We start from the raw sequence: 55,006 nt of genomic DNA on the forward strand, positions 1-55,006 counted from the left end.
TGAACAGCGTCGGCTGGCCGATGGTGAAGAAGCTCCACATCAGGATCATGGTGACGTAGACGCTCCAGCCGTATTCGCCCTTGCTGCCGGGGTGGGCGAGGTGGCCGGGGCTGTCCGTCGCCAGCTGCGCGGTGATGGCTTCCAGGCCGCCGCCGGCGCGGACGGAGATGACGAAGGTGACCACCGCGGTGAGCACCATCAGGCTGCCCTGCAGCACGTCGGTGAGCATGGCGCCGCGCATGCCGCCGTACATGCAGTAGAGGATCACGATGCCACCGGTCACCACCACGCCGACCCACTCCGGGTAGCCGGTGAAGGTCTTGACGATGATGCCGGCGCCCACCAGTTGCGCGCCGGTCATGGCGACCAGGAACACCACCATGGCGATGGCGTGGATGGCGCGCATCGGCGAGGACTGGTAGCGGTCGGCCAGGTAGTCGCTCATGGTCAGGTAGTGGTTGCGCCGGCCCAGCTCCATCAGCCGGCGGCCGACCAGCAGCGCGGGGATCAGCATGGAGAAGGCCACCCCGGGGATGGTGATGCTCATCCCGGCGAAACCGTTGCCGTAGGCGATGGCCGGCACGCCCATGAAGGTGCTCATGCTGTACTGGGTGGCGAAATAGGCGATGCCCGAGACGATGGCGCCGGCCTTGCCGCCCATCACCAGGAACTCCTTCATGTCGCGCGTCTGGCGCGCGGCGACGTAGCCGATGGCGGCGATGACCAGGAAGTAGACGCCCATGGTCAGCAGGAAGGGGCCGGGCGTGGGCGTCAGCAGATGATCGATGTCAGACATGCGCGTCGGCTCCTTCCGGTTCCGCCTGGAAGCCGCGGTATTCCGGGCGCTTCAGGCATTGCACGGCGAACAGCGCGGTGAGCGCGATGACCACGCCGCCGTGGACGATCCAGCCGAAGAGAAACAGCGGCACGCCCCAGGGGCCGGCCACGTAGGTTTCGCTGTAGTACCAGGGCAGCGGCAGCATGATCAGCCCGTACATGAACATGAACACGAGGAACCAGCCCCGCTCGAATCGGTTTTCCCAGACGCCCATCGTTACTGCTCCTGAATGCGAAGTGTGGTGAGGGGCCCCGGCGAACGCGGGGCCCGCATGTGCGTGTTAGGGCGGGCTACGGAGGCTGGTCCAGGTAGAGGTAGGGCAGCAGCCGTTCGGTCTGGGCGCTGATGGCTTCGAGCGAATCGCCGGTGTGCTGGGCCAGCGCCGCGCCCAGGGCCTCGATGAGCGCGACCATGCCGGCGTTGGAGGCGTACAGCAGCGGGTGCTCCGCAACCGCGTAGAGCGCGGTGTCGGCCAGTGTGGCGATGGGCGAGGCAGGGCCGTCGGTGAGGGCCAGCACCTTGCAGCCGCGCTGGCGGGCCAGGCCGAGCAGCTCGACGATGCCGCGCGAATAGCGGGGCAGGGCGATGCCGATCACCAGGTCGCCTGCGCGCAGCACGTTGATCCGCCGCAGGGCCGACTCGACGCCGCCCATGGCGGCGAGGTCCTTGACCCCGGCGCGGAACGGCTCCAGGCAGTTGGCGGCGAAGGCCGCGTGGATGGCGCTGACGCCGAGGCCGGCGACGTACACCTGGCTGGCGTTGGCGAGCAGCTCGACGGCGCGGCGCACCTGCTCGTCCTGCAGCAGCTCGTGGCTGCGGCGGATGTTGCCGGCGGCGCTGTCGAGGGATTCGCGCACGACGCCGGCGGCGCCGATGTCCCGCGCAAGGCCCAGGCGCAGCTTCTCCACCGGGGCGTAGGCGCTTTCGTAGAGCTTGCGCAGCGTGGCGCGGAAGGGCGGGTAGCCGTCGCAGCCGCAACGGTGGGCGAAGCGGTTGATGGTGGCGACCGAGACGCCGGCGGCCCTGGCCAGCTCGTCGATGTTCATGGTGGAGACCGCCAGCGCGTTGTTCAGCACGAAGTCGGCCAGCTTGCGGAAGGCCGGGGAATAACCCGGGCGGGCGCGGGCGATGGCGCCGAGCAGCAAATGGGAGGGTTCATCGGACATGGCGGCGGGCCCCGCTGCGCTTGTGCCTGGAAAGCGCTGCTGTCTGGAAATCGATTTTTACTTTTCGTGTTGCCTGAAAATTAATTTACAGGCAGGCACTTATCGGCCTCGCTGAATAGTTGGGAGGGAATATTCCGAAGAACTTGTGCGACTGGATCAGGCCCGCGCCCGGAGCCTGATCGCGGCGGTCATTCGATCTCGAACAGGCCGTTGCGGATCGGCCCCACGCTCAGGCGCTCGCGCACGTCGTCGTCGATGCGCGGGTCGTCCGGGCGGTACAGCTTCACCTGGCGGTAGGCGTTGATCCGGTTGATCTCCGCGCCCAGGTATTCCCAGACCACCCGGGTGCACGCCGGGGTGCGCCGGTCGCCGCTGGAGACGCCGGTCTTCAGGCCGTTGAGGCGGGTGATGCGGCTCTTGAAGCTGGGGATGAGGATGGTCTGGCTCATCTCGTTGACGGTGAGCGACTCGTAGTCGATCAGGAACAGCCGGTCCTGCAGCTGGAAGGCCGCGCCCAGGTAGCGGCAGCGCACCCAGTCCTCGGCCTGCACGTCGGTGCTGCTGGAGCGTTCCTGGCGCTCCTGGCGCTCGAACAGGAAGTTGCCGTCCTCCTCCCACAGGTGCACCAGCGACAGCAGGATGCTGCCGGGCACCGACATGCAGTTGGAGTATTCGAAATAGTAGCCGCAGTAGCGCGACAGGTTGCCGCCCTGCTCGCGCAGTGGTTCCAGCAGGCGCAGCAGCGGGTCGTTCGCCTGCACGCCGGCCTGGCTTGCGCGGGCGCCGATCAGGCGGGCGAACTGTTCCGGCGGCAGGCCCAGCTCGTAGTCCTCGACGCCGAAGAAGTCGCCGATGCGCTTGAGGTTGAACGGGGTGGGGCGGCTCTGCCCGCTGAGGTACTTGTTGAACTGCGCGCGGTTGATCTGCAGCTGGCGGCAGACCTCGGAGATAGAGCGGTAGTGGCTGCAGGCGAGCTTGAGGTTTTCGCCCAGGTGATCGGACATCGACGGTATTCCGGTGTGATGCGAGTGGCGCAAGCCTAGCATCAACTCGCGTCAGAACGTAACAAGATGCGAAATTGTCACGTCCCCTCGTCTTGGCCAACCTTGCCCGCCAGCGCCAGGCCCAACCCGCGCGCCTGGCGCCTCTCTTCCAACCGAAGAACAAGAATCGAGGTCACACCCCATGCTCGAAGCGCTCAACGACTTCCTTTCCGGGAAGGTTCTCATCGTGCTCATCGTCGGACTCGGCAGCTACTTCACCCTGCGCTCCCGGTTCGTCCAGTTCCGCCATTTCGGCCACATGTTCGGCGTGTTCAAGGAGTCCATCCGCGGCCAGGCCGGCCAACTGAGCTCGTTCCAGGCGCTGATGCTGAGCCTCGCCGGGCGCGTGGGCGCGGGCAACATCGCCGGCGTCGGCATCGCCGTGACCCTCGGCGGCCCGGGCGCGGTGTTCTGGATGTGGGTGACCGCGCTGGTGGGCATGTCCAGCAGCTTCTTCGAGTGCACCCTGGCCCAGGTCTACAAGCGCGCCGACGACGACGGCCTGTACCGCGGCGGCCCGGCGTACTACATCCAGCACGGCCTGAAGCTCAAGGGCATGGCCGTGGTGTTCTCGGTGCTGCTGCTGGTGACCTACGGCTTCGCCTTCAACGGCCTGCAGTCCTACACCGTGACCCATTCGCTGCAGAACGCCTTCGGCTTCGCCCCGCAGCACACCGGCATCGCCCTGGCCGTGCTGCTGGCCATCGTCTTCATCGGCGGCATCAAGCGCATCGCCGCGGTGTCCGACCTGCTGGTGCCGGTCAAGACCCTGGCCTACATCGGCGTGACCCTGTACGTGATCGGTAGCCAGATCGAGCACGTCCCGGCCATGCTGGAAACCATCTTCAAGAGTGCCTTCGGCCTCGACCCGGCCTTCGGCGGCCTGCTCGGCAGCGCCATCGTCATGGGCGTGAAGCGCGGCGTGTTCGCCAACGAAGCCGGCCTGGGCAGCGCGCCCAACGTGGCCGCCGTCGCTGCCGTGCGCCACCCGGCGTCCCAGGGCGTGGTGCAGGCCTTCAGCGTGTTCCTCGACACCTTCGTCATCTGCACCTGCACCGCGCTGCTGATCCTGCTCTCGGGCTTCTACACCCCGGGCTTCGAAGGCGACGGCATCGTCCTCACGCAGAACTCCCTGGCCGCGGTGGTCGGTGACTGGGGCCGGCTGTTCGTCAGCGTCGCGCTGTCGCTGTTCGTCTTCACCTGCATCCTCTACAACTACTACCTGGGCGAGAACAGCCTGCAGTTCCTCAGCCGCAACCGCCTGGTGCTGATCGGCTACCGCGCCCTGGTGCTGGCGCTGATCGTCTGGGGCTCGGTGCAGAACCTGTCCACTGTGTTCGCCTTCGCCGACATCACCATGACCTGCCTGGCCTTCGTCAACCTGCTGGCCCTGGCCCTGCTGTTCAAGGTTGGCCTGCGGGTGATGGGCGATTACGATGCGCAGCGTCGCGCCGGCGTTCAGCAGCCGGTGTTCGACTCCGCCCAGTTCGCCGACCTCGACCTGGACCGCGAAGCCTGGCCGGCCAGCCAGCGCGCCGAGGCCGCCCGCGAAATCCCCGCCGGCCTGCCGCAGGCGCAGGGCTGACGGCCGCGCGGGTCGTCCCGGCGGTCGGCCCGCGCCACTACAAGAACGCAGGATCAGCCCATGCGCGCAGTCAAGAACCTCTTCGTCCTCTACACCGGCGGCACCATCGGCATGCTGCAGACCCCCGAGGGCCTGGCCCCGGCCAGCGGCTTCGAGGCGCGCATGCGCGAGTGGCTGGCCGGCAGTGGCCGGCAGCCGACCTTCGCCTGGGCCTTCCGGGAAATGCAGCCGCTGCTGGACAGCGCCAACATGCAGCAGGCGAACTGGCTGGCCATGCGTGACGCCATAGTCGAAGCGGTGGAGCAGGGCGGCCATGACGGTGTGCTGGTGCTGCATGGCACCGACACGCTGGCCTATACCGCGGCGGCGCTGTCGTTTGTGCTGCTGGGGCTGGATGTGCCGGTGTTGCTGACCGGCTCCATGTTGCCCGCCGGTGCGCCCGGCAGTGATGCCTGGGCCAACCTTGGCGGCGCCCTGGACGTGCTGGAAGGTGGCCAGGCCAGTGGTGTGCAACTCTACTTCGGCGGCGCGCTGCTGCACGGCGCGCGTGCCACCAAGCTGCATAGCGAAGCCTTCGACGCCTTTACCACGCTGCCGCGTCATCGCGATGGCCAGCGTGCAGGGCAGGTGCCGCCAGTCCTGGATTATCGCCAGCCGCGTCAGCCGGTGAGGCTGGCTGTGCAGCCGTTGTTCCCCGGTCTGCAGGCCGAACAGTTGGAGGCTGTGCTGAATAGCGGCGTGCAGGGGCTGCTGCTGGAGTGCTATGGCAGTGGTACCGGTCCTTCTGACAATGAAGCTTTGCTTGCTGCGCTGGGCGCGGCCCGTAAGCGTGGTGTGTTGCTGGCTGCTATCAGCCAGTGTCCGGCGGGTAGTGTGGTGTTCGATACCTACGCCGCAGGCAGTCGTCTGCGCGACACTGGCTTGGTGTCTGGTGGTGGCATGACCCGTGAGGCGGCTTTGGGCAAGTTGTTTGCCCTGCTGGGGGCGGGGCTGGATGTGGAAGAGGCTGAGCGTTGGTTTGGCCTGGATCTGTGTGGGGAGCTGGCCGAATAGGTGCTTCCTGGGCCTGATGCCGTTTCTCTCCATGGGAGGAACGGCATTTTTCATATGGGGTGAGGCTATGGTTTCGCTTGCGGAGTGGGCCCTTGGCCCCGTACTCCGATCTCCACCCCGTCATTCCCGCGAACGCGGGAACCCAGAGACTTTTGCGTTGGGCTCGGTGTAGCGCGCCGCACCGAGTGTTCGGATGTTTCTTGTTTCGCCCCCTCGGGCGAGTCCCTTTTGTCAAACGGTGGAAGGCCACCCCCGCAAAAAGGAACCAAAAAGGCTTGCCCCGACATACGGGCCCGACAGAGTCGGGCGACCCTCGCGAATTCCCCCGCCACGGAGGCCCGCCCCGAGGGTACGTCCCTGTAGCCCACGGGGCTCTCGCGACATCCATGTCGCATGACCTCCTGAGCGCCGGTTTCGCTCGGCCTTCTGAAGGGGCGTTTCGGAGTGCGCGGAGGTTTCTCTGGAAGTCCAAGAGCAAACGCGCTTTTGCTTTTGCTTTTCGTAGGAGCGAGCTTGCTCGCGAACCCAGCAGTCACTGGGTTCCCGCGTTCGCGGGAATGACGAGGGCGGGTGAGGCGTATCAGGCTGACTCCAAACTCCCCACCCACTCCGAACAGCCCCCTCTCCCTTCAGGGCGGGGCGCGCAGCCGAGGGCTGGGGAGAGGGCGCTCTCGGTCTTGGCACCGAAGCTCCCTGACTCCACCCCCTTCCAGCCAAACCCATCGCGGACGGAGTCCGCTCCTACCCCCGCCGGCAAACCACCCCGTAGGATGGTGTTGAGCGAAGCGATACCCATCACCGCGGCCGCATGGGTTTCGCAAGCTCAACCCATCCGTTGAGGCGCATCTCGGCACAGTCGGCAAGACAGTTGCTCCTACGGTTCCAGAATCGTCAGGCATCGGTGTTTAGGCCAGCGGTGCATAACCGCAAACGGTTATGCACCCTACGAACTCGCCGGCTGACGTTGCATTATCCGCCTACGCCGAACGGCTCCCTCTCCCTCCGGGAGAGGGCTGGGGTGAGGGGGCGGACCCAGAATCAAGCACCTCCCTTAAACCAAAAAAACCGCCTTCATGGTCACCCGCAAGCAACCTGACCGAAGGCCTCGCGCAGACGTGCAATCACGCCATCGATACCAGGCCCATGGATAACCGGCGCCTGCTCCGCCTCACCAAACTCCCGCCAGATGAACAACGTCAGCTCGGCGCCATCGGTACCGCCAAGGCTGGAGTCGCCGAAGCGTTGCAGCACGCGATAGCGCTCGTCGGCCCAGAAGGCGTCCTCGACCCAGGAGTAGACCGGAATGAAGTGGAAATGGATGGGAAAGCCCGGTGAGTGGCCGAAACGACCGATGTACAGCCACTTCGGCTGCAACTGTTCTTCCAGGATGCGCTGGGTGAGGCCCTGAAGCTCCCCGAGTTCAGCCAGCGCGGCCGCGGGCAGGTCGGCCAGGGAGCCGGCCGGGGTCCGGGAGCCCAGCATCAGGTAGCCGGGCAGGGCCGAGGTCAGGTGGTGGTTGAGTATCCAGTGCTGCGTCTGGTGGACGATGAGGTGGGCTGGAATGTCCATCGAATTCGGCCGGCTGTTCGGGCAGGGCAGGGTAGCAAGCCCCGGCCCCGCCGTTCCAGACGCGAGTTGGCCGTGAAGCACGGCATTTCCCCGTAGGAGCGGATTCATCCGCGATTCCGCCGACAGGGCCGGCGCGCATGACATCGCGGACAGCGTCCGCTCCAGGTTGACGCCGAATCTCCCGTCTGTGCCGAACGGCCCCCTCTCCCTTCAGGACGGGGCGCGCAGCCGAGGGCTGGGGAGAGGGCGCTCTCAACCCCAACACTCAAAGCCGCCGGGATGTAGTGGTCTACTAACCCCGGACACCCATTTAGGCGAGAATGCTCGCCACAGAGAGGTGTCCGATGACCAAGCAACGCCGTACCTTTACCCCTGAGTTCAAGCGCGAAGCTGCCTGCCTGGTGCTCGATCAAGGCTACAGCCATGCCGAAGCGGCCCGTTCGCTCGGCTTGGTCGAGTCGGCCCTACGCCGATGGGTTAATCAGCTTCAGCAGGAGCGCGGCGGCGTTACGCCGGCCAGCAAAGCGTTGACGCCAGAGCAGCAAAAAATCCAAGAGTTGGAAGCCCGGATCACGCGCCTTGAACGCGAGAAATCGATACTAAAAAAGGCTACCGCGCTCTTGATGTCGGAAGATCTCGAGCGTACGCGCTGATCCGCCAGCTCAGCGACCATGAGCCCGTTGATTGTTTGTGCGAAGTGTTCGAAGTCACTCGCTCAAGTTACTACGCACATCGTCACAGAAGGCGAACTCCGGACGTTGAACGACTGCGGTTGCGCAGTCGAGTGAATGAGTTGTTTACGCGAGGTCGAAGTGCGCCCGGCAGCCGTACCATCATGGCAATGATGCAAGAAGAAGGTGAGCAAATCGGGCGGTTCAAGGTCCGCAGCCTGATGCGTGAGCTGGCGTTGATCAGTAAGCAGCCAGGATCACATGCGTACAAAAAGGCCACAGTGGAGCGGCCAGATATTCCGAACACCTTGAACCGAGCGTTTGATGTCGAAGCGCCAAATCAGGTCTGGTGTGGAGACATCACTTACGTCTGGGCACAGGGCAAATGGCACTATCTGGCGGTTGTCCTGGATCTGTATGCACGCAGAGTGGTTGGTTGGGCCTTATCAGAAAAGCCGGATGGAGACCTGGTGGTCAAAGCGCTGGACGTCGCCTACGAACAACGTGGAAAGCCTCAAGGACTCCTGTTCCACTCCGACCAGGGATCGCAATATGGCAGCCGTCAGTTCCGCCAGAGACTGTGGCGCTACCGCATGCGCCAGAGCATGAGCCGCCGAGGCAACTGTTGGGATAATGCACCGATGGAGCGAGTATTTCGCAGTTTGAAATCAGAGTGGATACCGACCACGGGCTACCTGACCGGGCAGCAAGCTCAACGAGACATTGGCCAATACCTGATGGGCCACTACAACTGGATCCGGCCGCATCAGTTCAACGATGGACTGGCTCCAGCGAAAGCTGAAGAAAAACTTAAAACCGTGTCCGGGATGAGTTGACCACTACAGGAAACCCCGTTCGCGAGCAAGAACTAGGCGTCCCCCTCGCTCCTACGAAAAGCGCCTTACTCCGGCATTCGCCCCAGCCGCTGCTGCAGACGCGTCAGGAAGCCGATCTCGAAGGCCATCCGCCGCCAGTTGTCCATGTGCTCTATGCGCCCATGGACGAGGCGCGTCCACAGGTAGCCGTCGGCTTCGCCGGCCAGCCAGCTTTCGGCCAGGAGAATGCCTTGGTCGGCGGCTGGCTGCGTGGGAATCGGCCAGGTCAGCGTCAGGCCGGGCTGGCCGTCGGCGGCGGGGATTTCAACGGGATGGGTGTTGCTGGGGAGGACGATCAGGTTGTTGGAATTGGTCATCTAGAGCTGCTCCGTTTCGTTGGATTCAGGAGCTGCCGCCAAAGCTGTCAACCAATGGAGGCAGACCGCGCGGGGTTGACAGACCGGGAAACGGAGCCGGCAGACCCGAAGGTCTCCCCGCGCGATCTGCCATGACACTTGCGGTACGAACCGCGGACACGAGAGGGCCTGCAAAAAGCGTTCGCCGCTTTCGCATGCACCTCGGAGGGCAATCGCGCCGTTTCTTCAGGCTGTCAAACCCGGTCGCGGATGAGCCGCGACCGGCGCAGCTTAGGAACCGGCCGGTAGCGCAACAAGGGCAGAAACACGCTGCAGGAGAGTATCGGATATTTCCCGCAACGGGCACCGATGCGGAAGAAGGGAAGCAGTGTAGGAAGAAAGAACTACAGCGCCGGGCCCGCAACGACCTTGCGCATGAACACCCGCGCAAACCCGTTCTCCGTGGCCCGGTGCGTTTCGCGGTAGCCCAACTTCGTGTAGAGGGCGATGTTCTCGATCATCAGCTGGTTGGTGTACAGCTCGATGGCCTGGAAGCCCTGGGCCCGCGCACGTTCCTCGCAGAACGCCAGCAACGCCTTGCCGATGCCCTGGCCCTTGAACGCCGGCGCCACCGCGATGTTCTCCAGCAGCAATGCCGGCCCCTGGGGGCGCAGCACCAGCACGCCGGCGACTTCGCCATTGCGGGTGCACACGAACGCATCGGCTTCGGCGAGCACCTGCCGGTAGTCGTCGAGCATGGGCGCGGGCTTGCGGCCGATGCGCGGGATATAGGGGCTGTAGGCCTCGTCCACCAGCCGGGCGATGGCGGGTGCGTCGTCGGGAGCGGCCTGGCGGATTTCTGCTGCGTCCATTGTCTGTGCCTGGTCATGGCTGGCGGATAGGGCACTCTAGCGGATTCGCCGTTCCCCCGCCTCCCGCCAGCCATGGGCCGGCGGGATAGCAGCGCTCGCTCAGCCAAGCCGCAGGCTCAGCTCGACGTCTTCGGCGAAGGGCACCGACAGGTAGCCGTTGCCGATGTCGCGTACCCGCGCCAGGTACTCCGGGCTGTGGTCGGCGTTGTCGGCGACGATCAGCGCGCCGGGCCGCAGGCGGCTTTCCACCAGGGCGAGGATTTCCAGGTAGAGCGCCTTGGCGCCGTCGAGCAGCAGCAGGTCGATGCGCTGCGGCAGGTCGCGCGCCAGGGTCTGCAGGGCGTCGCCCTCGCGGATCTCCACCAGGTCGGCCAGACCGGCGGCGTTCAGGTTGGCCTGGGCGCGCAACACCTTGGAGGCCTCGAACTCGCTGCCGATCACGCGGCCGCCGCCGTTGTCGCGCAGGGCCGCGGCGAGGTGCAGGGTGGAAATGCCGAAGGAGGTGCCGAACTCGACGATGCTGCGTGCCTGGCAGCTGCGCGCCAGCATGTAGAGCAGTACGCCGGTGGCGCGCGAGACGGGGAGCGGCAGGTCTTTCAGGCGGCCGTAAAGGTCGCGGTACTCGGTCTTGCTGGCCATCAGGCGCGCCAGTTCCTCGCCGGACAGGCCGGTGACGGCGGGGCTTCTGCCCGGCTCGCTGGCATCGGCCTCGGCGAACAGGCGTTCCAGCAGTGGGGCGACGGGGGCGGTGGTGAGGGTGCTCATACGGGGACTCCGAAGGTTGGTTGAGCGCTCCAGGGCGCCCGACTAGAATGCGACGAATTCGTCAGGTTTCACTATTCGCATTCCCGGAGCACCCCATGAGCGAACGCCGCAGCCCGCGGATTGCCTCGCGCAAGCAGCCGCGCCAGGCCCGCTCGACCGAGCTGGTCGCCGCCATTCTCGACGCCGCTGTTCAGGTTTTGGCTAAGGAGGGCGCACAGCGCTTCACCACCGCGCGGGTGGCCGAGCGGGCCGGCGTCAGCGTCGGCTCGCTGTACCAGTACTTCCCGAACAAGGCGGCGATCCTGTTCCGCCTGCAGAGCGACGAGTGGCGCCAGACCAGCGAGATGCTGCGCGGCATCCTCGAAGACTCCCGGCAACCGCCCCTGGCGCGCCTGCGCACGCTGGTGCACGCGTTCGTCCGCTCGGAATGCGAGGAAGCGGCAGTCCGCACCGCGCTCAGCGACGCCGCGCCGCTGTACCGCGATGCACCCGAGGCGCGGGAGGCCAAGGCGGCCGGCGAACGCATCTTCCAGGCCTTCATGGAGGAGGTGCTGCCCGATGCGTCGAACGAGGCACGGGCGTTGGCCGTGGACCTGGTCACCACCACGCTCAGCGCGGTGGGCAAGCAGTTCTCCGAAGCGCCGCGCACGGAGGAGGAAATCGAGCGTTATGCCGGGGCGATGGCGGACATGTTCTGTGCCTATCTGAAGGCTATTGGCTGAGGGTGCTCAGACCCGCTGGCCGTTGTGCTTGGCCCGCAGCAGGAGCGGGAGCAGCCCGACTAGCTGGACATCGAACCGGCAGGCGCCTAGGACGTGGATTCATGCCTGTTCTGACAGATAACAGCTCAAAAAACATGTATAGGGTGTCGGTAGTTTCCGAAGCAGTTCCTGCCCTCTAAAACGGCGCTCTCGCCGCTCTCATACTCCGGCCGCACTGATGCTTCCGGTCTGGAGAGCCCATGCGCCTCATCCCCAATACCGCCCCCGACGCGCAGTGTGCGGAGGACCCGTATTTTGCCCAGGGGTTGGTCAGCAATGCGTTGACCCAGGGGCGGCATATGTTGAAGGGGCTGGAAGCGCTCCAACGTACGTCCCATATCGTGCGCGACGCCGACATCGTCGAAGCGGTACGCCGTGGCGAATGGCTGCTGGTTGCGGATGAGGTGGCTTCGGCCAGCGCCAGCGGCCTGTTGCCGGGGAGTGAGTCCTCGCCGCCGCGAGCCTATATCTTCGAAGACCGCTGGCCGCTACCCAAGGTGCGCGAGGACCTGGTATTCGCCAAGTCCTGCCGCCCGGACAATTGGGGCCGGACCCGGCCCGGCGTCGAAGTGGAACCCGCTTCGCGCTTCGGCAACGTCATGCTTTCCGGGGCGATGGCGTTGCCGGTTTCAGCGACCACTGCGCTCAATGCTGGCGCGGAGGCGGCTTTGGTACGCATCGCTGGCGGCGGCATCATGCAGCACGGCTTCACCTGGGCGCTACGTGGGCCGGGTGTGGCCAGCAATCCGGCCAGCCTGTTCCTCCTTGGCCTGCTGCCTACGCGCCTGGGTGACGGCGCCCTGTACACCGACAGCCGGTTGCGTGACCTGGAGCAGGTGCCGACCCGTGTACGTTTCCAGATTCGCCGCGATGCCCATGGTGGCTTGCAGGTCTATGGTACCCATGCCCATCCCGATGGCGATGACGCTGTACGCACGGTCAAGGCTATCTGGCGTGACGACCGTCGTACGATGGAGGCGCACGTCAACGGCCTGACCATTCTCTGGATTCCCAACAAGGGCTCACAGCCCATTCCACCTCTGATTCATCAGGAACATACGGGCGAGCGGATCGACAATATCCTGGTGCACCCGATTGCGATCGATACCGACTCGCAGATCGAGATATACCCGGGCAGCGAGGACATCACTACCGACGATTTCATCCTGACGTTTCCTGCCGACAGCGGGATGAAGTCGCTGTATATCGCCTACGCCATACCGCATTCGCACTACCAGCCGCCACCAGACCACCTGCTGGCCTTTCCAGCGGCGAAGGAGGCCAAGCGGAAAACGCCTATTTCAGGTGGCGGCGGCAAGAGAAAGCGCTGGAAGGATGACGAAGGCTATATCTATGAGTGGGATTCTGCTCATGGCGCGGTTGAAAAATATGACAGGAGGGGAAGGCATCTGGGAGAGTTCAACCCTGTTACCGGCGAAAAGAACAAAGATGCTGATCCAGTGCGGAGAGTAGAGCCATGAGGTACTTCCTGGAGGCTTTCGATAATGAAACCGAGTTTCTGCTGTTCAAGATTGAAGTCTCGGAGTCTTATGCAGGCGACCTGGCGAAGATAATGGGTTGGACAGAGGTTCAACACGGAATCGAAGGGTACGATCTCACTGAGCAGCAGTTGCTCGCCATTGAAGGGATTGTAGGAAGAACCCTGCGCGATCCTGGGTATACCTTTCAGTTGACTTGCAATGGGTGAGGCTGCTCGGAGTTCATGAGGACGCGGTGTATCGGCGTATAACCGCGAACGGTTATACGCCCTACGCGCCGCGGGCAAAAAAATCCCCCGACCACTCGCGCGGCCGGGGGATGAAAACGCCGGCGCAGGGGGTAACGCGCCGGACGCGGTAGGACCTTTTGCCTTACAGCTTGATCAGCACCGATTTCACCTCGGTGTAGTGCTCGATGGCGGCGGCGCCCATTTCGCGGCCCAGGCCGGACATCTTGTAGCCGCCGAAGGGCAGGGCCGGGTCCAGGGCGCTGTGGCAGTTGACCCAGACCGAGCCGGATTTGATCTTCGGGATCATCCGGTGCACCGCGCCCAGGTCGTTGGACCAGATGCTGGCGCCCAGGCCGTAGGGGCTGTCGTTGGCCAGGCGGATGGCTTCGTCGAGGTCGTCGAAGGGCATGGCCACCAGCACCGGGCCGAAGATTTCTTCCTGCACCAGCGGGTTCTTCTGGTCCACGTCGACGATCACCGTCGGTTTCACGAAGTAGCCGGGGCCGAACTGTTCGCCGCCGCAGGCGATGGTGGCGCCTTTCTCGCGGCCCAGTTCGATGTAGTTGTGCACGCGCTGCTGTTGGCGGGCGGAGATCAGCGGGCCCATGTCCACGCTCGGGTCCAGGCCGTTGCCCAGCTTCATGCCGTTGGCGATGCCGGCGATGTCGGCCACCACGTTGTCGAAGTGCTTGCGCTGCACGTACAGCCGCGAGCCGGCGCAGCACACCTGGCCCTGGTTGAAGAAGATGGCCTGGGCGGCGCCGGCGGCGGCGCTGTTCAGGTCGGCGTCGGCGAGGACGATGGTCGGCGACTTGCCGCCCAGTTCCAGGGTCACGCGGGTCATGTTGTCCATGGCCGCCTTGCCGATTTCCTTGCCCACGGCGGTGGAGCCGGTGAAGGTCAGCTTGTCCACCAGCGGGTGGTGGGTGAGGGCGGCGCCGGCGTTGATGCCGGTGCCGGTGACCACGTTGAACACGCCCGCCGGGTAGCCGGCCTCCAGGGCCAGCTCGGCCAGCTTCAGGGCGCTGAGCGGGGTTTCGTCTGCGGGCTTGAGCACCACGCTGCAGCCGGTAGCGAGCGCCGGGCCGAGCTTCCAGCAGGCCAGCAGCAGGGGGAAGTTCCAGGCGACGATGGCGCCGACCACGCCGACGGCCTCGCGGCGGATGAAGCCGTGGAAGTTGTCGTTGGGCATCAGCGGCATGGACACCTCGACGCTGGAGCCTTCGATCTTGGTGGCCCAGCCGGCCATGTAGCGCAGGAAGTCGATGCCCAGCTGCACGTCCATCACGCGCGCCACGGCGGCGCTCTTGCCGTTGTTCAGGCATTCCAGCTCGGCCAGCAGGTCGGCGTCGCGTTCCATCAGGTCGGCGAGCTTCCACAGCAGGTTCTGCCGCTCGCGCGGACGCATGCGGCTCCAGGGCGAATCGTCGAAGGCCTGGCGGGCGGCGTGCACGGCGCGGTCGACGTCGGCGGCGCTGGCGGAGGGCACCTGGCAGAGCACTTCGCCGGTGGCCGGATTGCGCAGGTCCATGAGGGCGCCATCGGCGGCACCGGTCCAATCGGCACCGATGAGCATCTTCGGCGCGCGCTGCAGGAAGGCGCGGGATTCGGGCTTGATGGGCAGGGAAGCGAGCATTGCGGTTGCCTCTTGTTGAGTTGTCCAGGCAGCTATCGCAACCGCTATGCCAAGCCGGCCAATGTCATTCAACCTATTGAATCAAAACGATTTAATCGAAAAAGAGCCGAGCGATTGCACTCCCCGCTGTCGCAGCTTGCGACAGCCCTGAGACAGCCACCAACGAAACAGCCCGCACGGGGCGGGCTGTTTCGTGACGCGGGCACGGCTCAGGCGTGGTGGATTTCGCGGTCCTTGGTTTCCGGGAGGAAGAAGGTGCCGAGGATGGCCGTCATCACCGCGATGACGATGGGGTACCAGAGGCCGTAGTAGATGTCGCCGGTGGCCGCCACCATGGCGAAGGCGACGGTGGGCAGGAAGCCGCCGAACCAGCCGTTGCCGATGTGGTAGGGCAGCGACATGGAGGTGTAGCGGATGCGCGCCGGGAACAGCTCCACCAGCCAGGCGGCGATGGGGCCGTAGACCATGGTCACGTAGATCACCAGCACGGTCAGCAGCAACAGCACCGCCAGGTGGTTGGTCTTGGCCGGGTCGGCCTTCTCGGGGTAGCCGGCGTCCTTGAGCGCGGCGCCCATCTGCGCGGTGAAGGCTTCGGACTGCGTCTTGAAGTCCGCCGCGGCCAGGCCTGCGCCCTCGAAGCTGGCGATGACCTTGTCGCCGATGTGCACCTGGGCCACGGTGCCGGCTTCGGCCTTGACGTTCTCGTAGGGGATGGCCTTCTTCGCCAGCAGGCTCTTGGCCTGGTCGCAGGAGCTGGTGAATTTGGCCTTGCCCACCGGGTCGAACTGGAAGGCGCAGGCGGACGGGTCGGCGACCACGGTGACCGGGTTCTTCTCCTGGGCGGCGAACACCTCGGGGTTACCGAACTCGGTCAGGCCCTTGAAGATCGGGAAGTAGGTCAGGGCCGCGAGGATGCAGCCGGCCATGACGATCTTCTTGCGCCCGATGCGGTCGGACAGGCTGCCGAAGAACACGAAGAAGGGCGTGCCCAGCAGCAGCGAGCCGGCGATCAGCAGGTTGGCGGTCTGCGCGTCTATCTTCAGCGTCTGCAGCAGGAAGAACAGCGCGTAGAACTGCCCGGTATACCAGACCACGGCCTGGCCGGCGGTGCCGCCGAGCAGCGACATGATCACCACCTTGAGGTTGTCCCAGCGGGCGAAGGATTCGGTCAGCGGCGCCTTGGACGCCTTGCCTTCTTCCTTCATGCGCTTGAACACCGGCGACTCGGAGAGTTGCAGGCGGATGTACACCGAGATGGCCAGCAGCAGGATGGAGAGCAGGAAGGGGATCCGCCAGCCCCAGTCCTCGAAGGCCTCGTTACCCAGGCTGGTGCGGCAGGCCATGATCACCAGCAGCGAGAGGAACAGGCCGAGGGTGGCGGTGGTCTGGATCCACGAGGTGAAGAAGCCGCGCTTGCCCTTGGGTGCGTGCTCGGCCACGTAGGTCGCCGCGCCGCCGTACTCGCCGCCCAGCGCCAGGCCCTGCAGCAGGCGCAGGCTGATGAGGATGATCGGCGCCGCCACGCCTATGCTGGCGTAGCTGGGCAGCATGCCCACCACGGCGGTGGAGATGCCCATGATGACGATGGTGATGAGGAAGGTGTATTTGCGTCCCACCAAATCGCCCAGGCGGCCGAACACGATGGCGCCGAAGGGGCGCACCGCGAAGCCGGCGGCGAAGGCGAGCAGGGCGAAGATGAAGGCGGTGGTCTCGTTGACCCCGGCGAAGAAGTGCTTCGCGATGATCGCCGCGAGCGAGCCGTAGAGGTAGAAGTCGTACCACTCGAAGACGGTGCCGAGGGAGGAGGCGAAGATGACCTTGCGCTCCTCCCGGGTGATGCCTTTGTGGGGTGTGTTGCCCGCGGTCGGGCTGTAGGTCTGCGCCATGTTCTTCTCCGTCTTGTTCTTGTGATGGGCCGGAGTCCTTAACCACCGTTGCCGCACTCGGGCCATGGGGTTGATGCAGCGGAACACGGATAGTCGAAGCGAGACTGCAGACAGGCTTCAGGCTGGCCCGGCAAGGCGTGCGGGCCATCTAGAAGCATAAACGCCATCTTCCAGATATCCAGCCGCGACGGATCGGCTAGAACTAAGAGAGCTGTCTCAGGCTGCAATGGCTGTCGCGAATTGCAACGCCGCGCCGCTCCCGGCTTTGCGCCAAGCAACTGTCGCGCAAGGTGTTTTCGGCGCTGGCACACAATATGTAGAGGCCCGGATGCGCAATCCCGCGGACACAAGCGGGAGACATTCCAAGGAGGCCCGATTTGAAGAGGACGTTCACCCCGTCGCCCGTGTTGCCCGGGTTTGGCGCCCTGGTCGCCACCTGCCTGCTGCTCTGGTTCCTGCCGTTGCTGGGCAACGCCTGGCTGTGGATCGCCGCCGTGCTCATCGTCCTCGGCGCCGCGCGGCCCCGGTGGCGTTCCATGGCCTGGCCGCCGGCCCTGGGGGCGCTGTGCGGCGCCTGCCTGGCGCTGGCCCTGCACCTGCTGGCCGACCATTTCCAGCTGCGCTACGCCTGGCTCTACAGCAGCGCCGGGCTGCCCGGCTACCTGAAGATGGCCAACCTCTGGGGCGGCGACGAGGGCACCGTGCTGCTGCTGGCGACCTTCTGCATGGGCATCGCCGCCGGTCAGGCGCGCCAGGCCGGCTGGGCCGGGCGCGGGATGGCGCTGGTGGCCGCCTGGTACGTGGCCACCGCGGCCTGGCTCGGGCCCTTCTCCGCGACGCCGGCGGACTGGCTGGCGGCGCAGCCCAACCAGGGCATGAATGCCCACCTGCAGACCTTCTGGATGGCCTTCCACGCGCCCCTGGTGCTGGCCGCCTACGCCTGGACCCTGGCGCCGGCCGGGGCCGCGCTGGAGGCGCTGGGGGGCGGTGGCGAGGCCTACGCCGCCGTGGCCTTGCGCTATGGCCGGCGCGCCTGGCTGGTGCTCAGCGCCGGCATCGGCGCGGGCATGGCCTGGGCCATGGAGGACTTCACCTTTGGCCAGCTGTGGCACTGGGACCCGGTGCAGACCTCGGCCTTCGTGGTCTGGGCGCTGCTCGGCGCGGTGCTGCACGGCGCGCGGCGCTGGCGCCCGGACGGGGCCAACCGGCGCCTGCTGCCGCTGCTCAGCCTGCTGGCGGCGGCCATGGCCTGCGGCGCCATGGCGGTGACGCGCAGCACGGTGCTGGCCAGCTCGCACCGCTACATAGGCACCACCTCCTGGCTGGCCCACCTGGGCCTGGCCGCGGCTCTGCTGGTGCTGGCCGGCTGGGCGACGCTGCGGGCGCGGCGCACGGCGGGACGCAAGACGCGTTCGGACTGGACCATGGACCTGGCCATCTACCTGTTCGCCGGCAGCGCGCTATTGGCCCTGGGCGCGCTGCTGCAGGCGCACCTCTACGAATGGCTGGGGCTGGAGCGGCCGAGCGATCTCAAGCCGTTCTTCGAGACGCTCACCGCCTGGGCCACCACCGACGAGATGAACGGCCTGCGCCGCGCCTTCGACCAGTGGGACGTGGACGGCTACGGCCTGGTGCGCTGGCTGCTGCCGTTGCTGGGCCTGCTCGGCCTGGTCGGCGGCTACAGCTTCCTGCGCCGCAGCGGCTGGCCGAAGCTGGCGCTGCTGGCGAGCCTGGCGATGGCCGTGGCCATGCTGCTGGTGGGTTGGCACGGCGGCTGGCTGAGCGCCGGCTACAGCGGCCAGGGCATGCTTTCGCAGAACATCGTGGTGGTGCTGCCCTGGCTGGATGCGGCGTTGCTGGGCGGCGCCTTCCTGCTGGCCAGCTGCGCGTTCTGGTGCGTGCTCGCCCTGTGGCGCAGCCGGCGCCTGGGCAACCTGCGCTACAGCGGCGGGGTGGCGCTGATCCACGGCGGCGCGGTGGTCGCCCTGGTCGGCGGGCTGGCGGCCACGGCGCTGAACACCTACCTGCAGGTGACCATCCCGCCGGGCGCCTCTTTCGAGCAGTGGCAGGCGCTGGCCAACGGCATGCAGTTGCGGGTGCTGCCCGACAGCACCCGGGCGGACCGCGCCGGCTACCACTCGGTGGCGCGGGTGGAGCTGCGCGAGGGCGGCCGCCAGCTGGAGGGCCACGCGCTGTTCCAGGACAGCCGCGGCAACCCGCCGGCCTACCAGGGCCCGGTGCGCCAGCTGTGCGAAATCCTCGACTACCACTACGCGCGCTTCGCCTCGGACCGCGGCTACGTGCTGCACCCGTTCATCATCCGCGGCTGGCTGGGCGACCTACAGGTGTGGGTGCCGGCCTCGCCACGGCTGATGGGGCAGAAGGGCGAGGCCATCGAGAGCCTGGTGGTGATCCGCAGCTACCCGCTGCTGTCGTTCGTCTGGCTCGGGTTGGCCTGCATGCTGCTCGGCGCCCTGCTGCTGCCCGGCGCGGGCGTATCGCGCAAGCGCGTCCATACTGCATCCCAGGCGCGTCTTGAGGGCTTGTCTCAGAGTTAGACAGCAATCGCGAAATTAGACGTGCCAACTTGTCGCAGGGTGGCCCGGAAACCTGTCGAAAGCCTGATTCGACGGGGCCTCCAAAGTAGTGGCACACAACCTGCTAAACAGCTGGAGAGCTAGACGGAACCAGCTGTTCGCCCAGCGGTGGGCACAGAACAATTTCAACAAGAAACACCGAGGAGGCCTGATCTTGAAGATGACACGACTTCGGCACTACCTGGGCGCCGGAACCCTGGCCGCAATGGCCATGGCGCTGCAGCAGCCGGCCCACGCCGCCGATGGCCAGACCATCATCAACGCCAAGTGCATGGCGTGCCACACCCCTGAGGGCAACAATTCCCTGAGCCGCATCAGCCACCAGCGCAAGACGCCGGAGGGCTGGCTGATGAGCATCGCGCGGATGCAGGTGATGTACGGGCTGAAGATCAGCGACGAGGATCGCCGCGCGGTGGTCAAGTTCCTCGCCGACAAGCAGGGCCTGGCGCCCAGCGAGACCGACGGCGTGCGCTACGCCCTGGAGCGCCGGCTGAACACCGTCGAGCATTTCGATAGCAACTTCGAGCAGATGTGCGCCCGCTGCCACTCGGCTGCGCGCATCGCCCTGCAGCGCCGCCCGGCGGCGGAGTGGGAGAAGCTGGTGAACTTCCACCTGGGCCGCTGGCCGTCGCTGGAGTACCAGGCGCTGTCCCGCGACCGCGACTGGTTCGACCTGGCGAAGAAGGAGATGGTCCCCGAGCTGGCCAAGCGCTACCCGCTGGATACCAAGGCCTGGAGCGACTGGCAGAAGAGCCGGCCGAAGGCCGAGTCCCTGGCCGGGGAATGGAGTTTCGCCGGGCACATGCCGGGCAAGGGCGACGTGGCCGGCACCATGAGCGTTTCCGGCGGCGCGGACGATCAGTTCAAGGTCAGCGTCAAGGGCCAGTACGCCGACGGCACGCCGTTCGACGGCGAAGGCAGCGCGGTGCTGTACAACGGCTACGAGTGGCGCGGCAACGTGAAGGTCGGCGACGAGACCCTGCGCCAGGTGTTCGCGGCGCTGAAGGGCCAGATGCAGGGCCGCATGTTCGACAAGGCCCATGACGAGCGCGGCCTGGACTTCGTCGCCGCGCAGAAGGGCACCAGCCACGTGCTGGGCGTGCAGCCGGCGTTCCTCAAGGCCGGCAGCGAGACCGAGGTGAGCGTCATCGGCAGCGGCCTGAAGGGCAAGCCGTCGTTCGGCAAGGGCGTGGAGGTGGTCTCCGTGGTCTCGGAAACCCCCGAGCGCGTGACCGTGAAGGTCAAGGCCGACGCCTCGGCCGCCGCCGGCGAGCGTGAAGTCAGCGTCGGCAGCGCCAAGGGCGGCAGCCTGGCGGTCTACCAGGACATAGCCGAGGTCAAGGTGGTGCCGGAGTTCTCCGTCTCGCGCATCGGCGGCAACGGCGGTTCCACGCCCAAGGTCCAGGGCAGCTTCGACGCCGAGGCCTGGGGCAAGGGCGCCGACGGCAAGCCGTTCCGCATCGGCGTGTTCCCGGCCAAGTGGTCGGTGGAGCCCTTCGACGACCGCGCCAAGGAAGATCAGGACGTCAAGTTCGCAGGTGTGATGGACGCCGACACCGGCATCTTCACCCCGGGCGATGCCGGCCCCAACCCCGAGCGCAAGATGATGACCAACAACGCCGGCAACCTGAAGGTGATCGCCGCCGTGGACGACGCTGGCAAGACGCACCAGGGCGAAGGCCACATGATCGTCACCGTGCAGCGCTGGAACAACCCGCCCATTCCGTGATCCGGGGTGGGATGAACTGAACGCATGAACCCCCGCCCGCGGGCGGGGCGTACCAAGCAAGTTCCGGGAGGTCGCCATGGGCGCCATCTTGAATCTGGTCGAACGCAACCTGCACGAAGTGCGGGTGGACGCCGACCGCCTGTTGTTCCACATCCCCAGCTCCTCGCTGTTCGCCAGCGACGAGCTGACCGGCGGGATCATCGATGCCCTGCGCGGGCACGCCTGCTCGCCGGAAGAGCTTTCGCAGCGCCTGGCCGGACGTTTCGAGGCCAACGAGATCGACGAGACCCTGCGCGAGCTGATCGCGCTGGAGCTGGTCAGCGACGGCTCGCCGCTCACCCCTGAAATTGGCATCAAGAAAGTTGATCGCACGGCGCTAAACACCGTGGTGCTGAACGTCAACACTGGCTGTAACCTCAGTTGCACCTACTGCTACAAGGAAGACCTGGACAAGCCCTCGGCCGGCAAGAAGATGGGCGCGGAAACCGCCGAAGCCTCGGTGGAGATGCTGCTCAAGGAATCGCCCGATGAGAAGCGCTACACCGTGGTGTTCTTCGGCGGCGAGCCGCTGTCCAACCGGCCGCTGATCGAGCACATGGTGGCCTACTGCGAGCGCCGCTTCGGCGAGCTGGGCAAGCAGGTGGAGTTCGTCATGACCACCAACGCCACGCTGCTCACCGAGGAGATCATCGACTGGCTCAACGCCCACCGCTTCGGGCTTTCCGTCAGCATTGACGGGCCCAAGACGGTGCACGACCGCAACCGCATCACCGTGGGCGGGCAGGGCACCTACGACGTGGTGCGGCGCAAGGCCGACATGCTGCTGTCGCGCTACACCAGCCGCCCGGTGGGCGCGCGGGTGACCCTGACCACCGGCGTCACCGACGTCGAGACCATCTGGAACCACCTGTTCAACGAGATGGGCTTCGCCGAAGTCGGTTTCGCCCCGGTGACCTCGGGCGACATCAGCACCTTCAACCTCACCAGCGACGAGCTGCAACAGGTCTTCGCCAACATGAAGGCCCTGGGCCGCCGCTACCTGGCGGAGGCGCTGGAGGGGCGCAACATCGGCTTCTCCAACCTGCACCAGTTGATCACCGACATCCACGAGGGGCAGAAGAAGGCCCTGCCGTGCGGCGCCGGGCTGAAGATGCTGGCGGTGGACCACAAGGGCGAGCTGAACCTGTGCCACCGCTTCACCGGCTCGTCGCTGCCGACCTTCGGCAACGTGCACAACGGGGTGAAGCAGGCCGAGCTGAACGAGTTCCTCTCCCAGCGCCTGGATCGCACCGACACCGGCTGCGCCAGCTGCCGCATCCGCAACCTGTGTTCCGGCGGCTGCTACCACGAGAGCTACGCGCGCTATGGCGACCCGGCGCACCCCACCTACCACTACTGCGAACTGATGAGGGACTGGGTGGACTTCGGCATCGAGGTCTACAGCCGGATCATGGCTTCGAACCCCAGCTTCATCGACCGCCACATCACTCCGCGGAAGGCGCACTGACATGAAACATCTCAAAGCGATCAACAACAAGGCGCAGCAGCTGGAGCAGGCCGCCGCCGAGGACCGCATCGAGGACGTGGTGGCGATGAACTCGGTCGCCGGCTGCGCCTCCACCACCGACCCGGGCTGGGAGATCGACGTGTTCGGCGGGGTTTCCTCGCTGTGCCAGCCGATGGAAGCCGACCTCTACGGCTGCTCCGACCCCTGCTGGTGGCCGGCCCAGGTGCCGGACATGATGAGCACCTACCCCGACTGGAACAAGGACGCGCAGGCCTCCGCGGAGAACTGGCGCAACCTCGGCACCGTATTCCCGGACGACAAATGAGCGGACAGAAGAACAAGAGGAAGCACTGCATGTCCAGAAAAGCATTCGCCGCCGTCCTCGGTGGCCTCTCGCTGGCCTGCGCGCTGCACGCCGCAGCCGCCGCCAACGAGGACAAGGCCCTGGAAAGTGGCCACGAGTACCTGGTGTCCACCAACTACCCGAACAACCTGCACGTCATCGACATGCAGACCGACAAGCTCTACAAGACCTGCACCATTCCCGGCGCCTATGGCCCGGGCATGATCCAGCTGTCGCCCGACCGCAAGATCGCCTACGTGCTGAGCAATCACTACGCGGACATCTACGGCCTGCAGCTGGACGACTGCAAGCCGGTGTTCCACGCCACCATCGCGCAGAAGGCGGGCGAGAACGCGCGCTCGATGTTCTCCATGACCGTCAGCCACGACGGCAAGGAGATCTACGCCATCGCCAACCCGACGCTGATCCTCGCCGAACACTACGAGGTGCAGCAGCCGCGCCTGCAGGTCTACGCCGCCGACGGTGGCATGGACGCCAAGCCGATCCGCACCTTCCCGGCGCCGCGCCAGCTGACCATCATGCAGACCGGCGACGATGGCACCCTGTACGTGGCCGGCCCGGACATCTACAAGGTGGACGTGAAGACCGGCAAGTTCGACGTGCTGATCCCCAGCCGCAACTGGAAGCGCCCGAACTACGCGCCGCCGGACGTGCTCTACGTGTGGAACCAGCAGACCTACCCGCGTGATTTCTCGCTGCTGTACACCACCGCGAAGTTCAAGGACGCCAAGCAGGACCCGGCCACCGCCGACTACCTGTACGGCTTCTTCAACATCGACCTGGCCACCGGCAAGACCGAGACCGTGGACTTCGGCCCGGTCACCGAGGTGTACTTCAGCGGCATCCGCTCGCCGAAGGACCGCAACGTGATGTATGGCGTGCTCAACCGCCTGGTCAAGTACGACATCAAGGCGCAGAAGCTGGAGAAGGCCGCCAGCCTCGACCACTCCTACTACTGCCTGACCGCCAACAAGGCCGGCACCAAGCTGTACCTGACCGGCACCCTGAACGACGTGGCGATCTTCGACGCCGACAGCCTGGAGCGCATCGGCGACCTGAAGCTGCCCGGCGGCGATATGGCGATCACCACCAGCCAGGCCTTCATCCGCTGAAAACGCCGGGCGCCGCCTGTTGGCGGCGCCCGGTCGGGCTTTTTTCAGGCGCCGGGGTCGACGGCTTCCGGCTCCGCTTCCTCCGCGCTCAGGTAGCGTTGTGCGCCGCAATGGCTGCAGCGCTGATAGAGCATCAGCACCTCGCCCACTCGGGTGGGCACGCCTTCGCTCCAGCGGCAGCCCAGGAAAAAGCAACGTAATCGCATGAGACCTCCCGTCGGGAATGGCTCCCGACCGCAGAACAGGCAGCGTGGGTTCGGATCGTCCCGGCTTGTTCTTGTCTGGCGACGGTCGCGGCCAGCATCCGCCCGGCGCTCTAGAATGGGCAATCTAATCGCCGCAGGGCCCGTGGGACGGGGCTGCGCGGCCTTGTCGCTCCAACTGCCGTCGCCTTTTCGGTCGATTGACCCGCCGGGGCATATCCCTAGCATCCGGGGTGGCGGCGGTTCCGCACCCGGTGCGGACGCCAGGTTTCGAACGATGGGGGCCACGAGGGCCCGGGGTGAAGCAATGAGCAAGAACAAGAAAGGCCGCGCGCTGGTGACCGGCGCTTCCGCCGGCATAGGCGCGGCCTATGCCCAGCGCCTGGCGTCGCGGGGCCACGACCTGCTGCTGGTGGCTCGCGACCGCGAGCGCCTGATGGCCCTGGCCGCCTGCCTGCAGGCCGAGTACGGAGTGGACGTCGACATCCTGCCGGCGGACCTGACCCAGCCGAAGGAACGCGCCCGGGTGGAAACGCGCCTGGTGGCGGATGCCGAGATCGACATGCTGGTGAACAACGCCGGGATGGCGGTCAAGGGCAGCATGGTGGAGGCGGGGCTGGACCAGCTGGAACAGATGATCACCCTCAACGTGCTGGCCTCGGCGCGCCTGGCCGGCTGCGCGGCCAAGGCCTTCGCCGCGAAGGGGCGGGGCACCATCATCAACCTCACCTCGATCCTGGCCCTGGCGCCGGAGCAGTTCAACGGCGTGTACAGCGGCACCAAGGCCTTCCTGCTCAACCTGAGCATCTCCATGCAGCAGGAACTGGCGCCCCTGGGCGTGCGCGTGCAGGCGGTGCTGCCGGGCGCGACCCGCACGGAAATCTGGGACCGCTCGGGCACCGACGTGCCGGAAGACATCCTCATGGAAGTCGGCCACATGGTCGACGCCGCCCTGGCCGGCCTGGCCCAGGGCGAGGTCATCACCATCCCGGCATTGCCCGACATGCAGGACTTCGAAGCCTACACCCGCGCCCGGCAGAAGCTGGCGCCATTGCTCTCCGGGCGCCTGCCGGCGGAGCGGTATGGGGTGCAGGTGGATTGAGCCGGGGCATTCCGGAGCGCACGGCTTTTCGTAGGAGCGAGCTTGCTCGCGAACGGTGTTTTGCCTGGGGTTGTGGGTGTGGGGCTTGAGAACGCCCTCTCCCTAACCCTCTCCCTGAAGGGAGAGGGGACCGTTGGGCAGATGCTGATAGTTCGGCGTTAGCCGGCTAGCACAGTGATTACCGGCTGAAACCATTCCTTCTCTCGGCACGGACTAGCCCCCTCTCCCTTCAGGGCGGGGCGCGCAGCCGAGGGCTGGGGAGAGGGCGCGGAGTCAACCCGAGGCGCCGACGCTGCCAGCGAATCCCCCTGTAGGAGCGCGCCCTGCGCGCGAAAATCGCGGGCAGGGCCCGCTCCTACAGTTCACCTGCAACATCGCGCTTGAGATAGCGCTTGGTGCTTTCCAGAATGCGCCCGGACAACGCCGGATCAGCCACGCTGCGCGACAGCAGCAGTGCACCGACCAGCGTCGCCAGGGTCGCCACCGCCTGGTCCGGCTCATGGCCCTCGGGCAGAACCTTCTCCAGACGCTCCAGGCGCTGGATAAGGGCCAGGTCGGTAGTCGGGCTGGGCTTGCCGCGGGCGCCCAGTTCGGCGCTCAGGGTGGGGAAGGGGCAGCCGCGCTCGGGGTGGTCGCGGTGCTGCTCGGAGAGGTATTCGTCGATGAAGTTCGCCAGCGCGTCCGGCCCGCCGAAGGTCTTGCCGGCCACTTCGGCGAGCTGCTCGGAGGCCGCCTGCAGGGCAATCTCCACCAGTTCTTCCTTGGACTTGAAGTGCGCGTAGAAGCCGCCGTGGGTCAGCCCCAGGGCCTTCATCAGCGTCTGCAGACCGGTGGCTTCCACACCCTCGCTGCGGAAACGCCGCGAGGCCTCGTCGATGATGCGCTGGCGCGTCTGGGCCTTGTGGTCTTCGGAGTAGCGCATGGGCGTGTTCCCGGGCTGAATGACATGTCGGTCGTCATTCTAACCTCGGCACTGATCCTGCGTTGTAGGACTTCAGACAAGGCTGTCAGGATCGCCGACGAACATGCTGATGCGCGAGCGCAGCCAGCGTTCGGCCGGGTCGTTGTCCTGGGCGCCGCGCCAGACCATCGACAGCTCCGCCGGGCGCGGGGTGAAGGGCGGTTCCTCGGCGCGCAGGCCGCCGGCGGCGGTCAGCGCCAGGGCCGCGTAGTCCGGCACGGTGGCGATCAGGTCGGTGCCGGCGAGCAGCGCCCCCAGGCCGTTGAACTGCGGCACCGCCAGCACCACCTGGCGCTTGCGGTCGAGGGTCGCCAGCTGTTCGTCGACGAAGCCCTCCAGATCGCCGGCGTAGGACACCATGGCGTGGGGCCGGGTGCAGTAGTCGTCCAGGCTCAGCTGGCCGGGCACCGAGTCGGCGCGCAGCACCTTCCACTTGCTGCGGCGCAGGGTCTTGCGCTTGGCGTTGGCCGGCAGCTCGTCGGTGTAGCTGACGCCCGCGGAAATCTCGCCGGAGGCCAGCAACTGCGGCATCAGCAGGTAGTTGGCGCGGCGCACCACCAGGACGATGCCCGGCGCCTCGGAGCGCAACCGGCGCAGCAGCGCCGGCAGCAGGCCGAACTCGACGTCGTCGGACAGGCCGATGCGGAACACCGACTTGCTGGTGGCCGGGTCGAAGTCGGCGGCGCGGCTCAGGGCGGTGGAGATGGAGTCCAGCGCCGGCGACAGGTGGCCGAAGATCTCCTGGGCCCGCGCGGTGGGCTCCATGCTGCGGCCGGTGCGGACGAACAGCGGGTCGTCGAACAGGTTGCGCAGGCGCGCCAGGGCCGCGCTGATCGCCGGCTGGCCGAGGAACAGCTTCTCGGCGGCGCGGGTCACGCTGCGCTCGTGCATCAGCGTTTCGAAGACGATCAACAGGTTGAGGTCAACCTTGCGGAGGTCGTTGCGGTTCATGGGGGCTCCCTGACGATGGGGGAAAAGTGAAGCGCGGCGCGTCTGGCGTCAAGGTCTGACAGATAAGTCCTTGATCATTTTCCGCATTCTTCCTTAGCAAGACGCTTCATTGCCGTTATCCTTCCCTACTGCGCAGCCGTATTTTTCGGGCGTTGCCTGGCGCTCCGGCCTGCGCGATCGATATGCCTGCGGAATCATCGGCATTTATGTCGACTATCGATAGCGGTGGGTAGCAAGCACAAGAAAGCCCGGATAGAGTCCGTGGCTATAAAGCATCAAAGGCGAGGTATGTGATGTCCCGCATGATCCGATTCCACCAGTTCGGTGATGCCTCGGTACTCAAACTCGAGGAAGTCCCGACCCCGCAACCGGGGCCGGATGAAGTCCTGATCCGCACCCAGGCGCTGGGCGTGAGCTGGCGCGACGTGCTCTGGCGGCAGAACCTGGCGCCCGACCAGGCCCAGCTGCCCGCCGGGATCGGCTACGAACTGGCCGGCGTGGTCGAGGCGGTGGGCGCGAACGTCACCGATCTTGCGCCCGGCATGGCCGTGGCCAGCTTCCCGGCCGACTCGCCGAACCAGTACCCGGCCTGGGGCGATTACGTGGTGATGCCGCGCACCTCGCTGACGCGCTACCCGGACAACCTGAGCCCCGTCGAGGCCGCGGTGCACTACACCGGCCTGCTGTACGCCTACTTCGCCCTGGTCGAGCTGGCCAGGCTGCAGCCGGGCCAGCACGTGCTGATCACCGAGGCCGGGCACTGCCTGGCGCCGCAGTCGATCCAGCTGGCCAAGGCCCTGGGCGCCAAGGTCATCGCCACCACCAGCCACGAGAACACCCGCGACTTCATCCGCAGCCTGGGCGCCGACAAGGTGATCTACACCGAGGAGCAGGACCTGGTGCTGGAAGTCGAGCGCTTCACCGACGGCAAGGGCGTGGAGGTGGTCCTGGACCAGTGCGCCGGCCCGCAGATGAAGCTGCTGGGCGACGTCGCCGCGCCGCGCGGCAAGCTGATCCTCTACGGCATCAACGGCGGCAACGACGCCACCTTCCCGGCCTGCGCGGCCTTCAAGAAGCACCTGCAGTTCTACCGCCACTGCGTGCTGGACTTCACCGGCCAGCCGGAAATCGGCCTGACGCGCAACGACGAGGCGGTGCAGCGGGCGCTGCAGGCGATCAACCAGATGACCGCCGACCAGTTGCTCAAGCCGAGCATCGACAAGGTCTTCGACTTCGCCAAGTTCCGCGAGGCCAGCAACTACATGGAAAGCTGCCCCGGCGGCGGCCGGGTGGTGATGAAGGTCGCCGACTGACCTGCCTGCCCGCGCGATGCCAGAAGCCACTCCCCGGAGTGGCTTCGGTGTTTCTGCGTCCCCGTTTTTCGTAGGAGCGCCAAACCTGTAGGAGCGGGCCCTGCCCGCGATTCGCGCGCAGGGCGCGCTCCTACAAGGGGCACGGCGCGGGGAAACCTGTAGGAGCGGATCTCATCCGCGAATCGCGCCGGGACCTCCGGCTATCGCGGACAAGGTCCGCTCCTACGGGGACATGCCGTGCCTCCCGGAGACCTGTAGGAGCGGGCCCTGCCCGCGATTCGCGCGCAGGGCGCGCTCCTACAAGGGGCACGGCGCGGGGAAACCTGTAGGAGCGGATCTCATCCGCGAATCGCGCCGGGATGTCCGGCTATCGCGGACAAGGTCCGCTCCTACGGGGACATACCGTGCCTCCCGGAAACCTGTAGGAGCGGGCCCTGCCCGCGATTCGCGCGCAGGGCGCGCTCCTACAAGGGGCACGGCGCGAGGCAACCCGTAGGAGCGGATCTCATCCGCGAATCGCGCTGGGATGTCCGGCTATCGTGGACAAGGTCCGCTCCTGCAAGGAATGGCGTGGGTGGGCCGCATCCAGCGCAGGATCGGGCAAGCCTGCGCAGGACCGGGCAAGCCACTGGGCGGGGTTTTCCCGTATCGTCGCGGCATTCGGCCAGGGAAGCGCCTAGGCTGAATCCATTCCCCACGGAGCGGCCTTGGCTCCGGACTTCCACATCACCCGAACAAAGAGGTGAGCGCCTGATGATCAAGCTGAAACTCAACGGCAAGGACCACGAATTCGACGCGCCCGGGGAAATGCCCCTGCTCTGGGCGCTGCGCGACGTCGCCTTGCTCACCGGCACCAAGTATGGCTGCGGCATGGCCCTGTGCGGGGCCTGCACCGTGCACGTCGACGGCCAGCCCACGCGCTCCTGCGTGACGCCCCTGGCGGCGGTGGCCGGCAAGCAGGTCACCACCATCGAGGCGGTGGCCGAGCAGGCCGCCGGCAAGGCGGTGCAGGAGGCCTGGCGCAAGCTGGACGTGGTGCAGTGCGGCTACTGCCAGTCCGGCCAGATCATGTCGGCCACGGCGCTGCTGGCCGGCAACAAGAGCCCCAGCGACGCCGACATAGACGCGGCCATGAGTGGCAACATCTGCCGCTGCGCCACCTACGTACGCATCCGCGCGGCCATCCACGAAGCCGCACAGAACCTGGCCTGAGGAGGCGCGACATGGCAGACCTGCAGCAACGAGCCAGCCGTGAGCCGGAAGACGCCGGCGACGGCATCCTCAACGTCAGCCGCCGGCATTTCCTGCGTGGCGCCGGCGGCCTGGCCCTGGGCATCTACTTCGCGCCGCTGCTGGGCCGTTTCGGCGACCCGCAGGCCGCCGCGGCCAAGGCCTTCGAGCCCAACGCCTTCGTGCGTATCGCCCCGGACGGCACGGTAACGGTGATCGCCAAGCACGTGGAAATGGGACAGGGCAGCTACACCGGCCTGGCCACCCTGCTGGCCGAGGAGCTGGACGCCGACTGGAGCAAGGTCCGCGTCGAAGGCGCCCCGGCCGACGCCAAGCGCTACGCCAACCTGGCCTTCGGCACCCTGCAGGGCACCGGCGGCAGCAGCGCCATGGCCAACTCCTTCGAGCAGATGCGCAAGGCCGGGGCCACGGCCCGGGCCATGCTGGTGGCAGCGGCGGCGCAGCAGTGGAAGGTGCCGGCCGAGCAGATCGAGGTGCACGACGGCGTGGTCGAGCATAAGGCTTCCGGGCACAAGGTCGGGTTCGGCCAACTGGCCGAGGCGGCGGCCAAACAGCCGGTGCCGGCGGAGGTGAAGCTCAAGGCGCCGGAGGACTTCAAGCTGATCGGCCAGGTGAAACTGCCGCGCAAGGACAGCCAGGACAAGACCGACGGCCAGGCGCGCTTCACCCAGGATGTGCATCTGCCGGACATGCTGGTGGCCGTGGTGGCGCACCCGCCGCGCTTCGGCGGGGTGCCGGCGAAGGTCGACGACAGCAAGGCCAAGGCCGTGCCCGGCGTGGTGGCGGTGGTGCAGTTCCCGGGCAGCGACTCGCGCTTCGCCGGCGTCGCCGTGCTGGCGAAGAACACCTGGGCGGCGCGCCAGGGGCGTGACGCCCTGCAGGTGGAGTGGGACGAGAGCAACGCCTTCCGCATGGGCAGCGCCGAAATCTTCGCCAAGTACCAGGAACTGGCGGCCAAGCCCGGCGTGGTGGCGCGCAACGAGGGCGACATCGCCAAGGCGCTGGACAAGCCGGCCAAGCTGATCGAGGCGCAGTACCAGTTCCCATTCCTGGCCCATGCCTCCATGGAGCCGCTGAACTGCGTGGTCAAGCTCTCCGACGGCGCCTGCGAGATCTGGAACGGCGAGCAGTGGCAGACCGGCGACCAGATGGCGGTCGGGCAGTTGCTGGGCATCGCCTCGGAGAAGGTCTCGATCACCCAGCTGTACGCCGGCGGCAGCTTCGGCCGCCGCGCCAACCCGCACTCGGACTATGTGCTGGAGGCCGTCTCGATCGCCAAGGCGGCCCGCGAGCACGGCCACAAGGGGCCGGTGAAGATGGTCTGGACCCGCGAGGACGACACCCGCGGCGGCTACTACCGCCCGGCCTTCCTGCACAGAGCGCGCCTGGCGCTGGACGGGCAGGGCAACCTGGTGGGCTGGGAGCAGCATCTGGTGGGGCAGTCGTTCATGGTCGGCACGGCCTTCGAGAAGGTGATGGTCAAGGACGGCATCGACCAGGTGGCGGTGGAGGGCGCAGCGGACCTGCCCTATGCGGTGCCCAACCTGCACGTGGAGCAGACCCTGGTGCCGGAGGTCAAGGTGCCGACGCAGTGGTGGCGCTCGGTGGGCCACACCCACACGGCCTATTCCACCGAAACGCTGATCGACGAAGCCGCGGTGGCCGCCGGCAAGGACCCCTACGAATTCCGCCGCGCCCTGCTGGAAAAACACCCGCGGCACCTGGGCGTGCTCGACCTGGTGGCCGACAAGGCCGGCTGGAAGCAGCCGCTGAAGGCCGGCGGGGAAGGCGAGAAGCGCGGCCGCGGAATCGCCGTGCACGAGTCCTTCGGCAGCTTCGTGGCGCAGGTAGTGGAAGTCACGGTGAAGGCCGACAAGAGCTTCCGCATCGACCGCGTGGTCTGCGCCGTGGACTGCGGCCTGGCGATCAACCCGGACGTGATCCGCGCGCAGATGGAAGGCGGCATCGGCTACGGCCTGGCCATGGCCCTGCACAGCGCCATCACCCTCAAGGAGGGCGTGGTCGAGCAGTCCAACTTCCACGACTTCCAGGTGCTGCGGATCAACGAGATGCCGGCGGTGGAGGTGCACATAGTGCCGTCCAGCGAGGCGCCCACCGGCGTCGGCGAACCCGGCGTGCCACCGGCGGCGCCGGCCCTGGCCAATGCCCTGGCGGCGGCCACCGGCAAGCGCATCCGCAACCTGCCGATCGGCAACCAGCTGCAGGCCTGAGGCCGGTGGTGAGGGCGGCCCGCTGCCTCGTGCAGTGGGCCGTTGCCTTTTCCGCGGCCGGCACCCGATATTTCCGGCGCGGCCGCGCCAAGGCAGGTATCCTTGTCGGCAGGCGTCCGCCCGGATGCCCCTTTCTACTGGAGCTGTGACATGACCCGCGACAAGCAACTCTTCCCCGACGACGAGATCGGTGACGCCCTGTGGGCCCTGCAGGAAGACGGCGAGGACCTTTCGTTCGAGCGTGAGGTGGAATTCGCCGTGATCTTCCCGGAAGAGCAGGCGGCGCTGGATTTCGCCATCCTCCTGCTGCAGAACGGCCAGAAGGTGGCCTATTCCGAGTACGACGGCGACCCGGCCAACCCCTGGCAGGTCCTGGCCTACCCGGTGATGGAGCCGACCCACGAGAGCATCAGCGGCTACGAGGAACTGCTGGCCGAGCATTCCGAACCGCTGGGCGGCAAGACCGACGGCTGGTCGGCGCTCTGAGGCGGGATGTGGTGGAAAAAGCCGGGGCAGGTCCCCGGCTTTTTTGTGGGCGCGGGATCTTATCCGCGATTGGGCATTACCTGTAGGAGCGGGCCCTGCCCGCGATTCGCGCGCAGGGCGCGCTCCTACAATGGGAATGGCACGGGTGGGGCGGCGTAGGAGCGGATCTCATCCGCGAATCGCGCCGGGACGTCCGGTCATCGCGGACAAGGTCCGCTCCTACGGGGAAACGCCATACCTGATGGCGAACTGTAGGAGCGGGCCCTGCCCGCGAATCGCGCGCAGGGCGCGCTCCTACAATGGGAATGGCGCGGGTGGGGCGGCGTAGGAGCGGATCTCATCCGCGAATGGCGCCGGGACGTCCGGTCATCGCGGACAAGGTCCGCTCCTACGTAGCAGGCGAGCATTGCTTCTCGTAGGAGCGAGCTTGCTCGCGAACCGCATGGCATCGGGTTTGTTCGCGAGCAAGAACTAGGCGTCCCCCTCGCTCCTACGAAGAGCGTCTTGGCGTAGCCGGCTTACGGCACCGGCTCGGCCTTTTCGGCCACCTGGCGCAGGGCCCTTTCGTAGTAGTCGGCCGATTGCGCGCCGGAGATCAGCTGGCGGCCGTTGATGATCACCGCCGGCACGGCGCGGATGCCGTGACTGGTGAAGAATTCCTCTTCCTCGATCACTTCGCTGGCATAGGCGTCGCTGTCGAGGATCTCGCGGGTGCGCACCGGGTCCAGGCCGACGCTGGTGGCCAGGTCCAGCAGTTCCTCGTTGTCGCTGATGTTGCGCCCTTCGCCGAAGTAGGCGTGCAGCAGCGCCTGCTTCAGCGCAAGGTCGCGGCCCTGTTCGGCGGCCCAGTGCAGCAGGCGGTGGGCGTCGAAGGTGTTGTAGATGCGCTGGCGCTTGTGCAGGTCGAAGTGGAAGCCGACTTCCTCGCCGAAGTCGCGGATGCGCTTGTGATTGCTGGCGATGTCTTCGGCGCTGCTGCCGTACTTGCGCTGCAGGTGCTCGACCAGGTCCTCGCCTTCGGCGGGCATGTCGGCATTGAGTTCGAAGGGCTTGATCCGCAGTTCGACGTCGATCTCGCCGTCGACGCGCTGGATGGCTTCGAGCAATCCGCAAAGGCCGATGGCGCACCAGGGGCAGACCACGTCTGAGACGAAATCGAGGGTGATGGCTTCGCGCATACGGGCGATCTCCGCCTTGGGGTTTCGGTGTTCAAGCATGGACCTTTTTGCCCTGGGTGATCCAGTGCCGGCGGGGAGTGGCGTAGCTACTCATCTCTGGTGGCTTTAGGTTTTATTTTTATCTATATGATATATAAGGAATATTTCTATTCTAGAAATGACTTTAACTCGGGCGTGCTTCCAACCGCTCGAGTACACACTGCAGGCCTTGCCCCGCCTGGATTCCGGCACGATGGTGGGATACGGAGGAAGTGACTGAATGTGAGGTTGTTTCTCTATATCTGAAATAACTTATTGATATTTAATAACTTATCATGTGAATGCGTAGGTTTTTCCTGCCGGTGGTCGTATATTCGACATTAGAAGCAAAATGCAAACTACTGAAAAATAATGGAATTATTTTCGAGATTTGCTAGCCGTTCGACCAACGCCTTGGCAACCCGCCCTCACTCGATCGCCCGATCGAGGAAACCCAGGAATTCGACGATGGCGGCAGGCAGATGGCGCCCCTGCAGCGTGACGATCTGCAACACGCTGGCCTGCATGGTGTCGTCCGCCACCGGCACCGCGACCACGCCTTCGGGCAGGTTGCCGCCCCGGCTGCCCAGGGAACTGATGAACATCAGCGTCCCGGCCGCCAGGGCGAAGGCCTTCAGGCTTGCCATGGAGTTGGTGGTGAATACCGGCTCCATGGACAGCCCCTGGGTGGCCAGCGCGGTGTCGACCAGCTGGCGTTGCGTGCGCTGCTGGTCCGGCAGGGCCATGGGCTCGGACGCCAGGTCGGCCAGGGTGACCTGTTCCCGCGTGGCCAGCGGATGGTCGCGCGGCACCAGCACGTGCATCGGCCGGCGCACGATGCGTTCCACCTTCACCCCGGCCGGCGCGGAATAGCTGTAGGTGATGCCGATGTCGGCGCTGCCGTCGCCGACGCGCGCGCAGATGTCCGCCGAGTTGCCCACCCAGACGTGGAAGCGCACGCCCGGGTAGGTGCGGCGGTAGTCCGCGAGTATCCGCGGCAGCCAGTCGATGGCGAAGCCCTCGTAGGCCGCCAGGCGCACCAGGCCGCGGTGCGGGCCCTGCAGTTCGCGCACGTCCGCCAGGGCCCTTTCGGTGTCCAGGGCGATGCGCCGGGCGCGCTGCGCCAGCAGTTCGCCGGCCGGGCTGAGCAGCATGCCGCGCGGCCGCCGTTCGAACAGCTCGACACCCAGTTCCTGTTCCAGGCGGGCGATTTGCCGGCTGATCGCCGAGCCGGAGACGTGCAATCGGGCCGAGGCCTCGGTGATGGAGCCGCTGCGGGCCACTTCCAGGAAGTAACGCAGGGCTAGATGCTGCATGGCGGTTGTGCTTTGCATAAAAGGCAAGGGTGGCTGCGAATTAATGAAATTGTGGCATCGCGCGCGGACTGCTAACAATCCTCGCCGACAGACCGGGCAGAACAACAACAACGAAACCCCTCTGGGAGATCATCGATGTCCGTATTCACCGGCGAGGCGATTGCCGAGGCCACCGCCATCCGCCAGCAACTGCACAGCCACCCCGAACTCAAGTACGAAGAGCACGCCACCGCCGACCTCGTCGCCGCCTTCCTGCGCCGCCATGGCTACGAAGTGCGCACCGGCGTGGCCGGGACCGGCGTCGTCGCGCTGCTCGACACCGGCCGCCCCGGCCCCACCATCGGCCTGCGCGCCGACATGGATGCCTTGCCGATCCTGGAGGACACCGAGCTGCCCTATGCCTCGCGCACGCCGGGCAAGATGCACGCCTGCGGCCACGACGGGCACACCGCCTCGCTGCTGCTGGCCGCCGGCCGGCTCGCCCGGCATCACGACCATCTTCGCGGCCGCATCAAGCTGCTGTTCCAGCCCGCGGAGGAAGGCGGCCTGGGCGCCGAACGGATGATCGAGGAGGGCGCGCTGGAGGGCGTCGAGGCCATCTTCGGCTACCACAACCGCCCGGGCTATCCGCTGGGCCGGGTGTTCGCCAAGGCCGGGCCGAGCATGGGCGGCAGCTCGCTGTACGAGGTCACCATCAGCGGCAAGGGCGGCCATGCCTCGCGCCCGGACCTGGCCATCGACCCGATCTTCGTCGGCGCGGCGGTGGTCCAGGCGCTGCAGGGCGTGGTCGGTCGCCGCCTGTCGCCGCTGGAGTCGGGCGTGGTGACGGTCACGCAGTTCCATGGCGGCAACAGCCAGAACGTCATCCCCGGCCAGGCGACGCTGATGATCAACACCCGCGACGGCTCGCCGGAAGCCGCCGCGGTGATCGACGAGACGCTGCGCCGCATCGTCGCCCAGGTCTGCCAGGCCCATGGCGCCAGTGCTGAGCTGGCGCGGACGATGCGCATCCCGGCGCTGGTCAACGACGCCGCCGAAACCGCGTTCGTGGTGGAAACCGCCATCGACGCCCTCGGCGCGGACAAGGCGGGCTACATGCACCAGCTTCCCACCATGGGGGCGGAAGATTTCGCTTTCTACCTGGAGAAAGTGCCGGGCTGCTATTTCTTCGTCGGCAACGGCGAGGACGGCGCCTACCTTCACCATCCGCACTACGACTATCGCGACGAAATCCTGCCCATCGCGGCGGGCATGTTCGTCGCCATCGCCGAGCGGCGCCTCGGGACCAATCCCTGAGCGAAGGCACTCACGGGCCCGCGCCGCGCCGCCATCCTGCGGCGGCGCCGAGGCGGGCCATCCGGCAATCCGTGCAGGCCAGCTTCGCCGCGCCCCGAGCGGCCGGCGGCTGGCAAAGGAAAATCCACCATGCAGCGTTTCTTCAACGCCATCGAACGGGCGGGCAACAAGCTCCCGCACCCGGTCGTCCTGTTCGCCTGGCTGTGCCTGGGCGTCGCGCTCCTGTCCTGGGCGCTGGCGGCGTCCGGGGTGTCCGGCGTCCATCCCAAGACCGGCGACCTGGTCACGGTCAGGAGCCTGGTTTCCGGCGAGGGCCTGGTCTTCGCACTGACCTCGGTGGTCAGGAACTTCGTCAGCTTCCCGCCGCTGGGCGCGGTGCTGGTCATCCTGCTGGCCATCGGCGTGGCCGACAAGACCGGGCTGGTCGGGGCGCTGATGCAGGTGAGCGTGATGAAGGCCCCGCGCTACCTGACCACCTTCGTCATCTTCCTCGTCGGCATGTGCAGCCACGTGGCCGCCGACGCCGCCTTCGTCATCCTCATCCCGCTGTCGGCGATGATCTTCCAGGCCACCGGGCGCAACCCCCTGGTCGGCGCGGTGACCGGCTTCGTCGCGGTGGGGGCGGGCTACGATGCCAGCCTGCTGATCACCCCGACCGACGTGATCCTCTCCGGGATCACCACCAGCGCGGCGCAGACAATCGACCCCGCGGCCTACGTCTCGCCCATCGACAACTACTATTTCGTCGCCTGTTCCGCCGTGCTGCTGTCGGTGATCGGCGCCTTCATCATCGAGCGCATCGTCGAGCCCCTGGCCGGCCCGTACCGCGGCAGCGTGGTGGTCGACATCCAGCCGATCAGCGTGCGGGAGTTCAAGGGGCTGAAGCGCGCCGGCTGGGCGGCGCTGGTGCTGGCCGCCCTGGTCCTCGCCGCGGTGCTGCCGGCCGGCTCGCCGCTGCGCAACCCCGAGGGCGGGCTGGTGCCTTCGCCGTTCCTCATCAGCGCGGTGGCCGTCTTCGCCATCTTCTTCCTGGTCCTGGGCTGGGTCTACGGCCGCAGCGTGGGGAAGATCGGCGACGCCCGCGATGCCATCGGCTTCATGGCCGAGGCGATCAAGGAGCTGGCGCCGACCCTGGTGCTGTTCTTCGCCATCTCGCAGTTCCTCGCCTGGTTCAAGTGGACGCACCTGGGCGAATGGATCGCCGTCGGCGGCTCGCACCTGCTCGACAGCAGCGGCTTCGGCGGCATCCCGCTGGTGCTGGCGTTCCTGGGCCTGGTGACGGTGATGAACCTGTTCATCACCTCGGGTTCGGCGCAGTGGTCGCTGATGGCCCCGATCTTCGTGCCGATGCTGATGCTGGTGGGCTTCGAGCCGGCCTTCGTGCAGGCGGCGTACCGCATCGCCGATTCCTCGACCAACATAGTCACGCCCATGAGCCCCTACTTCAGCCTGTGCCTGGCCTTCCTGCAGCGCTACCAGAAGGACGCCGGGATCGGCACCCTGGCGTCGATGACCATCCCGGTGGCCCTGGGCTTCCTGCTGTGCTGGACGCTGTTCCTCATCCTCTGGATGGAGCTGGGGCTGCCGATCGCCCCCGGCGTGGGCCTGTACCTCGACTGAGCGGGGGCCGGGCGAGCGCGCGCCCGGCCCGCGGCTTCAGAAGTCGACGGTGGCGGACACCCGCAGGGTGCGCGGCTCGCCCTGGGTCAGGTAGCCGCCGATGGTGGAGGCCCAGTAGTCCTCGTTGGCGACGTTTTCCAGGTTGGCGCGCAGGGTCACGTCGCGCTGCTCGACCTTGAAGCGGTAGCGGGCGCCCAGGTCGACGCGGGTCCAGGCCGGGATGCTCAGGTTGTTGGCCTGGTCCAGGTACTGGCCGCCGGTGCGCAGCAGGCGGCCGTTGAGCGCCAGGCCGTCGAGGCCGGGCACGTCCCAGTCGGCGCCGAGGTTGTACTGGAAGCGCGGCACGCCGATGGCGCGGTTGCTGTCGTTGGCGCCGCCGGCGGTGTTGCGCAGCTCGGTGTCGATCCAGGTGGCGCCGGCCAGCAGACGCAGGCCTTGCAGCGGTTCGCCGAACAGGTTCAGCTCGACGCCGCGGTTGCGCTGCTCGCCGTCGACGCTGAAGACCTTGGTGTCCGGGTCGGTGACGCTGGTGGGCTGTTCGATGCGGTAGAACGCCAGGTTGCCGCCGTAGCTGCCGAAGTCCAGCTTGGCGCCCACTTCGATCTGCTTGGAGCGCTGCGGGGCGAACACCTCGCCGACGTTGACCGCGGTGGAGGGCGCGGTGGGGCCGGCGGCCAGGCCTTCGATGCGGTTGGCGTACAGCGACAGGTAGTCGGTGGGCTTGACCACGATGCCGTACACCGGCGTGGTGATGGACTCGCGGTAGTCGGCGCTGCGCACGCCGGCGTAGCTCCAGCCGTCGGTGCCGATGCTCTGGCGGCGCACGCCGAGGGTCAGCAGCACGCGGTCGTCGAGAAAGCCCAGGGTGTCGGAGGCGGCGGCGCTGCGGTTGCGCGTCTTGCCGACGATGCCGGGGTCGTTGTAGTCGCCGCCGGAGTAGGTGGTGGCCGGCTTGGCGACCTGCGCGGGGCGGTACAGGTTGGCCGGGTACTTGCTCAGGGCCATGCGGTAGGCGCTGCGCTGCTCGGCCCAGATGCCGGCCAGGCCGAAGTTCAGCTGGTGGCTCACCGGGCCGGTGTGGAAGCGGCCGTTGAGGCCGGCCATGGCGCTCTTGTTGTCCTCGTCGTGGGTGGCGTCCATGGTGCCGCCGCCGGCGGTTCCGGCGTTGTCGCTCAGGGTCAGCGAGGAGTAGCTGCCGTTCTCGCGGGTGTGCTTGGCGCCGCCGGAGAGGTAGACCGTCCAGTTGTCGTTCAGGTCGTATTCGCCGCGGAACATGCCGTAAGTGTCTTCCAGCTGCGAGTAGCTCCAGGCCTGGCCGTAGTTGCTGTCGGCGTCGGGCGCGTGGGGGATGCTGGTGACGCCGCTGCCGACGTAGACCACCGGGCGGCCCTGGTTGATGCGCTGCTTCTGGTAGCCGAAGTCGCTGCTCAGGCGCAGGCGTTCGCCGCGGTAGTCGAGGTTGACGCTGGCCAGCTTGTAGCGCTGGGCGTTGTCGTCGATGGCGCTGTCGCCTTCGCGCTGGGCCAGGTTGAGCCGCGCGCCGAAGCGGTTGTCCTCGCCGAAGCGCTGGCCCAGGTCGAGGTGTTCGCCAACCTGGCTGTCGCTGCCGTAGTCCAGGCTCAGGCTGCGCGTGGGGACATCCTCGGCGTGCTTGGTCTGCAGGTTCACCGCGCCGCCGATGCCGCTGCCGCTGGGCGTCACGCCGTTGATGAAGGCGTTGGAGCCCTTGAACAGCTCGACGCGCTCCAGCGACTCGGTGCCGATGATCTGCCGCGGCGTCACGCCGTACAGGCCGTTGAGCGAGACGTCGTCGGTGCTCAGCGGCAGGCCGCGGATGACGAAGATCTGCGAGAAGTTGCCGTAGCCGTTGCCCTGGCGCACCGCGGCGTCGTTGAGCAGCACGTCGCCGACGGTCTGCGCCTGCTGGTCCTTGATGGCCTGCGCGGTGTAGCTGGAGAAGGCGAAGGGCACGTCCTGCATGTCCTGGTTGCCCAGCATGCCCAGCCGGGCGCCGCGGGCCACCTGGCCGCCGGCATAGACCGGCGGCAGTTCGCCGGGGGCCTGGGCCACGGCGCTGACGGTGGTGGCGCCCATCTCCAGGGCCTCGCCGTCCCGGGCGATGGCTTCGACGCCGTAGCCGCTGGGCTTGCGCACCAGGCGGTAGCCGCTGCCTTCCAGCAGGCGCATCAGGCCGTCCTCGGCGTCGTAGCTGCCTTTCAGGCCGTCGCTGTGGCGGGCGTTCAACGTGGCGGCCTCGAAGGCCAGGGGCACGCCGGCCTGGGCGGCGAAGCGGGCCAGCACCTCGCCCAGCGGTCCTGGGGCGATGTCGTACTGGCGTTGCACGCTGGCGGTTTCCGCGGCCAGGCCGGGCAGGGTGGCGCCCTGCAGGGCGAGGCCGATGGCCAGGGCGAGGGTGTGGGGCTTCAGGCGGAGGCGGGTGGTCATGCGGTGATCCTGTCGGCGCGAGGAGTGAATGGGGTGTTTCCTCCTTCACCGGACGAGCAGGAAAAAGGTGTCATGGCGGATGAAAAAATTTTCGGGGGTCGTTGGGGCGGCGTAGCGGCGGGGTTCAGGCGGGCTCCAGGGTCACCCAGTAGCGCGTCAGGCTGCTGACCTTCAGCGGCAGCATGTCGGCCAGCAGGCGCAGGCCGGCGTCGTCGTTGCCCAGGGGGATGGCGCCGCTGACGCGCAGCCCGGCCAGTTGGGGCGCGCAGCGCAGCACGCCGTTGCGGTAGCGGCCCAGTTCGGCCAGCAGGGCGTCCAGGCGCATGTCCTGGGCCAGCAGCATGCCGTTTTCCCAGCTGCTGGCATTGGCGTCCGCCGGCTGCACGGCCTGCAGGGCGCTGGCGCTGAACAGCAGCTGCTGACCGGCCTCGACCTGGCGGCGCGCGGCGGTAGCGAAGGGTTCCACGGCGACGCTGCCTTCGAGCACGGCCACCCGGCACGCCTCGCCCAGGTCGCGCACGGCGAAGCGCGCGCCGGCGGTGCGCAGCAGGCCCTGGCGGCTTTCCACCAGGAACGGCCGTGGCGCGGGCGCCGGGTCGGCGTGGGTGGCGACGAGGATTTCGCCGTCGAGCAGGCGCAGGCGGCGTTCCCGCGGGCTGAAGCGGATGTCCACGGCGCTGCCGGTGTTGAGCGTCAGCAGGCTGCCGTCGGGCAGTTGCACGCGCTTGCGCTCGCCGGTGGCGGTGCGCTGGTCGGCGCTCCATTCGGCCCAGGGCAGCTGGCGCGCGCCCAGCCAGGCCGCGGGCGCCACCGCCAGCAGCAGGCCCAGGCGGTTGAGCATCTGCCGCCGGCTCAGGCCGCGTTCGCCGAGGCGTTGCAGGCTCTGCCGGCCCGTGCCCGGCGGCAGCTGCTGCAGGCCGCCGAGCAGGCTTTCGGCGCGGCGCCAGGCTTCGGCGTGCTGCGCGCTGCGTCCGCGCCATTGCTCGATGGATTGCTCGATGGCCCGCAGGTCGGCGGCGCTGGCCGGGCGTTCGCCCAGGCGCACCAGCCAGTCGGCGGCTTCGCCGAGGATGCGTGGGTCCAGCGTCTGCTCGTGCATCAGGCCAAGCTCAGGCAGGCGATGAAGGCCGCGCGCATGTAGCGCTTGACGGTCGCCAGGGACAGGCCCAGGCGCTCGGCGATGGCCGGGTAGGTGAGGCCGTCCAGCTGCGCGAGCAGGAAGGCTTCGCGGGTGAGGGCGGGCAGTTCGCCCAGCGCCGCATCGATGCACTCCAGGGTTTCCAGGATCAGTTCGCGGGCTTCCGGGCCGGGGGCCAGTTCCTCGGGCAGCGCGGAGAGGGCTTCGAGGTAGGCGCGTTCCAGTTCCTGGCGGCGCCAGCGGTCCACCAGCAGGCCCTTGGCGATGTGGGTGAGCAGGGCGCGCGGGCGATCGCCGACGTCGCTCAGCGGCCGGCGCAGCAGGCGCAGGAAGGTGTCCTGGGCCAGGTCGGCGGCATCCCAGGCGTTGCCCAGGCGGCCGCGCAGCCATTGCTGCAGCCAGCCGTGGTGGCGTTCGTAGAGGGTGTGCAGGTGCTGGTCGGCGGAGGGTTCGGCGAATGCCACGGTGTCGTGCGCCAGATGATCATTTGCGAATGACTCTCATTTTATGTCGGTTCAGTCGCGCGATGCAATGCCGCGATGCCGCAGCCGGTCGGCGCGCGTGCCGGGCGCGCCATCGGCACTGGAATTGCCGCGCAGACGCGCTACCTTGAGCCTGTCCCGAATGCATAATTCGAGGGTTTGCCTTCTTCGGCAGACGGCTTCGCCGTTCGCGGTCGAAACCTCAAGTCATCCAGCAGAAACGGAGCACATCATGGCTCGCACCACGCCCATCGAGCTTTATCGCAACATCGGCATAGTCGCGCACGTGGATGCCGGCAAGACCACCACCACCGAGCGCATCCTGTTCTACACCGGGGTCAACCACAAGATGGGCGAGGTGCACGACGGGGCGGCGACCATGGACTGGATGGTGCAGGAGCAGGAGCGCGGCATCACCATCACCTCGGCGGCCACCACCGCCTTCTGGCAGGGCTCGACCAAGCAGTACCCGCACAAGTACCGCTTCAACATCATCGACACCCCTGGCCACGTCGACTTCACCATCGAGGTGGAGCGCTCGCTGCGCGTGCTCGACGGCGCCGTGGTGGTGTTCAGCGGCGCCGACGGCGTCGAGCCGCAGTCCGAGACGGTGTGGCGCCAGGCCAACAAGTACCACGTGCCGCGCCTGGCCTACGTGAACAAGATGGACCGCCAGGGCGCCGACTTCCTGCGCGTGGTCGAGCAGATCAAGCGGCGCCTGGGCCACAACCCGGTGCCGATCCAGCTGGCCATCGGCGCGGAGGAGAACTTCAACGGGCAGATCGACCTGGTGAAGATGAAGGCCATCTACTGGAACGACGACGACCAGGGCACCAGCTACCGCGAGGAACCGATCCCCGCCGAGTTGCAGGCGCTGGCCGAGGAGTGGCGGGCGCACATGATCGAGGCCGCCGCCGAGGCCAACGACGAGCTGATGAACAAGTACCTCGAGGGCCAGGAGCTGAGCCTGGAGGAGATCAAGGCCGGCCTGCGCCAGCGCACCCTGGCCAACGAGATCGTCCCGGCGGTGCTGGGTTCCTCGTTCAAGAACAAGGGCGTGCCGCTGGTGCTGGATGCGGTGATCGACTATCTGCCGGCGCCCTCGGAAATCCCGGCGATCAACGGCACCCACCCGGACGACGAGGAGAAGCACGACGAGCGCCACGCCGACGACAGCGAGCCGTTCTCCTCGCTGGCCTTCAAGATCGCCACCGACCCCTTCGTCGGCACCCTGACCTTCACCCGCGTCTACTCGGGTGTGCTGAGCAGCGGCGACGCGGTGCTCAACTCGGTGAAGGGCAAGAAGGAGCGCGTCGGGCGGATGGTGCAGATGCACGCCAACCAGCGCGAGGAGATCAAGGAAGTGCGCGCCGGCGACATCGCCGCGCTGATCGGCATGAAGGACGTCACCACCGGCGACACCCTGTGCGCCATCGACAAGCCGATCATCCTCGAACGCATGGACTTCCCCGACCCGGTGATCTCGGTGGCGGTGGAGCCCAGGACCAAGGCCGACCAGGAGAAGATGGGCATCGCCCTGTCCAAGCTGGCCCAGGAGGACCCCTCGTTCCGCGTGAAGACCGACGAGGAGACCGGGCAGACCATCATTTCCGGCATGGGCGAGCTGCACCTGGACATCATCGTCGACCGCATGCGCCGCGAGTTCAACGTCGAGGCCAACATCGGCAAGCCGCAGGTGGCCTACCGCGAGGCGATCCGCCGCAAGTGCGAGATCGAGGGCAAGTTCGTCCGCCAGTCCGGCGGGCGCGGCCAGTTTGGCCATTGCTGGATCCGCTTCGAGCCGGGCGACGAGGGCAAGGACGGCCTTGAGTTCCACAACGAGGTGGTCGGCGGGGTGATCCCGCGGGAGTTCATCCCGGCGATCCAGAAGGGCATCGAGGAGCAGATGCACAACGGCGTGCTCGCCGGCTACCCGCTGATCGGTCTGAAGGCCACGGTGTACGACGGCTCGTACCACGACGTCGACTCCAGCGAGATGGCCTTCAAGATCGCCGCCTCCATGGCTACCAAGCAGCTCTCGCAGAAGGGCGGCGCAGTGCTGCTGGAGCCGGTGATGAAGGTCGAGGTGGTGACCCCCGAGGACTACATGGGCGACGTGATGGGCGACCTGAACCGCCGCCGCGGCCTGATCCAGGGCATGGAAGACACCCCGGCGGGCAAGGTGATCCGCGCCGAGGTGCCGCTGGGCGAGATGTTCGGCTACGCCACCGACGTGCGCTCGATGTCCCAGGGGCGCGCCAGCTACTCGATGGAGTTCACCAAGTACGCCGAGGCGCCGGCGAATATCGCCGATGCCATCGTGAAGAAGAACAACGGGTGAGGTTTGCGGGGTGAAGAACGGCGCCTGCGGGCGCCGTTTTTCATTGGGGCGGGATGCGGTGCCCGGAGTGCTCTTCGTAGGAGCGAGGGGGACGCCTAGTTCTTGCTCGCGAACAGACGCGGTGCCATGCGGTTCGCGAGCAAGCTCGCTCCTACGAGAAGCCGTGCCCTCAGGGGACTTGTAGGGGCAGGCCCTGCCTGCGAATCGCGCGCAGGGCGCGCTCCTACAGGAACGTGGTGCGGGCGGGTTGCAGGCTGCGCCGGGGTGCTCTTTGTAGGAGCGAGCTTGCTCGCGAACAAATGGGTGCCATGCGGTTCGCGAGCAAGCTCGCTCCTACGAGAAGCCGTGCCCTCAGGGGACTGTAGGAGCAGGCCCTGCCTGCGAATCGCGCGCAGGGCGCGCTCCTACAGGAACGTGGTGCGGGCGGGTTGCAGGCTGCGCCGGGGTGCTCTTTGTAGGAGCGAGCTTGCTCGCGAACAAATGGGTGCCATGCAGTTCGCGAGCAAGCTCGCTCCTACGAGAAGCCGTGCCTCCCAGGGGACTGTAGGAGCAGGCCCTGCCTGCGAATCGCGCGCAGGGCGCGCTCCTACAGGGGCGTGGTGTGGGTGGGGCGGTGTAGGAGCGGATCTTATCCGCGATCCGCGCCGGAACGTCCGGCTATCGCGGACAAGGTCCGCTCCTACGGGGGAGGGGCGTACCTTACAGCCGCGCCATCAGGACCGATACAGCATCGGCCTGCGCAGCCGCAGGTAGCTGTAGCCCTCGCGGACCATGGCGATGCGTTCCGGCTCAAGGTCGGCGATCAGCAGTTCCCCGGCCTGTTTCGCCCGGGCCATCACCTGGCCGTCCGGGGCCACCACGCAGCTCAGGCCGCAGTATTCCAGCTCGCCTTCGCTGCCCTGGAAGTTGGCGTAGGCGAGGAACACCTGGTTCTCGTAGGCGCGGGTGGGCACCAGCACCTGGCAGACGAACTCGTAGGGGTGCATGTTGGCCGTCGGCACCAGCACCAGGTCGGCGCCGGCCAGGGCCAGGGTGCGCACGGCTTCGGGGAACTCGACGTCGAAGCAGATCAGCAGGCCGATCTTCCAGCCGTCCAGCTCGACGATCGCCGGCGGCTCGTCCGAGGGGCTGAACTGGTCGCGGTCGAGGTCGCCGTACAGGTGCGTCTTGCGGTAGTTGGCGCGGCGCTCGCCGTGGCGGTCGATCAGTTGCACGCTGTTGAACGGCGCCCCGGCCGGGTTGCTTTCCGGGTAGCCGTAGAGGATGCCGACGTCGAACTCCCGGGCGATCCCCGCCACCGTCTCGGCGATGGCGCCGTCGGCGGCTTCGGCCAGGGCGGCGACGCGTTCGGCGCCGATGTTGTAGCCGCTGGCGTACATTTCCGGGCAGACCAGCAGGTCCGCGCTCTGGGCGGCCGCGCGTTGCGCGGCCTCCCGCAGCCGGCGCAGGTTGCCGGCGAGGTCGTCGGGCCCCGGGGGGCACTGGTAGAGGGCGAGGCGCATGACGCTTCCTCCTTGGTCAGTCGGGCAGGGCCACGGGGCCCAGTTCGGCATAGCGGTCGCCGGGGCCGGGGTTGTCCGGGTGGGTGGCGCCGCCGAAGTGGTGCAGGATGCCCCACACGGCGTTCAGCGAGGTCTGTACCGCGCCTTCGACCCAGGCCGGGGTCCAGGATACATCGTCGCCGGCGATGAAGATGCCGCGCTGCTCGGCGGGCAGGTCGTCCTGCATGAAGTGCGAGTACATGCGGTGGTTGTAGCGGTAGTGGCCGGGCAGGGCGCCCTTGAAGGCGCCGAGGAAGTGCGGGTCGGCCTCCCAGGACACGGTGATGGGGTTGCCGATCACGTGGCTGGCGATGTCCACCTTCGGGTAGACCTTCTTCAGCGCGTCCAGGGCCAGCTGCACGCGCTTCTCCACCGGGTGCGGCAGCATCTTCATGGCGTCGCTCATCCAGGAGTAGGACAGGCAGATCACCCCGGGCTTGTCGTCGCCGTTGTCGAACAGGTAGGTGCCGCGGGTCAGGCGGTCGGTGAGGGTCATGCTCATGACGTCGCGGCCGGTCTGCGGGTCCTTGTCCTTCCAGAACGGCCGGTCGACCATGACGAAGGTCTTCGACGACTGCATGTAGCGGGTGCGGTCCAGGGCCATCCACATCTTCTGCGAGAACAGCGCTTCCTCGCATTCGATCTGGGTGGTCAGCAGCCAGCTCTGGCAGGTGGTCAGCACCGCGGCGTATTCGCGGGTGTCGCCCCAGTAGTCGGTGACCGCCAGGTTGCCGCTGGCGGCGCGGGCGATCTTCTTCACCCCCGGGCGCGGCGCGCCGTTGTGCAGCTTCGCCAGGGAGGTGCCGGCCGGCCAGTGCGCGCAGCGCTCCGGCGCGTGGTTCCAGATGCCGCGCGGCACCTGCTCGACGCCGCCGACCACCAGGTGCTGGTGGTCGTCGCAGTTGGTCATCACCACGCGGAAGATTTCCAGCATGGAGTTGGGGAAGTCCGAGTCCCAGCCGCCGGTGCCGAAGCCGACCTGGCCGAAGATTTCGCGGTGGTGGAAGGACAGGCGCGAGAAGGCCTTGGAGGTGGCGACGAAGTCGTAGAAGGTGCGGTCGTCCCACAGCGGCACCAGTTCGTCCCACAGCGCCTTGAGCTTGACGGTGTCGCGCGCGCGGATGGCGTCCTGGATCTCGGAGAAGCGCGCGCCGTCCTCCAGGGCGTCGGCCCAGGCCTGGGCGACTTCGCGGAAGATCTGCGGCAGGTCGTCGATCTTCTCCGCGTAGTGGCTGGTGCCTTCCAGGTCCACCACGGTGCTGCCGGAGGCCGGCGTCAGCGGGTTGGGGAAGGGTTTGGTCTCAAGGCCCAGCTTGTCCACGTAGTGGTAGAAGGCCGTGCTGGAGACCGGGAAGCGCATGCCGCCGAGTTCTGCGATGACGCCCTCGGCGCCCTCGAAGGGCTCCGAACGCAGCCGGCCGCCCAGCTTCGAGGCCTCGTAGACCACCGGCTTCAGCCCCAGCTTCATCAGTTCGTAGGCCGCCACCAGCCCGGCGATGCCGGCCCCGACGATGGCCACTTCCTGGCCGTGGTTGTGCGCCGGGATGCTGCCCAGGCCCGCCGGGTGTTCCAGCCAGTCGTCGAAGGCGAAGGGGAAGTCCGGGCCGAAGATGGTCACCGGTTGCTTGCCGGGGGTATGGGGGTGGCGGTTGTTGTGCATTTATCTCTCCCAAGGATTCTGGCGTGCCTGGCCCTTGTTCCAGCATTGCCCAGGCAGGTGTCTCTTGCACCGCCGCACGCGCTCCGCGGCGGGCCTTCCGATGGATGGCGCGAACGCGGAGAGGGCAAGCCTGGCCAGGCTTGTCGGCCGGCCCTGGCGGGCCGGCGCTGGTGCACATGGTGGCAAAGCCGGTCGTTGAAATGAATCCGACAATCTGCAAAATGACGGAGCTATTCCAGGCAATTCAACCAATGGATTCGACAAAATGACGAGAAACGCCGATGCGGCCCTGCTCAACCTCCTGCGCGCCAATGCCCGCGAGTCGGTTTCCGAACTGGCGCGCAAGCTCGGGGTGTCGCGCTCCACGGTGCAAAGCCGGATCGAGCGCCTGGAGCAGCAGGGCATCATCAGCGGCTATTCGATCAAGGTGGCCGACAGCTACGCGCAGTCGCTGGTGCGCGCCCACGTGCTGGTGACGGCGCTGCCCAAGCTGTCGCACCCGGTGGTGCAGGCGCTGGAGAAGATTCCCGAGGTGAAGACGCTGCACTCGGTGAGCGGCCAGTTCGACATGATCGCCATCGTCGAGGCCCTGTCGATCCGCGACCTGGATGCCTTGCTCGACCGCATCGGCGCACTGGACGGGGTGGAGCGCACCATGTCGTCGATCATTCTCTCCACCCGCATCGACCGCTAGGGCCGCAATGGACTCCCGCTATTGCCCGGCATTGGCTATTCGGCGGCTCCGCCGCGGCGGCTAAGGTATCTGCATTCCCGCAACCGGCGGGCGCCACTGGAGAGAACCATGAGTGCACGTATCGAATGGGCCGGGCAGTCCCCCAGCGCCTACAAGGCCATGCTCGGGCTGGAGCAGGCGCTGGCGAAGTCCGGCCTGGACAATGGCCTGCTGGAGCTGATCCGCCTGCGCGCCTCGCAGATCAACGGCTGTGCCTATTGCGTGAACATGCACGCCGACGACGCGCGCAAGGCCGGCGAGAGCGAGGCGCGCCTGCAGACCCTAAGCGTCTGGCGCGAGACCAACTTCTTCAGCGCTCGCGAGCGCGCCGTGCTGGCCTGGGTGGAAAGCCTCACCCTGCTGCCCGAGAAGCACGCCCCTCAGGCGCAGTTCGACGCCCTGCGCGAACACTTCAACGACACCGAGATCGTCGACCTGACCCTGGCCATCGCCACCATCAACGCCTGGAACCGCTTCGGCGTCGGCATGGCCATGGTGCCCTGAGCGGCCGGCTGCGGGCTCTCGTCATCCGGAAAAGACGATTTTCCGACGCGAGGTGAGTGGAAAGGGCATGAAGGAGGGCTTTCCCAGAGGCTTTCGGCATAAGTCAATAGGCCGGAACGGGCTGCTGAGATCGTTTCGGCATCGGCCTTATAGGAAAACGGTCAATGGGCGCGTCAAGATATTGCTAGCTTTACAACTTGGAGCGCCAAGTTTCTGTTTTATAAAGTTTTTCAAAAAAATGGCGCCAAGGAAGGGAGCATGCTCGAAGTAGCGTCGAAACGGCGTCGCCTGCTGGTGGTCGATCCCTGCGATGACTGCCAGCGATTATTGCCCGGGCTCCGGGCAGCAGGGTGGGAGGTAGACAGTTGCGGACTCGACGTCGCGAGCGAACGCAACTGCGACGTCGGCCTGCTGCGCCTGCATCCGCAACACCTGGAGCGCCCGGAGTCGGTGAAGGACCTCATCACCCGCAGCGGCACCGAGTGGATCGCGGTGCTCAGCCCGGACGCGTTGCCCATCCAGGAGGTGGGCGATTTCGTCTGCGAATGGTTCTTCGATTTCCATACCCTGCCGTTCGACGTGGCGCGGGTGCAGGTCACCCTCGGCCGCGCCTTCGGCATGGCGCGCCTGCGCGGGCGCGGCGGCACCTACCACAGCCTGGAGCACCAGCACGAGCTGCTCGGCGAGAGCCGCTCGATGCAGGAGCTGCGCCGCCTGCTGGCGAAGTTCGCGCCCACCGAGTCGCCGGTGCTGATCCGCGGCGAGAGCGGCACCGGCAAGGAGCTGGTGGCGCGTACCCTGCACCGCCAGTCGCGGCGGGCCAACCGGCCGTTCATCGCGATCAACTGCGGGGCGATTCCCGAGCACCTGATCCAGTCCGAGCTGTTCGGCCACGAGAAGGGCGCCTTCACCGGCGCGCACCAGCGCAAGATCGGCCGCTTCGAGCAGGCCAACGGCGGCACCCTGTTCCTCGACGAGATCGGCGACCTGCCCCTGGAGCTGCAGGCCAACCTGCTGCGGGTGCTGCAGGAGAAGCAGATCGAGCGCGTCGGCGGCAGCCAGCCCATCGCCGTGGACGTGCGCGTGCTGGCGGCCACCCACCTGGACCTGGAGAACGCCATCCGCACCGGCAGCTTCCGCGAGGACCTGTACTACCGCCTGAACGTGCTGCAGGTTTCCACCCTGCCGCTGCGCGAGCGCAATGGCGACCTGGCGCTGCTGGCCAACCACTTCGCCCACCTCTACAGCGTCGAGACCGGCCGCCGCCCGCGGCGCTTCAGCGACGACGCCCTGGCGGCGATGGCCGAGCACGCCTGGCCGGGCAACGTGCGCGAGCTGGCCAACCGCGTGCGCCGTGGCCTGGTGCTGGCCGAAGGCAGGCAGATCGAGGCCCGCGACCTGGGCCTGGAGCGCCAGCGCGGCGGCTCCGGCAAGGTGCCGCTGGTGACCCTGGAGGAGTACAAGCTGGGCGCCGAGCGCCAGGCCATGTGCGATGCCCTGGCCCGCCACGGCGACAACCTGAGCCTGGCGGCGCGCATGCTGGGCATCTCGCGGCCGACCTTCTACCGCCTGCTGCACAAGCACCAGCTGCGCTGAGCAGGGTGCAGAAACGACAACGGCCCCGAAAGGGGCCGTTGTCGTGTGCGGGGTTCAGAAGTAGTAGGGGAATTTGACGCTGAAGCTGAAGTCCGGGGCATCGGGGCTGATGCCGATGGACAGGTTCGGCACTATGGTCAGGTTGTTGCTCCAGGCGTAGGTCAGGCCCCAGTTGAAGTAGGCCGCGTTGGCGTCGCTGTCGGTGATCGACTGCCAGTCGCCGCCATCGGGCTTGAGCTTGCTCTTCTGCGAGATCAGGTCGGAGAAGGAGAACGACATGCTGGTCCTTTCGTTCAGCGCGAAGGCCACGCCGGCGCCGACCTGGAACCAGTCGCCCAGGTCCACCTTGCCGCCGAGCTTGGTGCCCTGCTGCGGGCTGATGTCGCTGAAGTCGCGCTCGAAGTTGTGGGTGTAGCTCAGGCTGGCGAAGAGCACCGCCGGGTCGACGGTCTTGACCAGCGAGATGCCCGGGGTGACGGACCAGACGCCGTTGCCGGTGGGCAGGTCGTCGGGCACGTTGAGGCTGTCGTTGTCCGGCGCGCGGACCAGCTTGATGCCGTACGGGTCCTTGCCGGTGGGGGCTTTGACCCGCAGGCTGAACACCGCGTCCGGGCGCGACTCGGTCTCGTCCATGAACTTGTAGGCGATGCCGAAGTTGACGTCGCCCAGGGTCGGGTCGCGATCGACCTTCTCGTCGGTGGACTGCGCGGTGGAGTTGCCGGCGCCGGCCGAGGAGTAGGTGCTCTCGCGGTAGACCACGGGCACGTTGATGTCGAACTGCCAACGGTTGTTCCAGTTGTAGCGGCCGGTCAGGTCCAGGGTCCAGTTGTCGGCCTTGATGTTGTCCACGCCGATGTTGCCCAGGAAGATGGTGTCCAGCGCCAGGAAGCCGTTGAGGATCAGCTGCTTGGTGTCGTAGTGGGTGTAGGTCAGGCCCGTCTCGAAGCTGAAGGCGCCGTTGCCGAAGAAGCCGCTGGCCTCGTCGTAGAGGTTCTCCACGCTCTTGGGCGGGTTGTTGCTGTCGTCCTTGAGCGATTCGCCGTAGGAACTGCCGGTGCCCGGCGGCGTCGGCTTGTTGGTGGCAGTGACCAGGCGTTTGGGCTGCGCCGGGGTCGCCGCCGGCTGTTCCTCTACCTGGCGAACCCGCTGCTCCAGCACCATGAGCGCTTTCTGTTGCGACTCGTAGCGTTGCTTGAGCTCGATGAGTTCCTGTTTCAGAGCCTCCACCTCGGCCTCCGTCGCAGCATGGACGAAGGCCGAGGGGAGCAAAGCGGATACACAGATTGCGGTGCGAAGCGTGAGCGATCGGTGCATGGCGCGCTATCCCTATCTTTATCGTTTGGGCACTACTTCCGCCACTGAGCGTAGATCACATTCCCATGGATCGCAGGCCCTTGAGCTGGTCGAGATTGCAATCCAGCGCTCCGACGGAAGGTGCGTTGTTACGCAGGACCACGTTCAGCTGGGTAAGGTTGTTGACCAGGTTGCTGCTACCCAGCAGGTTGGTGGCCTGCACCAGGCCGCCGGCCCCCAGTTGCTGGAGGCTCGAGCCTTGGCCGTTGGCATTGATCGCCAACTGGATGTTCCCCCTGCCGGGGGACACGGTGACGGTGCCGGCGCCGTTGCTGGCGCTGACCGTGCCGTTCAGGGGCGTGCCCTGGTTGCTTGCGGCGGGCGCCTGGTCGGCTTCGCTCACGTTGATGCCGACATTGTTGTAGGCAGTGTTGTAGTCACCCGCCGAGCGTGCGCTCTGGGTGACGCCCTGGGTCTGGTTGAGCCCCGCGCCACCGACGATGCTGCCGGTCGCGGCCGAGGGTGTGCCGCCGTTGCCGGTTTCCTTGGTGGTGGTGACGTAGAACTGCGGTTTGATGGTGGATTCCTGGATCTGCATGCTCACCTTGGCGCCGATGTTGTCGCCGACGGCGTTCTTCCAGGTACTGCTCATGACGATGCCGAAGCTGATGATGCGCCCGGGCATGACGTAGCGGCCGCGCAATTGGGCCAGCTCCTGGTCGTGCAGCTCGATCGGCCGGAAAATCTCGGAGGCCTGGATCGGCAGGCTGGCCACCAGGCAGGCGGTGGCGAGCAGCGGAATGGTTCTCATCGTTCGCTCCCCGAGAGGATCCCACCTCTCGTTATCGTTTGGCTCACAGGAAGTCGCTCTGGATGAATCCGAAATCCATGAGCTCCGCGTCCTTGACGGGGCGGAAGGTATCGAGGCGGTTCTTCGCGGTCAGGGGTTCCGGCGGGCTCATCAGGGCGTTGGCCCTGTCGTAGCCGGGGCCGATGATGGCGAAGATGATGCCGTTCCAGCCCTTGAGAAAATCTTCTTCCGTGTAGCGCTTGTGGCCGAGCACGGGGTCGCCCACGTAGACGTAGCCGTTGTGCGTGCGCTGCAGCACGACGAAATGCTTGTAGCCACGCACGTCCAGCAGCACGATCACTGGAATGGTCAGCTTCTCCAGGGAGGAGACCGGGATGCGGTAGCCGCGGGCCCGCATGCCGATGCTTTCCAGGTAGGTCTTCATGTCCAGCATGGAGAAGCCCTGGGTACGCACCAGTTGGGGGTCGGCCTTGACCAGCATGCCGCGGATGACGAACTCCTCGTCGACGTCGAGGTTGTAGCCGGTGCGCAGGATGGTGGCCAGGGCGGCGGCGCCGCAGCTGAAGTCGGTCTTCTGCTCCACCAGGTTGCTGAAGCGACGTTCGCGGATGCTCTCCACATGCTTATAGGCCAGCGTGCCCCCGGGCAGTATGGCGAAGGGCAGCTGCGCGGCCTGGAGCAGGCCGGAGCAGAGTGCGAGGAGCAGGAAAGCGAGCGTGCGCATGATCGTGACGCCTATGCCAGCGCTGAGAAAGGGGAGGCTCCGTTGCCGGAGCCTCCAGGTACAGCACGGTGTCGCTTAGAAGCCAGTGACTGCGCCAGTGCTTACGCAAGCCTGGCAACCGGCGGCGATGGACAGCGAGTTGCTCTGTTGGTTGCCGACGCCGGCAGCAACGTTCACACCTACGTTACCCGACACGCCGTTGAGCGAGTTGTTGATGGAGGCGTTGTTCACGACCGGGTCCTTCCAGCCGGTGGGAACCAGGACCTGATAGGTAGCCTGGCCACGCAGATCGATGGTGCCCGACTCGCTGAAGTACAGCGGATCCTTGTCCACCTTGTCGTGGCCCTTGCCTTTGTTGTCATAGCCGCCGTGATGACCACCTTTTTCCGGGTCATCCAGCACTACGCCCGAGCCATGGCCCTGGTAGGTGCCATGAGCGTAGAAGCTGGACTTGAGGGTCTTGGTGTCGAAGGTGGCGATGCCCAGGTTGGCTACGTTGTTGCCGCTGGAGGTCTGGCTGGCGCCGCTGCTGGCACCGGCCAGGCGCCCACCGGAAACGGCGGCGGCCATGTCGTTTTTCTGTTGGTTGTAGTTGCCGGCGGCGATGTTGATGCCGACGTTGCCCGAGGCGCCGTTGGCCGAGCTGTTCAGAGCGGCGTTGTTGGCGGTGGAGAAGTTCCAGGCAGTGTTGCTGGTGTTGGTCTGGGTCACCGAGGTGGCCGCATAGGCGGAACCGAAGATGAAGTGTTCATCCGCGGTGGCCAGCGCAGCGGCATTGGCCTGCTGGTTCATGTCGCCAGCGGCGACGTTGGCCCCGACGTTGCCCGAAGCGCCGCCCAGGGAGTTGCTGACACCTGCGGTGTTCTTGGTCCCCTGGTTGATGACGTTGTTGCTGTAGCTGGACTGGCTATCGATGACGGTAGCGCTGGCACCGGCCGGAATCCGCGGATCCTTGTACGGATCGTACTGCTGTTGGCCATGGTGGTTGTCGTGATCATGGCCGTGACGGGGGCCGCGATCATTGCCTGCGTAAACACTTACAGCCATGACTGCCGTGACAGCGAAAACCAGAGGCTTGAGGGCCATTGTAGGTTTCATGGTGTATCTCCTTGCATTTAGTGTGCTTAGTGTTTCTGGTTGTTGGCGTGGGTCAATCTGCGACCCGGATGCTCAAGGTATTGGCAATGCGATTGCCGATACCGGCACTCTGGCTCACCTGGACCACCCCCCGGCTGCCGGCGAATGCCTGGTCGCTGGTGACGACCTGCCGACTGCCCATGGTGGAACCGGCTGGGCCGGAGTTCTGGGACAACGTGATGTTCTGCTGGGACAGCACGTTGTCGTCGACGCTCTGAGGCACCGCGGTGACGCTGATGCTCATGGCGTTGACCTGTTGGTTGGCGGTACCGGCGGCCTGGTTCACGCCCAGGGCGCCGCTGCCGTTGGAGAATGAGTTGCCGGTGATCGAGGCCTTGGCGGCCTGGCTCGGGTCGGCGGTGGTGATGACGGTCTGATGGAACTGGGTGCTGGCGCCGCCGCTGGTGCCGATGGCGATGGCGCGGCCGTTGGCCTGTTGCTGCTCGTCGCCGGCGGCCTGGTTGACGCTGGCCACGCCGTTGTAGCTGCGCCCGGCGTTGTCGATGCTGGCGTTGTTCACCAGCTGCGGGTCGGCGGCGAAGGCGCTGGTGCAGCAGAGCAGGGCGAGAAGGGTCAGGCGTGCTTTCATGTCAGCGATCTCCCGTCAGCATGCGCAGCGGC

The 55,006-nt window shown here is 66.8% G+C and carries 48 protein-coding genes (2 of these 48 only partly in view); 22 read left to right on the forward strand and 26 right to left on the reverse strand.

Annotated elements, in window-relative coordinates:
- From ACTWJ5_RS15640 to ACTWJ5_RS15655, 4 genes are all read right to left on the reverse strand, one after another.
- Positions 1-796: the 5' portion of a sodium:solute symporter family protein gene (locus ACTWJ5_RS15640; protein WP_444439404.1), read on the reverse strand. 731 nt of this gene lie to the left of the window's left edge; 796 of the gene's 1,527 nt are visible here — the first part of the coding sequence; its start codon is at positions 794-796; the stop codon falls past the left edge of the window.
- Entirely contained in the window at positions 789-1,052 is a 264-nt protein-coding gene (locus ACTWJ5_RS15645; protein ID WP_009620334.1) for a hypothetical protein, read from the reverse strand. The genes ACTWJ5_RS15640 and ACTWJ5_RS15645 overlap by 8 nt, the downstream gene beginning before the upstream one ends.
- A gap of 76 nt (positions 1,053-1,128) precedes the next feature.
- Positions 1,129-2,004, reverse strand: coding sequence for a MurR/RpiR family transcriptional regulator (locus ACTWJ5_RS15650; RefSeq protein WP_253411754.1), 876 nt, complete (start codon positions 2,002-2,004; stop codon positions 1,129-1,131).
- 188 nt (positions 2,005-2,192) lie between these two features.
- The gene (locus ACTWJ5_RS15655; protein ID WP_069865235.1) at positions 2,193-3,008 is read right to left on the reverse strand and encodes a helix-turn-helix domain-containing protein; all 816 of its coding nucleotides are present in this window, start codon (positions 3,006-3,008) and stop codon (positions 2,193-2,195) included.
- A 181-nt stretch (positions 3,009-3,189) separates the two neighbouring features.
- On the opposite strand from ACTWJ5_RS15655, the gene ACTWJ5_RS15660 reads away from it, so the two are divergent.
- Together ACTWJ5_RS15660 and ACTWJ5_RS15665 are read left to right on the forward strand one after the other, a co-directional pair.
- Positions 3,190-4,632, forward strand: coding sequence for an alanine/glycine:cation symporter family protein (locus ACTWJ5_RS15660; protein ID WP_444439407.1), 1,443 nt, complete (start codon positions 3,190-3,192; stop codon positions 4,630-4,632).
- Positions 4,633-4,692: 60 nt separating this feature from the next.
- The gene (locus ACTWJ5_RS15665; protein ID WP_444439408.1) at positions 4,693-5,685 is read left to right on the forward strand and encodes an asparaginase; all 993 of its coding nucleotides are present in this window, start codon (positions 4,693-4,695) and stop codon (positions 5,683-5,685) included.
- Positions 5,686-6,762: 1,077 nt separating this feature from the next.
- Here the strand turns inward: ACTWJ5_RS15665 and ACTWJ5_RS15670 are convergent.
- Positions 6,763-7,254, reverse strand: coding sequence for an HIT family protein (locus ACTWJ5_RS15670; RefSeq protein WP_444439410.1), 492 nt, complete (start codon positions 7,252-7,254; stop codon positions 6,763-6,765).
- 344 nt (positions 7,255-7,598) lie between these two features.
- On the opposite strand from ACTWJ5_RS15670, the gene ACTWJ5_RS15675 reads away from it, so the two are divergent.
- Positions 7,599-8,761 (forward strand): IS3 family transposase gene (locus ACTWJ5_RS15675; protein WP_112302876.1). Its coding sequence is split into 2 segments (ribosomal slippage): positions 7,599-7,854 and positions 7,854-8,761, totalling 1,164 coding nucleotides; the frame shifts between segments, so codons are not numbered across the junction.
- 65 nt (positions 8,762-8,826) lie between these two features.
- Here the strand turns inward: ACTWJ5_RS15675 and ACTWJ5_RS15680 are convergent.
- From ACTWJ5_RS15680 to ACTWJ5_RS15690, 3 genes are all read right to left on the reverse strand, one after another.
- Positions 8,827-9,117: a LasR-specific antiactivator QslA gene (locus tag ACTWJ5_RS15680; protein ID WP_009620344.1), complete on the reverse strand. Its 291-nt coding sequence runs from the start codon at positions 9,115-9,117 to the stop codon at positions 8,827-8,829.
- 383 nt (positions 9,118-9,500) lie between these two features.
- Positions 9,501-9,968 carry a GNAT family N-acetyltransferase gene (locus ACTWJ5_RS15685; RefSeq protein WP_249920003.1) on the reverse strand — a complete coding sequence of 156 codons (468 nt, stop codon included), beginning with the start codon at positions 9,966-9,968 and terminating at the stop codon, positions 9,501-9,503.
- Between the two features lie 99 nt (positions 9,969-10,067).
- Positions 10,068-10,733, reverse strand: coding sequence for an O-methyltransferase (locus ACTWJ5_RS15690; RefSeq protein WP_444439413.1), 666 nt, complete (start codon positions 10,731-10,733; stop codon positions 10,068-10,070).
- Positions 10,734-10,828: 95 nt separating this feature from the next.
- On the opposite strand from ACTWJ5_RS15690, the gene ACTWJ5_RS15695 reads away from it, so the two are divergent.
- The 3 genes from ACTWJ5_RS15695 to ACTWJ5_RS15705 all read left to right on the forward strand — a co-directional run bounded on the left by ACTWJ5_RS15695 (position 10,829) and on the right by ACTWJ5_RS15705 (position 13,202).
- Positions 10,829-11,455 (forward strand): TetR family transcriptional regulator, encoded by a 627-nt coding sequence (locus ACTWJ5_RS15695; RefSeq protein WP_444439415.1) that lies wholly within the window; start codon positions 10,829-10,831, stop codon positions 11,453-11,455.
- Between the two features lie 239 nt (positions 11,456-11,694).
- Positions 11,695-12,975: a colicin E3/pyocin S6 family cytotoxin gene (locus ACTWJ5_RS15700; protein ID WP_444439417.1), complete on the forward strand. Its 1,281-nt coding sequence runs from the start codon at positions 11,695-11,697 to the stop codon at positions 12,973-12,975.
- Positions 12,972-13,202 carry a DUF7683 domain-containing protein gene (locus tag ACTWJ5_RS15705; RefSeq protein ID WP_009620352.1) on the forward strand — a complete coding sequence of 77 codons (231 nt, stop codon included), beginning with the start codon at positions 12,972-12,974 and terminating at the stop codon, positions 13,200-13,202. Before ACTWJ5_RS15700 ends, ACTWJ5_RS15705 begins: the two co-directional genes overlap by 4 nt.
- 163 nt (positions 13,203-13,365) lie before the next feature.
- Here ACTWJ5_RS15705 and ACTWJ5_RS15710 read toward each other — a convergent pair whose 3' ends face one another.
- Positions 13,366-14,859: an aldehyde dehydrogenase family protein gene (locus ACTWJ5_RS15710; RefSeq protein ID WP_444439419.1), complete on the reverse strand. Its 1,494-nt coding sequence runs from the start codon at positions 14,857-14,859 to the stop codon at positions 13,366-13,368.
- Between the two features lie 209 nt (positions 14,860-15,068).
- A complete protein-coding gene (locus ACTWJ5_RS15715; RefSeq protein ID WP_444439421.1) occupies positions 15,069-16,745 on the reverse strand; it encodes an MFS transporter in 1,677 nt (558 codons plus the stop codon).
- Between the two features lie 377 nt (positions 16,746-17,122).
- Between ACTWJ5_RS15715 and ccsA the strand changes: the two genes are divergently transcribed.
- From ccsA to peaD, 5 genes are all read left to right on the forward strand, one after another.
- Positions 17,123-19,303, forward strand: coding sequence for a cytochrome c biogenesis protein CcsA (gene ccsA / locus ACTWJ5_RS15720; RefSeq protein WP_444439423.1), 2,181 nt, complete (start codon positions 17,123-17,125; stop codon positions 19,301-19,303).
- 244 nt (positions 19,304-19,547) lie between these two features.
- On the forward strand, positions 19,548-21,071 hold the full coding sequence (gene peaA / locus ACTWJ5_RS15725) for a quinohemoprotein amine dehydrogenase subunit alpha (protein WP_444439600.1): 1,524 nt from the start codon (positions 19,548-19,550) through the stop codon (positions 21,069-21,071).
- Between the two features lie 76 nt (positions 21,072-21,147).
- Entirely contained in the window at positions 21,148-22,578 is a 1,431-nt protein-coding gene (peaB, locus tag ACTWJ5_RS15730) for a quinohemoprotein amine dehydrogenase maturation protein (protein ID WP_444439425.1), read from the forward strand.
- Position 22,579: 1 nt separating this feature from the next.
- Complete coding sequence (qhpC, locus tag ACTWJ5_RS15735; protein ID WP_009620363.1) at positions 22,580-22,903, forward strand: quinohemoprotein amine dehydrogenase subunit gamma; 324 nt, start codon at positions 22,580-22,582, stop codon at positions 22,901-22,903.
- Between the two features lie 29 nt (positions 22,904-22,932).
- Complete coding sequence (gene peaD, locus ACTWJ5_RS15740; RefSeq protein ID WP_249920010.1) at positions 22,933-24,054, forward strand: quinohemoprotein amine dehydrogenase subunit beta; 1,122 nt, start codon at positions 22,933-22,935, stop codon at positions 24,052-24,054.
- Positions 24,055-24,098: 44 nt separating this feature from the next.
- On the opposite strand, the gene ACTWJ5_RS15745 is transcribed toward peaD, so the two are convergent.
- Positions 24,099-24,260 carry a PSPA7_2676 family Cys-rich small protein gene (locus ACTWJ5_RS15745; protein ID WP_280954436.1) on the reverse strand — a complete coding sequence of 54 codons (162 nt, stop codon included), beginning with the start codon at positions 24,258-24,260 and terminating at the stop codon, positions 24,099-24,101.
- 304 nt (positions 24,261-24,564) lie between these two features.
- Here ACTWJ5_RS15745 and ACTWJ5_RS15750 point away from each other — a divergent pair, with 304 nt between their 5' ends.
- Complete coding sequence (locus ACTWJ5_RS15750) at positions 24,565-25,359, forward strand: SDR family NAD(P)-dependent oxidoreductase (RefSeq protein WP_253391193.1); 795 nt, start codon at positions 24,565-24,567, stop codon at positions 25,357-25,359.
- 355 nt (positions 25,360-25,714) lie between these two features.
- Here the strand turns inward: ACTWJ5_RS15750 and ACTWJ5_RS15755 are convergent, their stop codons facing one another.
- Together ACTWJ5_RS15755 and ACTWJ5_RS15760 are read right to left on the reverse strand one after the other, a co-directional pair.
- The gene (locus ACTWJ5_RS15755) at positions 25,715-26,281 is read right to left on the reverse strand and encodes a TetR/AcrR family transcriptional regulator (RefSeq protein WP_074986390.1); all 567 of its coding nucleotides are present in this window, start codon (positions 26,279-26,281) and stop codon (positions 25,715-25,717) included.
- Between the two features lie 72 nt (positions 26,282-26,353).
- Positions 26,354-27,271, reverse strand: a complete 918-nt coding sequence (locus tag ACTWJ5_RS15760) for a LysR family transcriptional regulator (RefSeq protein ID WP_074986388.1) — start codon at positions 27,269-27,271, stop codon at positions 26,354-26,356.
- Positions 27,272-27,564: 293 nt separating this feature from the next.
- On the opposite strand from ACTWJ5_RS15760, the gene ACTWJ5_RS15765 reads away from it, so the two are divergent.
- The 4 genes from ACTWJ5_RS15765 (at position 27,565) to ACTWJ5_RS15780 (ending at position 32,552) form a co-directional block, all read left to right on the forward strand.
- The gene (locus ACTWJ5_RS15765) at positions 27,565-28,584 is read left to right on the forward strand and encodes a zinc-dependent alcohol dehydrogenase family protein (protein WP_074986385.1); all 1,020 of its coding nucleotides are present in this window, start codon (positions 27,565-27,567) and stop codon (positions 28,582-28,584) included.
- Between the two features lie 753 nt (positions 28,585-29,337).
- Positions 29,338-29,796 (forward strand): (2Fe-2S)-binding protein, encoded by a 459-nt coding sequence (locus ACTWJ5_RS15770; RefSeq protein ID WP_043272645.1) that lies wholly within the window; start codon positions 29,338-29,340, stop codon positions 29,794-29,796.
- Positions 29,797-29,807: 11 nt separating this feature from the next.
- The gene (locus ACTWJ5_RS15775) at positions 29,808-32,066 is read left to right on the forward strand and encodes a molybdopterin cofactor-binding domain-containing protein (protein WP_444439429.1); all 2,259 of its coding nucleotides are present in this window, start codon (positions 29,808-29,810) and stop codon (positions 32,064-32,066) included.
- A gap of 150 nt (positions 32,067-32,216) precedes the next feature.
- Positions 32,217-32,552, forward strand: coding sequence for a ribonuclease E inhibitor RraB (locus ACTWJ5_RS15780; RefSeq protein ID WP_009620390.1), 336 nt, complete (start codon positions 32,217-32,219; stop codon positions 32,550-32,552).
- Between the two features lie 518 nt (positions 32,553-33,070).
- On the opposite strand, the gene ACTWJ5_RS15785 is transcribed toward ACTWJ5_RS15780, so the two are convergent.
- On the reverse strand, positions 33,071-33,730 hold the full coding sequence (locus ACTWJ5_RS15785; RefSeq protein WP_444439602.1) for a DsbA family oxidoreductase: 660 nt from the start codon (positions 33,728-33,730) through the stop codon (positions 33,071-33,073).
- A gap of 446 nt (positions 33,731-34,176) precedes the next feature.
- Complete coding sequence (locus ACTWJ5_RS15790) at positions 34,177-35,064, reverse strand: LysR family transcriptional regulator (protein WP_061561827.1); 888 nt, start codon at positions 35,062-35,064, stop codon at positions 34,177-34,179.
- Between the two features lie 135 nt (positions 35,065-35,199).
- Between ACTWJ5_RS15790 and ACTWJ5_RS15795 the strand changes: the two genes are divergently transcribed.
- Entirely contained in the window at positions 35,200-36,360 is a 1,161-nt protein-coding gene (locus tag ACTWJ5_RS15795; RefSeq protein ID WP_444439432.1) for a M20 metallopeptidase family protein, read from the forward strand.
- Between the two features lie 129 nt (positions 36,361-36,489).
- Complete coding sequence (locus ACTWJ5_RS15800; RefSeq protein ID WP_444439434.1) at positions 36,490-37,980, forward strand: AbgT family transporter; 1,491 nt, start codon at positions 36,490-36,492, stop codon at positions 37,978-37,980.
- Positions 37,981-38,016: 36 nt separating this feature from the next.
- On the opposite strand, the gene ACTWJ5_RS15805 is transcribed toward ACTWJ5_RS15800, so the two are convergent.
- From ACTWJ5_RS15805 to ACTWJ5_RS15815, 3 genes are all read right to left on the reverse strand, one after another.
- Positions 38,017-40,425: a TonB-dependent receptor gene (locus ACTWJ5_RS15805; protein WP_444439436.1), complete on the reverse strand. Its 2,409-nt coding sequence runs from the start codon at positions 40,423-40,425 to the stop codon at positions 38,017-38,019.
- Positions 40,426-40,549: 124 nt separating this feature from the next.
- A complete protein-coding gene (locus ACTWJ5_RS15810) occupies positions 40,550-41,524 on the reverse strand; it encodes a FecR domain-containing protein (protein ID WP_444439438.1) in 975 nt (324 codons plus the stop codon).
- Positions 41,524-42,027 (reverse strand): sigma-70 family RNA polymerase sigma factor, encoded by a 504-nt coding sequence (locus ACTWJ5_RS15815; protein ID WP_249920017.1) that lies wholly within the window; start codon positions 42,025-42,027, stop codon positions 41,524-41,526. The genes ACTWJ5_RS15810 and ACTWJ5_RS15815 overlap by 1 nt, the downstream gene beginning before the upstream one ends.
- 250 nt (positions 42,028-42,277) lie before the next feature.
- Here ACTWJ5_RS15815 and fusA point away from each other — a divergent pair, with 250 nt between their 5' ends.
- The gene (fusA, locus tag ACTWJ5_RS15820) at positions 42,278-44,386 is read left to right on the forward strand and encodes an elongation factor G (RefSeq protein WP_116424429.1); all 2,109 of its coding nucleotides are present in this window, start codon (positions 42,278-42,280) and stop codon (positions 44,384-44,386) included.
- Positions 44,387-45,099: 713 nt separating this feature from the next.
- Here fusA and ACTWJ5_RS15825 read toward each other — a convergent pair.
- Together ACTWJ5_RS15825 and ACTWJ5_RS15830 are read right to left on the reverse strand one after the other, a co-directional pair.
- Entirely contained in the window at positions 45,100-45,888 is a 789-nt protein-coding gene (locus ACTWJ5_RS15825) for a carbon-nitrogen hydrolase family protein (protein ID WP_444439440.1), read from the reverse strand.
- Positions 45,889-45,904: 16 nt separating this feature from the next.
- Positions 45,905-47,587 (reverse strand): flavin monoamine oxidase family protein, encoded by a 1,683-nt coding sequence (locus ACTWJ5_RS15830; RefSeq protein WP_444439442.1) that lies wholly within the window; start codon positions 47,585-47,587, stop codon positions 45,905-45,907.
- Between the two features lie 265 nt (positions 47,588-47,852).
- Between ACTWJ5_RS15830 and ACTWJ5_RS15835 the strand changes: the two genes are divergently transcribed.
- The 3 genes from ACTWJ5_RS15835 (at position 47,853) to ACTWJ5_RS15845 (ending at position 50,420) form a co-directional block, all read left to right on the forward strand.
- Positions 47,853-48,281 (forward strand): Lrp/AsnC family transcriptional regulator, encoded by a 429-nt coding sequence (locus ACTWJ5_RS15835; protein WP_116424431.1) that lies wholly within the window; start codon positions 47,853-47,855, stop codon positions 48,279-48,281.
- 108 nt (positions 48,282-48,389) lie between these two features.
- Positions 48,390-48,824, forward strand: coding sequence for a carboxymuconolactone decarboxylase family protein (locus ACTWJ5_RS15840; RefSeq protein WP_253411461.1), 435 nt, complete (start codon positions 48,390-48,392; stop codon positions 48,822-48,824).
- A gap of 258 nt (positions 48,825-49,082) precedes the next feature.
- Positions 49,083-50,420, forward strand: a complete 1,338-nt coding sequence (locus tag ACTWJ5_RS15845; protein WP_009621799.1) for a sigma-54 dependent transcriptional regulator — start codon at positions 49,083-49,085, stop codon at positions 50,418-50,420.
- Positions 50,421-50,474: 54 nt separating this feature from the next.
- On the opposite strand, the gene ACTWJ5_RS15850 is transcribed toward ACTWJ5_RS15845, so the two are convergent.
- From ACTWJ5_RS15850 to ACTWJ5_RS15875, 6 genes are all read right to left on the reverse strand, one after another.
- Positions 50,475-51,734, reverse strand: coding sequence for a hypothetical protein (locus ACTWJ5_RS15850; RefSeq protein ID WP_043272906.1), 1,260 nt, complete (start codon positions 51,732-51,734; stop codon positions 50,475-50,477).
- A 55-nt stretch (positions 51,735-51,789) separates the two neighbouring features.
- On the reverse strand, positions 51,790-52,524 hold the full coding sequence (locus ACTWJ5_RS15855) for a hypothetical protein (RefSeq protein ID WP_074980917.1): 735 nt from the start codon (positions 52,522-52,524) through the stop codon (positions 51,790-51,792).
- A gap of 43 nt (positions 52,525-52,567) precedes the next feature.
- The gene (locus ACTWJ5_RS15860) at positions 52,568-53,248 is read right to left on the reverse strand and encodes a C39 family peptidase (RefSeq protein ID WP_074980916.1); all 681 of its coding nucleotides are present in this window, start codon (positions 53,246-53,248) and stop codon (positions 52,568-52,570) included.
- A gap of 75 nt (positions 53,249-53,323) precedes the next feature.
- Positions 53,324-54,346, reverse strand: a complete 1,023-nt coding sequence (locus tag ACTWJ5_RS15865) for a heme utilization protein (RefSeq protein WP_256515223.1) — start codon at positions 54,344-54,346, stop codon at positions 53,324-53,326.
- 52 nt (positions 54,347-54,398) lie between these two features.
- Entirely contained in the window at positions 54,399-54,974 is a 576-nt protein-coding gene (locus ACTWJ5_RS15870; protein ID WP_116424435.1) for an adhesin, read from the reverse strand.
- Position 54,975: 1 nt separating this feature from the next.
- Positions 54,976-55,006: the final stretch of a hypothetical protein gene (locus tag ACTWJ5_RS15875; protein ID WP_074980913.1), read on the reverse strand. 416 nt of this gene lie beyond the right edge of the window; only the last 31 of its 447 coding nucleotides appear in the window; its start codon lies beyond the right edge, outside the window; the stop codon is at positions 54,976-54,978.

The sequence above is a fragment of the Pseudomonas sp. A6 genome, from assembly GCF_052367875.1.
Lineage (GTDB): Bacteria > Pseudomonadota > Gammaproteobacteria > Pseudomonadales > Pseudomonadaceae > Pseudomonas > Pseudomonas citronellolis.

What these genes read in the sequence shown, in the direction of transcription:
- ACTWJ5_RS15645 (WP_009620334.1), bottom strand. Translation starts at nt 1,052, where the DNA reads ATGGGCGTCTGGGAAAACCGATTCGAGCGGGGCTGGTTCCTCGTGTTC.
- ACTWJ5_RS15650 (WP_253411754.1), bottom strand. Translation starts at nt 2,004, where the DNA reads ATGTCCGATGAACCCTCCCATTTGCTGCTCGGCGCCATCGCCCGCGCC.
- ACTWJ5_RS15655 (WP_069865235.1), bottom strand. Translation starts at nt 3,008, where the DNA reads ATGTCCGATCACCTGGGCGAAAACCTCAAGCTCGCCTGCAGCCACTAC.
- ACTWJ5_RS15660 (WP_444439407.1), top strand. Translation starts at nt 3,190, where the DNA reads ATGCTCGAAGCGCTCAACGACTTCCTTTCCGGGAAGGTTCTCATCGTG.
- ACTWJ5_RS15665 (WP_444439408.1), top strand. Translation starts at nt 4,693, where the DNA reads ATGCGCGCAGTCAAGAACCTCTTCGTCCTCTACACCGGCGGCACCATC.
- ACTWJ5_RS15670 (WP_444439410.1), bottom strand. Translation starts at nt 7,254, where the DNA reads ATGGACATTCCAGCCCACCTCATCGTCCACCAGACGCAGCACTGGATA.
- ACTWJ5_RS15680 (WP_009620344.1), bottom strand. Translation starts at nt 9,117, where the DNA reads ATGACCAATTCCAACAACCTGATCGTCCTCCCCAGCAACACCCATCCC.
- ACTWJ5_RS15685 (WP_249920003.1), bottom strand. Translation starts at nt 9,968, where the DNA reads ATGGACGCAGCAGAAATCCGCCAGGCCGCTCCCGACGACGCACCCGCC.
- ACTWJ5_RS15690 (WP_444439413.1), bottom strand. Translation starts at nt 10,733, where the DNA reads ATGAGCACCCTCACCACCGCCCCCGTCGCCCCACTGCTGGAACGCCTG.
- ACTWJ5_RS15695 (WP_444439415.1), top strand. Translation starts at nt 10,829, where the DNA reads ATGAGCGAACGCCGCAGCCCGCGGATTGCCTCGCGCAAGCAGCCGCGC.
- ACTWJ5_RS15700 (WP_444439417.1), top strand. Translation starts at nt 11,695, where the DNA reads ATGCGCCTCATCCCCAATACCGCCCCCGACGCGCAGTGTGCGGAGGAC.
- ACTWJ5_RS15705 (WP_009620352.1), top strand. Translation starts at nt 12,972, where the DNA reads ATGAGGTACTTCCTGGAGGCTTTCGATAATGAAACCGAGTTTCTGCTG.
- ACTWJ5_RS15710 (WP_444439419.1), bottom strand. Translation starts at nt 14,859, where the DNA reads ATGCTCGCTTCCCTGCCCATCAAGCCCGAATCCCGCGCCTTCCTGCAG.
- ACTWJ5_RS15715 (WP_444439421.1), bottom strand. Translation starts at nt 16,745, where the DNA reads ATGGCGCAGACCTACAGCCCGACCGCGGGCAACACACCCCACAAAGGC.
- peaA (WP_444439600.1), top strand. Translation starts at nt 19,548, where the DNA reads ATGGCCATGGCGCTGCAGCAGCCGGCCCACGCCGCCGATGGCCAGACC.
- peaB (WP_444439425.1), top strand. Translation starts at nt 21,148, where the DNA reads ATGGGCGCCATCTTGAATCTGGTCGAACGCAACCTGCACGAAGTGCGG.
- qhpC (WP_009620363.1), top strand. Translation starts at nt 22,580, where the DNA reads ATGAAACATCTCAAAGCGATCAACAACAAGGCGCAGCAGCTGGAGCAG.
- peaD (WP_249920010.1), top strand. Translation starts at nt 22,933, where the DNA reads ATGTCCAGAAAAGCATTCGCCGCCGTCCTCGGTGGCCTCTCGCTGGCC.
- ACTWJ5_RS15745 (WP_280954436.1), bottom strand. Translation starts at nt 24,260, where the DNA reads ATGCGATTACGTTGCTTTTTCCTGGGCTGCCGCTGGAGCGAAGGCGTG.
- ACTWJ5_RS15750 (WP_253391193.1), top strand. Translation starts at nt 24,565, where the DNA reads ATGAGCAAGAACAAGAAAGGCCGCGCGCTGGTGACCGGCGCTTCCGCC.
- ACTWJ5_RS15755 (WP_074986390.1), bottom strand. Translation starts at nt 26,281, where the DNA reads ATGCGCTACTCCGAAGACCACAAGGCCCAGACGCGCCAGCGCATCATC.
- ACTWJ5_RS15760 (WP_074986388.1), bottom strand. Translation starts at nt 27,271, where the DNA reads ATGAACCGCAACGACCTCCGCAAGGTTGACCTCAACCTGTTGATCGTC.
- ACTWJ5_RS15765 (WP_074986385.1), top strand. Translation starts at nt 27,565, where the DNA reads ATGTCCCGCATGATCCGATTCCACCAGTTCGGTGATGCCTCGGTACTC.
- ACTWJ5_RS15770 (WP_043272645.1), top strand. Translation starts at nt 29,338, where the DNA reads ATGATCAAGCTGAAACTCAACGGCAAGGACCACGAATTCGACGCGCCC.
- ACTWJ5_RS15775 (WP_444439429.1), top strand. Translation starts at nt 29,808, where the DNA reads ATGGCAGACCTGCAGCAACGAGCCAGCCGTGAGCCGGAAGACGCCGGC.
- ACTWJ5_RS15780 (WP_009620390.1), top strand. Translation starts at nt 32,217, where the DNA reads ATGACCCGCGACAAGCAACTCTTCCCCGACGACGAGATCGGTGACGCC.
- ACTWJ5_RS15785 (WP_444439602.1), bottom strand. Translation starts at nt 33,730, where the DNA reads ATGCGCGAAGCCATCACCCTCGATTTCGTCTCAGACGTGGTCTGCCCC.
- ACTWJ5_RS15790 (WP_061561827.1), bottom strand. Translation starts at nt 35,064, where the DNA reads ATGCAGCATCTAGCCCTGCGTTACTTCCTGGAAGTGGCCCGCAGCGGC.
- ACTWJ5_RS15795 (WP_444439432.1), top strand. Translation starts at nt 35,200, where the DNA reads ATGTCCGTATTCACCGGCGAGGCGATTGCCGAGGCCACCGCCATCCGC.
- ACTWJ5_RS15800 (WP_444439434.1), top strand. Translation starts at nt 36,490, where the DNA reads ATGCAGCGTTTCTTCAACGCCATCGAACGGGCGGGCAACAAGCTCCCG.
- ACTWJ5_RS15805 (WP_444439436.1), bottom strand. Translation starts at nt 40,425, where the DNA reads ATGACCACCCGCCTCCGCCTGAAGCCCCACACCCTCGCCCTGGCCATC.
- ACTWJ5_RS15810 (WP_444439438.1), bottom strand. Translation starts at nt 41,524, where the DNA reads ATGCACGAGCAGACGCTGGACCCACGCATCCTCGGCGAAGCCGCCGAC.
- fusA (WP_116424429.1), top strand. Translation starts at nt 42,278, where the DNA reads ATGGCTCGCACCACGCCCATCGAGCTTTATCGCAACATCGGCATAGTC.
- ACTWJ5_RS15825 (WP_444439440.1), bottom strand. Translation starts at nt 45,888, where the DNA reads ATGCGCCTCGCCCTCTACCAGTGCCCCCCGGGGCCCGACGACCTCGCC.
- ACTWJ5_RS15830 (WP_444439442.1), bottom strand. Translation starts at nt 47,587, where the DNA reads ATGCACAACAACCGCCACCCCCATACCCCCGGCAAGCAACCGGTGACC.
- ACTWJ5_RS15835 (WP_116424431.1), top strand. Translation starts at nt 47,853, where the DNA reads ATGACGAGAAACGCCGATGCGGCCCTGCTCAACCTCCTGCGCGCCAAT.
- ACTWJ5_RS15840 (WP_253411461.1), top strand. Translation starts at nt 48,390, where the DNA reads ATGAGTGCACGTATCGAATGGGCCGGGCAGTCCCCCAGCGCCTACAAG.
- ACTWJ5_RS15845 (WP_009621799.1), top strand. Translation starts at nt 49,083, where the DNA reads ATGCTCGAAGTAGCGTCGAAACGGCGTCGCCTGCTGGTGGTCGATCCC.
- ACTWJ5_RS15850 (WP_043272906.1), bottom strand. Translation starts at nt 51,734, where the DNA reads ATGCACCGATCGCTCACGCTTCGCACCGCAATCTGTGTATCCGCTTTG.
- ACTWJ5_RS15855 (WP_074980917.1), bottom strand. Translation starts at nt 52,524, where the DNA reads ATGAGAACCATTCCGCTGCTCGCCACCGCCTGCCTGGTGGCCAGCCTG.
- ACTWJ5_RS15860 (WP_074980916.1), bottom strand. Translation starts at nt 53,248, where the DNA reads ATGCGCACGCTCGCTTTCCTGCTCCTCGCACTCTGCTCCGGCCTGCTC.
- ACTWJ5_RS15865 (WP_256515223.1), bottom strand. Translation starts at nt 54,346, where the DNA reads ATGAAACCTACAATGGCCCTCAAGCCTCTGGTTTTCGCTGTCACGGCA.
- ACTWJ5_RS15870 (WP_116424435.1), bottom strand. Translation starts at nt 54,974, where the DNA reads ATGAAAGCACGCCTGACCCTTCTCGCCCTGCTCTGCTGCACCAGCGCC.